At 67.2% G+C, this 56,320-nt stretch carries 52 protein-coding genes and 1 pseudogene (2 of these 53 cut by a window edge); 13 read left to right on the forward strand and 40 right to left on the reverse strand.

Going from position 1 to position 56,320, the window contains the following annotated elements:
* From ACXAD2_RS27865 to ACXAD2_RS27900, 8 genes are all read right to left on the reverse strand, one after another.
* A protein-coding gene (locus ACXAD2_RS27865; protein ID WP_475178062.1) for an ABC transporter permease crosses the window boundary here: on the reverse strand, window positions 1–843 show its 5' portion. The gene continues 243 nt to the left of window position 1, outside the view; only the first 843 of its 1,086 coding nucleotides appear in the window; the start codon lies at window positions 841–843; the stop codon falls past the left edge of the window.
* The gene (locus ACXAD2_RS27870) at window positions 840–1,031 is read right to left on the reverse strand and encodes a hypothetical protein (RefSeq protein WP_475178068.1); all 192 of its coding nucleotides are present in this window, start codon (window positions 1,029–1,031) and stop codon (window positions 840–842) included. Before ACXAD2_RS27870 ends, ACXAD2_RS27865 begins: the two co-directional genes overlap by 4 nt.
* The gene (locus tag ACXAD2_RS27875) at window positions 1,018–2,541 is read right to left on the reverse strand and encodes an ABC transporter ATP-binding protein (RefSeq protein ID WP_475178072.1); all 1,524 of its coding nucleotides are present in this window, start codon (window positions 2,539–2,541) and stop codon (window positions 1,018–1,020) included. The genes ACXAD2_RS27870 and ACXAD2_RS27875 overlap by 14 nt, the downstream gene beginning before the upstream one ends.
* Window positions 2,508–3,458: a xanthine dehydrogenase accessory protein XdhC gene (gene xdhC / locus ACXAD2_RS27880; protein WP_475178076.1), complete on the reverse strand. Its 951-nt coding sequence runs from the start codon at window positions 3,456–3,458 to the stop codon at window positions 2,508–2,510. The genes ACXAD2_RS27875 and xdhC overlap by 34 nt, the downstream gene beginning before the upstream one ends.
* A complete protein-coding gene (locus tag ACXAD2_RS27885) occupies window positions 3,448–5,901 on the reverse strand; it encodes a xanthine dehydrogenase molybdopterin binding subunit (RefSeq protein WP_475178080.1) in 2,454 nt (817 codons plus the stop codon). Before ACXAD2_RS27885 ends, xdhC begins: the two co-directional genes overlap by 11 nt.
* The gene (gene xdhA, locus ACXAD2_RS27890; RefSeq protein WP_475178431.1) at window positions 5,898–7,310 is read right to left on the reverse strand and encodes a xanthine dehydrogenase small subunit; all 1,413 of its coding nucleotides are present in this window, start codon (window positions 7,308–7,310) and stop codon (window positions 5,898–5,900) included. Before xdhA ends, ACXAD2_RS27885 begins: the two co-directional genes overlap by 4 nt.
* Window positions 7,311–7,550: 240 nt before the next feature.
* Window positions 7,551–7,748: an alpha/beta fold hydrolase gene (locus tag ACXAD2_RS27895; protein ID WP_475178085.1), complete on the reverse strand. Its 198-nt coding sequence runs from the start codon at window positions 7,746–7,748 to the stop codon at window positions 7,551–7,553.
* 25 nt (window positions 7,749–7,773) lie between these two features.
* Window positions 7,774–8,454, reverse strand: coding sequence for a hypothetical protein (locus ACXAD2_RS27900; protein ID WP_475178089.1), 681 nt, complete (start codon window positions 8,452–8,454; stop codon window positions 7,774–7,776).
* Window positions 8,455–8,675: 221 nt separating this feature from the next.
* On the opposite strand from ACXAD2_RS27900, the gene dnaE reads away from it, so the two are divergent.
* Both dnaE and ACXAD2_RS27910 read left to right on the forward strand, forming a co-directional pair.
* The gene (dnaE, locus tag ACXAD2_RS27905) at window positions 8,676–12,173 is read left to right on the forward strand and encodes a DNA polymerase III subunit alpha (protein WP_475178094.1); all 3,498 of its coding nucleotides are present in this window, start codon (window positions 8,676–8,678) and stop codon (window positions 12,171–12,173) included.
* Between the two features lie 152 nt (window positions 12,174–12,325).
* Window positions 12,326–13,099 (forward strand): hypothetical protein, encoded by a 774-nt coding sequence (locus tag ACXAD2_RS27910; RefSeq protein ID WP_475178099.1) that lies wholly within the window; start codon window positions 12,326–12,328, stop codon window positions 13,097–13,099.
* Between the two features lie 12 nt (window positions 13,100–13,111).
* On the opposite strand, the gene ACXAD2_RS27915 is transcribed toward ACXAD2_RS27910, so the two are convergent.
* Window positions 13,112–13,318, reverse strand: a complete 207-nt coding sequence (locus tag ACXAD2_RS27915) for a SlyX family protein (protein ID WP_193789530.1) — start codon at window positions 13,316–13,318, stop codon at window positions 13,112–13,114.
* A gap of 325 nt (window positions 13,319–13,643) precedes the next feature.
* Here ACXAD2_RS27915 and ACXAD2_RS27920 point away from each other — a divergent pair, with 325 nt between their 5' ends.
* The 4 genes from ACXAD2_RS27920 (at window position 13,644) to hisG (ending at window position 17,841) form a co-directional block, all read left to right on the forward strand.
* Entirely contained in the window at window positions 13,644–14,504 is an 861-nt protein-coding gene (locus ACXAD2_RS27920) for a bestrophin family protein (RefSeq protein WP_475178107.1), read from the forward strand.
* 102 nt (window positions 14,505–14,606) lie between these two features.
* Window positions 14,607–16,079 carry a histidine--tRNA ligase gene (hisS, locus tag ACXAD2_RS27925; RefSeq protein WP_066107600.1) on the forward strand — a complete coding sequence of 491 codons (1,473 nt, stop codon included), beginning with the start codon at window positions 14,607–14,609 and terminating at the stop codon, window positions 16,077–16,079.
* On the forward strand, window positions 16,070–17,152 hold the full coding sequence (locus tag ACXAD2_RS27930; protein ID WP_475178111.1) for an ATP phosphoribosyltransferase regulatory subunit: 1,083 nt from the start codon (window positions 16,070–16,072) through the stop codon (window positions 17,150–17,152). Before hisS ends, ACXAD2_RS27930 begins: the two co-directional genes overlap by 10 nt.
* Window positions 17,149–17,841 carry an ATP phosphoribosyltransferase gene (gene hisG / locus ACXAD2_RS27935; RefSeq protein WP_475178114.1) on the forward strand — a complete coding sequence of 231 codons (693 nt, stop codon included), beginning with the start codon at window positions 17,149–17,151 and terminating at the stop codon, window positions 17,839–17,841. Before ACXAD2_RS27930 ends, hisG begins: the two co-directional genes overlap by 4 nt.
* A 57-nt stretch (window positions 17,842–17,898) precedes the next feature.
* Here hisG and ACXAD2_RS27940 read toward each other — a convergent pair whose 3' ends face one another.
* Together ACXAD2_RS27940 and yghU are read right to left on the reverse strand one after the other, a co-directional pair.
* A complete protein-coding gene (locus tag ACXAD2_RS27940) occupies window positions 17,899–18,825 on the reverse strand; it encodes an AEC family transporter (protein ID WP_475178117.1) in 927 nt (308 codons plus the stop codon).
* Window positions 18,826–18,951: 126 nt separating this feature from the next.
* Window positions 18,952–19,809, reverse strand: a complete 858-nt coding sequence (gene yghU / locus ACXAD2_RS27945) for a glutathione-dependent disulfide-bond oxidoreductase (RefSeq protein ID WP_475178122.1) — start codon at window positions 19,807–19,809, stop codon at window positions 18,952–18,954.
* Window positions 19,810–20,031: 222 nt separating this feature from the next.
* On the opposite strand from yghU, the gene ACXAD2_RS27950 reads away from it, so the two are divergent.
* Window positions 20,032–22,440 carry a ligase-associated DNA damage response DEXH box helicase gene (locus tag ACXAD2_RS27950; RefSeq protein WP_475178127.1) on the forward strand — a complete coding sequence of 803 codons (2,409 nt, stop codon included), beginning with the start codon at window positions 20,032–20,034 and terminating at the stop codon, window positions 22,438–22,440.
* Between the two features lie 3 nt (window positions 22,441–22,443).
* On the opposite strand, the gene ACXAD2_RS27955 is transcribed toward ACXAD2_RS27950, so the two are convergent.
* Window positions 22,444–23,118 (reverse strand): SDR family oxidoreductase, encoded by a 675-nt coding sequence (locus tag ACXAD2_RS27955; RefSeq protein WP_475178133.1) that lies wholly within the window; start codon window positions 23,116–23,118, stop codon window positions 22,444–22,446.
* Between the two features lie 98 nt (window positions 23,119–23,216).
* Here ACXAD2_RS27955 and pdeM point away from each other — a divergent pair, with 98 nt between their 5' ends.
* Entirely contained in the window at window positions 23,217–23,879 is a 663-nt protein-coding gene (gene pdeM, locus ACXAD2_RS27960; protein ID WP_475178434.1) for a ligase-associated DNA damage response endonuclease PdeM, read from the forward strand.
* 187 nt (window positions 23,880–24,066) lie between these two features.
* On the opposite strand, the gene folD is transcribed toward pdeM, so the two are convergent.
* The 14 genes from folD to ybgC all read right to left on the reverse strand — a co-directional run bounded on the left by folD (window position 24,067) and on the right by ybgC (window position 38,219).
* Complete coding sequence (gene folD, locus ACXAD2_RS27965; protein ID WP_475178136.1) at window positions 24,067–24,969, reverse strand: bifunctional methylenetetrahydrofolate dehydrogenase/methenyltetrahydrofolate cyclohydrolase FolD; 903 nt, start codon at window positions 24,967–24,969, stop codon at window positions 24,067–24,069.
* A gap of 5 nt (window positions 24,970–24,974) precedes the next feature.
* Window positions 24,975–25,271, reverse strand: coding sequence for a chorismate mutase (locus ACXAD2_RS27970; protein WP_224906802.1), 297 nt, complete (start codon window positions 25,269–25,271; stop codon window positions 24,975–24,977).
* 165 nt (window positions 25,272–25,436) lie between these two features.
* Window positions 25,437–27,107 (reverse strand): formate--tetrahydrofolate ligase, encoded by a 1,671-nt coding sequence (locus ACXAD2_RS27975; protein ID WP_475178142.1) that lies wholly within the window; start codon window positions 27,105–27,107, stop codon window positions 25,437–25,439.
* A 95-nt stretch (window positions 27,108–27,202) separates the two neighbouring features.
* Window positions 27,203–27,802, reverse strand: coding sequence for an MOSC domain-containing protein (locus tag ACXAD2_RS27980; RefSeq protein WP_475178146.1), 600 nt, complete (start codon window positions 27,800–27,802; stop codon window positions 27,203–27,205).
* Between the two features lie 117 nt (window positions 27,803–27,919).
* Window positions 27,920–28,696 (reverse strand): methyltransferase domain-containing protein, encoded by a 777-nt coding sequence (locus ACXAD2_RS27985; RefSeq protein WP_475178152.1) that lies wholly within the window; start codon window positions 28,694–28,696, stop codon window positions 27,920–27,922.
* Window positions 28,693–30,606 carry an ATP-dependent zinc metalloprotease FtsH gene (gene ftsH, locus ACXAD2_RS27990; RefSeq protein ID WP_164185104.1) on the reverse strand — a complete coding sequence of 638 codons (1,914 nt, stop codon included), beginning with the start codon at window positions 30,604–30,606 and terminating at the stop codon, window positions 28,693–28,695. Before ftsH ends, ACXAD2_RS27985 begins: the two co-directional genes overlap by 4 nt.
* Before the next feature lie 92 nt (window positions 30,607–30,698).
* The gene (gene tilS, locus ACXAD2_RS27995; RefSeq protein WP_475178156.1) at window positions 30,699–32,033 is read right to left on the reverse strand and encodes a tRNA lysidine(34) synthetase TilS; all 1,335 of its coding nucleotides are present in this window, start codon (window positions 32,031–32,033) and stop codon (window positions 30,699–30,701) included.
* 35 nt (window positions 32,034–32,068) lie between these two features.
* Entirely contained in the window at window positions 32,069–32,914 is an 846-nt protein-coding gene (ybgF, locus tag ACXAD2_RS28000) for a tol-pal system protein YbgF (RefSeq protein WP_475178159.1), read from the reverse strand.
* An 11-nt stretch (window positions 32,915–32,925) separates the two neighbouring features.
* Window positions 32,926–33,456, reverse strand: a complete 531-nt coding sequence (gene pal / locus ACXAD2_RS28005; protein WP_066107637.1) for a peptidoglycan-associated lipoprotein Pal — start codon at window positions 33,454–33,456, stop codon at window positions 32,926–32,928.
* 168 nt (window positions 33,457–33,624) lie between these two features.
* Window positions 33,625–34,959, reverse strand: coding sequence for a Tol-Pal system beta propeller repeat protein TolB (tolB, locus tag ACXAD2_RS28010; protein WP_475178167.1), 1,335 nt, complete (start codon window positions 34,957–34,959; stop codon window positions 33,625–33,627).
* A 179-nt stretch (window positions 34,960–35,138) separates the two neighbouring features.
* A complete protein-coding gene (locus tag ACXAD2_RS28015) occupies window positions 35,139–36,377 on the reverse strand; it encodes a cell envelope biogenesis protein TolA (protein ID WP_475178172.1) in 1,239 nt (412 codons plus the stop codon).
* Between the two features lie 10 nt (window positions 36,378–36,387).
* Window positions 36,388–36,879, reverse strand: a complete 492-nt coding sequence (gene tolR, locus ACXAD2_RS28020; RefSeq protein ID WP_066107648.1) for a protein TolR — start codon at window positions 36,877–36,879, stop codon at window positions 36,388–36,390.
* Window positions 36,880–36,882: 3 nt separating this feature from the next.
* Window positions 36,883–37,578 carry a protein TolQ gene (tolQ, locus tag ACXAD2_RS28025; RefSeq protein WP_475178175.1) on the reverse strand — a complete coding sequence of 232 codons (696 nt, stop codon included), beginning with the start codon at window positions 37,576–37,578 and terminating at the stop codon, window positions 36,883–36,885.
* A gap of 251 nt (window positions 37,579–37,829) precedes the next feature.
* On the reverse strand, window positions 37,830–38,219 hold the full coding sequence (ybgC, locus tag ACXAD2_RS28030; RefSeq protein ID WP_475178177.1) for a tol-pal system-associated acyl-CoA thioesterase: 390 nt from the start codon (window positions 38,217–38,219) through the stop codon (window positions 37,830–37,832).
* A gap of 102 nt (window positions 38,220–38,321) precedes the next feature.
* Here ybgC and ACXAD2_RS28035 point away from each other — a divergent pair, with 102 nt between their 5' ends.
* Window positions 38,322–39,509, forward strand: a complete 1,188-nt coding sequence (locus tag ACXAD2_RS28035) for an APC family permease (protein ID WP_475178181.1) — start codon at window positions 38,322–38,324, stop codon at window positions 39,507–39,509.
* Window positions 39,510–39,572: 63 nt separating this feature from the next.
* Here the strand turns inward: ACXAD2_RS28035 and ACXAD2_RS28040 are convergent, their stop codons facing one another.
* From ACXAD2_RS28040 to ACXAD2_RS28075, 8 genes and pseudogenes are all read right to left on the reverse strand, one after another.
* Entirely contained in the window at window positions 39,573–40,829 is a 1,257-nt protein-coding gene (locus ACXAD2_RS28040) for an MFS transporter (RefSeq protein ID WP_475178184.1), read from the reverse strand.
* Between the two features lie 11 nt (window positions 40,830–40,840).
* Window positions 40,841–41,197: a glutaredoxin domain-containing protein gene (locus ACXAD2_RS28045; RefSeq protein ID WP_368667723.1), complete on the reverse strand. Its 357-nt coding sequence runs from the start codon at window positions 41,195–41,197 to the stop codon at window positions 40,841–40,843.
* Between the two features lie 102 nt (window positions 41,198–41,299).
* Window positions 41,300–42,337 (reverse strand): annotated as a pseudogene (gene cysK, locus ACXAD2_RS28050) (cysteine synthase A); the annotation flags it as partial.
* Between the two features lie 37 nt (window positions 42,338–42,374).
* Entirely contained in the window at window positions 42,375–42,530 is a 156-nt protein-coding gene (locus ACXAD2_RS28055; protein ID WP_475178187.1) for a hypothetical protein, read from the reverse strand.
* A 92-nt stretch (window positions 42,531–42,622) separates the two neighbouring features.
* Window positions 42,623–43,321 carry a response regulator gene (locus ACXAD2_RS28060; protein WP_066105029.1) on the reverse strand — a complete coding sequence of 233 codons (699 nt, stop codon included), beginning with the start codon at window positions 43,319–43,321 and terminating at the stop codon, window positions 42,623–42,625.
* Window positions 43,318–45,228: a hybrid sensor histidine kinase/response regulator gene (locus ACXAD2_RS28065; protein ID WP_475178192.1), complete on the reverse strand. Its 1,911-nt coding sequence runs from the start codon at window positions 45,226–45,228 to the stop codon at window positions 43,318–43,320. The genes ACXAD2_RS28060 and ACXAD2_RS28065 overlap by 4 nt, the downstream gene beginning before the upstream one ends.
* 2 nt (window positions 45,229–45,230) lie before the next feature.
* Window positions 45,231–46,283 (reverse strand): adenylate/guanylate cyclase domain-containing protein, encoded by a 1,053-nt coding sequence (locus ACXAD2_RS28070; protein ID WP_475178195.1) that lies wholly within the window; start codon window positions 46,281–46,283, stop codon window positions 45,231–45,233.
* A gap of 4 nt (window positions 46,284–46,287) precedes the next feature.
* Window positions 46,288–46,644, reverse strand: coding sequence for a group I truncated hemoglobin (locus tag ACXAD2_RS28075; RefSeq protein ID WP_475178199.1), 357 nt, complete (start codon window positions 46,642–46,644; stop codon window positions 46,288–46,290).
* A 249-nt stretch (window positions 46,645–46,893) separates the two neighbouring features.
* Between ACXAD2_RS28075 and ACXAD2_RS28080 the strand changes: the two genes are divergently transcribed.
* Window positions 46,894–47,793, forward strand: a complete 900-nt coding sequence (locus ACXAD2_RS28080; RefSeq protein WP_475178203.1) for a DMT family transporter — start codon at window positions 46,894–46,896, stop codon at window positions 47,791–47,793.
* Between the two features lie 20 nt (window positions 47,794–47,813).
* Here the strand turns inward: ACXAD2_RS28080 and ACXAD2_RS28085 are convergent, their stop codons facing one another.
* From ACXAD2_RS28085 to ACXAD2_RS28110, 6 genes are read right to left on the reverse strand one after another with little or no spacing between them, the layout of a single operon-like run.
* Entirely contained in the window at window positions 47,814–48,746 is a 933-nt protein-coding gene (locus ACXAD2_RS28085; protein WP_475178208.1) for an isoaspartyl peptidase/L-asparaginase family protein, read from the reverse strand.
* Window positions 48,743–49,642: a polysaccharide deacetylase family protein gene (locus ACXAD2_RS28090; RefSeq protein ID WP_224906833.1), complete on the reverse strand. Its 900-nt coding sequence runs from the start codon at window positions 49,640–49,642 to the stop codon at window positions 48,743–48,745. Before ACXAD2_RS28090 ends, ACXAD2_RS28085 begins: the two co-directional genes overlap by 4 nt.
* Window positions 49,639–50,391, reverse strand: a complete 753-nt coding sequence (locus ACXAD2_RS28095; protein WP_475178215.1) for an SDR family NAD(P)-dependent oxidoreductase — start codon at window positions 50,389–50,391, stop codon at window positions 49,639–49,641. The genes ACXAD2_RS28090 and ACXAD2_RS28095 overlap by 4 nt, the downstream gene beginning before the upstream one ends.
* A complete protein-coding gene (locus ACXAD2_RS28100; protein WP_475178220.1) occupies window positions 50,382–51,401 on the reverse strand; it encodes a ketopantoate reductase family protein in 1,020 nt (339 codons plus the stop codon). Before ACXAD2_RS28100 ends, ACXAD2_RS28095 begins: the two co-directional genes overlap by 10 nt.
* Window positions 51,398–52,099: a creatininase family protein gene (locus tag ACXAD2_RS28105; RefSeq protein ID WP_475178225.1), complete on the reverse strand. Its 702-nt coding sequence runs from the start codon at window positions 52,097–52,099 to the stop codon at window positions 51,398–51,400. The genes ACXAD2_RS28100 and ACXAD2_RS28105 overlap by 4 nt, the downstream gene beginning before the upstream one ends.
* A gap of 1 nt (window position 52,100) precedes the next feature.
* Window positions 52,101–53,096: a GntR family transcriptional regulator gene (locus tag ACXAD2_RS28110; RefSeq protein ID WP_475178228.1), complete on the reverse strand. Its 996-nt coding sequence runs from the start codon at window positions 53,094–53,096 to the stop codon at window positions 52,101–52,103.
* Window positions 53,097–53,265: 169 nt separating this feature from the next.
* On the opposite strand from ACXAD2_RS28110, the gene ACXAD2_RS28115 reads away from it, so the two are divergent.
* From ACXAD2_RS28115 to ACXAD2_RS28125, 3 genes are all read left to right on the forward strand, one after another.
* Window positions 53,266–54,837 carry an ABC transporter substrate-binding protein gene (locus tag ACXAD2_RS28115; RefSeq protein WP_475178229.1) on the forward strand — a complete coding sequence of 524 codons (1,572 nt, stop codon included), beginning with the start codon at window positions 53,266–53,268 and terminating at the stop codon, window positions 54,835–54,837.
* 92 nt (window positions 54,838–54,929) lie between these two features.
* A complete protein-coding gene (locus tag ACXAD2_RS28120; protein ID WP_164183418.1) occupies window positions 54,930–55,904 on the forward strand; it encodes an ABC transporter permease in 975 nt (324 codons plus the stop codon).
* On the forward strand, window positions 55,901–56,320 hold the 5' portion of the coding sequence (locus ACXAD2_RS28125) for an ABC transporter permease (RefSeq protein ID WP_475178236.1). It continues 519 nt past the right edge of the window; the window shows 420 of its 939 coding nt (coding positions 1–420); the start codon lies at window positions 55,901–55,903; its stop codon lies off the right edge, out of view. The genes ACXAD2_RS28120 and ACXAD2_RS28125 overlap by 4 nt, the downstream gene beginning before the upstream one ends.

Here is a 56,320-nt window from a genome sequence, read left to right on the forward strand (position 1 = left end):
GAAATCGATGGTGATCTGCCCCGCCGGGCCGGTCACTTCGAACAGCCCCGCCATGCCCGCCAGCGCGCCGGAAATGCCGAGGCACAGGAAGACGATGCGCGCCGGGCTGACGCCCGAGAAGCGCGCCGCCCGCGGCGCCTCGCCGGTGAGGCGGATGTTGAAGCCCTGAATATGCCGCGCCATCAGCACATAGGCGGCGATCACCGCGATCAGCGCGCTCACCACGCCCCAATGCAGGCCGGTGTTGGCGATCAGCTCGTCGTTGAACACCGCGGGCCATTGCTTGAAGTTGCGCGAGCCGGGAAAGCCCATGCCTTCGGGGCTGCGCAGCCAGCCCGCCGAGGCCGAGGCGAGGATGTTCTCGGCCACATAGACCAGCATCAGCGACACGAGGATCTCATTGGTGCCGAACTTGGTCTTGAGGATCGCCGGGATCATCCCCCAGGCCCAGCCGCCGAGCGCGCCCGCGACCACCATCAGCGGGAACAGCAGCGCGCTTTCAGAGGGGTAGAACGCCAGTCCCACCGCGGCGCCGGTGACCGCGCCCATGATGTATTGCCCCTCGGCGCCGATGTTCCAGATACCGGCGCGGAAGCCGATCGACAGGCCGATGGCGATGAGGATCAGCGGTCCGGCCTTCACCAGAAGCTGCGGCCGCGAATACTCGGCGAACTGCGGGTGAAACAGCGGATCCCAAAAGATCGTGCGGATCGCCTCCAGCGGCGGCTTGCCCAGCAGCGCGAACATGATGCCGCCCACCACCATGGTCAGCACCACCGCCAGCAGCGGCGTCACGATGGTCCAGAGCCGCGACGGCTGCGGGCGTTTTTCGAGGCGGATCATGCAAAGCCTCCCACCGGCGCCGCGCAGATATCCCCGGCGCGCCATGCGTATTTGGAAAGAGAAGAAGCGGACGGAACTGCTCGGAAGATCAAAGCTTTAGGCTTCTTCTCTTCAAAAATACGCATTTGTGCAGGCAGCCAAGCCGCGCCGCGCCGGGGGTCAGGCATCCAGAGGTCAAGCTTCCACATGGGCCACCTCCATGTCATGCGCGCCGCCCATCATCAGGCCGATCTTTTCGATATCGAGCTCGGCGACCGCGCGGGAGGGCGAGAGCCGCCCCTCGTTTAGCGCCGCGAAACGGTCAGAGACTTCCATAAGCTCGTCGAGGTCCTGAGAGATCACGATGATCGCCGCGCCCTTGGCGGCGAGGTCGAGCAGCGCCTGCCGGATCGCCGCGGCGGCGGCGGCATCGACGCCCCATGTGGGCTGGTTGACTACAAAGACCTCGGGGTTCTGGGCGATCTCGCGCCCGACGACGAATTTCTGCAGGTTGCCGCCCGAGAGCGCCCGCGCCGCCGTGCCCGGCCCCGGCGTGCGCACGTCGAAGCGCTCGATCACCTCTTCGGCAAAGGCTTTGGCGCGTTTCCAGTCGATGAGCCCGCGCTGCACCAGCGTCTCGCGCCGCGCGGCGGTGAGCACGGCGTTTTCGGTCAGGCTCATATTGGGCGCGGCGGCATGGCCGAGGCGCTCTTCGGGGCCCGACAGCAGCCCCGCGTCGCGGCGCCCAATGGGGCCGGTGCGGCTGATGTCCTCGCCCTTGAAGAAGATCGTGCCCGCAGGCGCCAGCCGCTCGCCCGAGAGCGCCATCAGCAGCTCGTCCTGACCGTTGCCCGCGACCCCGCCGATGCCCAGCACCTCACCGGCGCGCACCTCCAGCGAGACCTCGCGCAGCGGTGTGCCGAAAGCGCCGGGGGCGGGCAGCGATAGACCCTTGGTGCTGAGCAGCACCTCGCCCTTCGCGCCGCCACGCGCCGCGGGCGTGTCGAAGCTCGCGCCGACCATCAACTCGGCCATCTGCCGGGCGGTGACGTCGCGCGGCACGATGGTGGCCACGTTGCGACCGCGCCGCAGGATCGAAGCGGTGTCACAAAGCGCGCGGATTTCCTCGAGCTTGTGCGAGATATAAAGGATCGAGGTGCCTTCCGAGCGCAGCTTGTTCAGCGTCTCAAAGAGGATCTCCACCTCCTGCGGGGTGAGCACCGAGGTCGGCTCGTCCATGATCAGCAGACGCGGGTTCTGCAGCAGGCAGCGGATGATCTCGACCCGCTGCCGTTCGCCCGCCGACAGCGTGCCGACGGTGCGCGTGGGATCGAGCGGCAGGCCGTAGGTTTCCGACACCTCGCGGATCTGCCGCGCCAGATCGCGCGGCTTTGGCGGGTTCTCCATGCCGAGCGCCACGTTCTCGGCCACGTCCAGCGCCTCGAAGAGCGAGAAATGCTGGAACACCATGGCGACGCCCGCGCGCCGTGCGTCCGAGGGTTTGCCCGGCGCATAGGCGGCGCCATCCATCAGCATCTCGCCGCTGTCGGGCTTCACCAGCCCGAAGATCATCTTCACCAGCGTCGATTTGCCCGCGCCGTTCTCGCCGAGCAACGCATGGATCTCGCCCTTGTCGATGTCGAAAGAGACATCGTCATTGGCCACGACACCGGGATAGGCCTTGGTCAGGCCCCGGATGCTGAGAAGTGTGTCCTGCACGCCGTCCCCTCCCCCTTTTTTTGCCCCAATAGCTGTCCGGCCACGCCGATGGCAATCGCCTGCGGGTGTCGTCCGTAGATTTTTTGACCAATTGGACAAGTTATGCGCGCGATTTGCGCATCGCCATGCCCAAGCGCCTGCAGCCGCTTGCGAAACCGCGCCCATTTCGTCTCGGAGCCGATCAGCCCGGCGAAGGCGAAATCATGGCTGAGCAGCGCGTGGCAGAGCGCGAGGTCAAGCTCGTGGCTGTAGGTGAGGATGAGGTGATCGGCCTCCTTGGGCGCATGCGGCACCGCCAGCGCCGGATCGGCGGCGGGCAGCACGGTGACGCCCTGAGGCACCTCATCCGGAAAGCGCTCGGGGCCGGTGTCGACCCAGGTGATTGCCAGATCGGGCAGCGGTGCCATCACGCCCACCATGGCGCGGCCCACATGGCCTGCGCCCCAGATCCACAGCTGCCGCGCCGGGCGCGCCAGCGGCTCGACCATCCAGCCCTGCACCAGCTGCGGCTCGGGCGGCTTGCCCTGCGCGCGGGCGCGATCAATCAGCCGCTGCACCGCAAGCGGGCGCGCACCCTCGCCGCGGGCGATGATCTCGGCGCCCTCCAGCGCCGCCAGCGCCGCCGCGTCGAACACCTCGGTCCAGAGCGTCACCGCGCCGCCGCAGCATTGTCCCAGCCCCGGGCCGAGCGGGTGGCGGCTGAGCCCCGGCGCGCGCAGCGCCTGCTCTGCCGCCATAAGCTCCAGCGCGCCACCGCCGATGGTGCCGCTCTGGCGCTGCGTGTCGCCGTCCTTCCAGACCAGCATGGCGCAGCCCACCTCGCGCGGGGCCGAGCCCGCCACTTCGGCGATCACCACGCGGGCGACCCGGCCATGCGCCGCGACCGCTGCGCGAAGGGCGTCGAGGTCAAAGCCCATTCTGCACGCTCCGCACCGCATCCAGCACCGCCTCGGGCGTCGCCGGGGCGCGCAGGTCGGGATAGGCCTCGCCGCAGGCCGCCACCGCATCCGACAGCGCAAGGAAGGCCGAGATGCCCAGCATGAAGGGCGGCTCGCCTACCGCCTTGGAGCGGTAGATGGTCTCTTCCACGTTGTGTCCGTCCCAGAGCGCCACATTGAACACATCGGGCCGGTCCGAGCAGGCGGGGATCTTGTAGGTCGAGGGCGCATGGGTGCGCAGCGCGCCCTTGCCGTCCCAGACCAGTTCCTCGGTGGTGAGCCAGCCCGCGCCCTGCACATAGCCACCTTCGATCTGGCCGATGTCCAGCGCCGGGTTCAGCGAGGCGCCGCAGTCGTGCAGGATGTCGGCGCGCAGGATGCGGTATTCGCCGGTGAGCGTGTCCATGACCACCTCGGTCACCGCCGCGCCATAGGCGAAATAGAAGAACGGCCGCCCCTGCCCGCGCACGCGGTCCCAATCGACCTTGGGCGTCTTGTAATAGCCCGTGGACGAGAGCGAGACGCGGCCCTGATAGCACAGCACCGCCGCCTCTTCGAAGCTGAGGTCGGTGCCGCCCACATGCACCATGCCGCCCTCGAAACGCACGTTCTCGGGCAGGTCCTGATGCAATTCGGCCAGATGCGCGGCCATGCGGTCGCGGATCGTGTCGCAGGCGGCCTTCACCGCCATGCCGTTGAGGTCCGAGCCCGAAGAGGCCGCGGTGGCCGATGTGTTGGGCACCTTGCCGGTGTCGGTGGCGGTGATCTTCACCATCTCCAGCGGCACGCCGAAGCGTGCGGCGGCCACCTGCGCGACCTTCTGAAACAGCCCCTGCCCCATCTCGGTGCCGCCGTGGTTCAGCTGGATCGAGCCGTCCTGATAGACATGCACCAGCGCCCCGGCCTGATTGAGATGGGTGAGCGTGAAGGAGATGCCAAACTTCACCGGCGAGATGGCGATGCCCTTCTTCAGCAGCGGGCTGGCCTTGTTCCACTCGGCAATGGCGGCGCGGCGGGCGGCGTAATCGCTGCTCTGCTCCAGCTTCTCGGTCAGCGCGCCGAGGATGAAATCCTCCACCGGCTGGCCATAGTGGGTCTGCTGCGGGGCACCGGGAACGCGCGTCTGGGGCTGCGCACCCTCGCCCGCATCGGCTCCGGCGAGCGCCCCGCGCGAGGCCAGATCGTCGCTGTCGTCATGCGCCAGCGGCTCTGTCCCCGCGGGGACAGATTGCTCTGCTGTCCCCGCGGGGACGCTTTCCGCCGCCGTCCCCGCGGGGACGAGATCGGCGTAGTAGTTGCGGCGGCGCAGATCGAGCGGGTCCATCTTCAGGTGATGCGCCACATGGTCCATCACCCGCTCGATGCCGAACATGCCCTGCGGACCGCCGAAGCCGCGATAGGCGGTGGCGCTTTGCATATTGGTCTTGAGCCGGTGGCTCTCGACCCGCATGGCCGGGATGTCATAGGCGTTGTCGGCGTGCAGCATGGCGCGGTCGGCCACGGCCAGCGACAGGTCCTGCGCCCATCCGCAGCGGGTGTACTGGGTGAAATCCACCGCCCGCAGACGCCCCTCTTCGTCGAAGCCGACGGTATAGTCGATCCGGAAGTCATGGCGCTTGCCGGTGATCATCATGTCGTCGTCGCGGTCGTAGCGCAGCTTGGCCGGACGTCCGGTCTCATGCGCCGCCACGGCGCAGGCGATGGCCAGCGCGTTGCCCTGACTTTCCTTGCCGCCAAAGCCGCCGCCCATGCGCCGGGTTTCGACCCGCACCGCGTGCATCGGCAGGTGCAGCGCATGGGCGACCTTGTGCTGAATCTCGGTGGGGTGCTGGGTGGAGCTGGAGACCAGAAGATCGCCGTTTTCCTGCGGCAGCGCCAGCGCCGCCTGCCCTTCGAGATAGAAATGCTCCTGCCCGCCCATCTCGAGCGAGCCGCTGAGCGTGATCGGCGCGGCCTCAAGCGCTTCGGCGGTGTCGCCCTTCTGCCAGAGGATCGGCCCCTGCTCAAAGCGGCTGTCCGCCGCCAGCGCCTGCTCGATGGTCAGGATCGGCTCGCGTTGGTCATAGGTGATCTTGGCCAGCCGCGCCGCCTTGCGCGCCGCAAGATGGCTGGTGGCGGCCACAAGGAAGATCTGCTGCCCCAGATAGTGGATGGTGCCGTCCGACAACAGCGGCTCGTCGTGCAGCGAGGCCGAGCAGTCGCAGTCCGACGGCAAGTCCTTCGCCTCCCAGACTTTCACCACGCCGGGGGCGGCGCGGACGGCAGAAAGGTCGATCGAGGTGATCGTCCCGGCGGCGATGGTCGACAGACCAAACGCCAGATGCAGGCAATCCGCCGGCAGCGGGATGTCGTCGATATAGCGGGCCTTGCCCGAGACATGCAGCGGCGCCGCGTCATGCGGCAGGGGTTTCGTCACGCTCATGCGGTCACCTCGCGCACATCGGTCGCCGCGCCGAGATCGGCCAGCAGGTAGCGGGTCAGCATGTTGCGCGCGGCGTTGAGCCGGTATTCGGCGCTGGCGCGCATGTCGGACATCGGCTGGTAGTCCTGCGCCCAGGCTTCCCACGCGGCGATCACCGCATCGTCGCTCCACGGCTGGCCGAGCAGCGCCGCCTCGACCTTTGAGGCGCGCTTGGGGATCCCCGCCATGCCGCCAAAGGCGATGCGCGCCTCGGTGATCACGCCCTCCTCGGTGCGGATCACGAAAGCACCGCAGGCCGCCGAGATGTCCTGATCGAAGCGTTTCGACAGCTTGTAGACGCGCAGCCGGTCGTCCTGCCGCGGAATGCTGACGGCCTCGACGAACTCGCCCGGCGCGCGGTCCTGCTTGCCGTACTCGAGGAAGAACGCCTCGAGCGGCACCTCGCGCCGGACATCGCCCTTGCGCAGATGCAGCGTGGCGCCCAGCGCGATGAGCACCGGCGGGTTGTCCCCGATGGGCGAGCCGTTGGCGATATTGCCGCCGATGGTCGCCGCCGCCCGCACCTGCGCCGAGCCATAACGGCGCAGCATCTCGGCATAGCTGGGGAAATGCTCTTTCATCAGCACCAGTACGCGGTCCATGGTGACCCCGGCGCCGATGCGGATTGTATCATCGCTGACCTCGATCTGCTGCAGATCGGCGCAACGGTGCAGGAAGATCACCCGATCCAGCTCGCGCAGCTGCTTGGTGACCCAGAGGCCGACGTCGGTGGCACCCGCCACCAGCGTCGCATCGGGGGTCTGTTCATAAAGGCGCGCCAGCTCGTCCGCGCTCTCGGGGGCGGAAACTGCCGGAGGGGGGCTGTCTGCCCCCCGCTCGGCGGCGCCGAGCCCCCCCGAGGATATTTGCGCCAAGAGGAAGTCCCGGTCGGCCATCCATTCCGGCACGGGCGCGCTTTCGGCGGCCTCGGCGGCGCGGATGATCGGCGCGTAGCCGGTGCAGCGGCAGAGGTTGCCCGCCAGCGCGTCATCATGCCCGGTGTCGCCGTTGAGATGAGCGGTGGCCATGGACACCACGAAACCCGGCGTGCAGAAGCCGCATTGCGAGCCGTGGTGATCGACCATCGCCTGCTGCACCGGGTGCGGCGTGCCATCGGGGCCCGCGATGCCCTCGACCGTGCGCAGCGCCTTGCCGTCGAGCTGCGGCAGGAAGAGGATGCAGGCGTTGACCGCCCGCGAGCCCTGCGCGTCGGTGACCATCACCGTGCAGGCGCCGCAGTCGCCTTCGTTGCAGCCTTCCTTGGTGCCGCGCAGCCCGCGTTCTTCGCGCAGCCAGTCGAGCGCCGTGCGCGTCGGGCAGACGTCGCGCAGCACGACCTTTTCCCCGTTCAGAAGAAAGGAGATGTCCATGTTGATGACCTGCCGCCTTACCATGATCACATCCCCGCTGCGCGCTCTCGATGCGGCGTAGAAAGCGCGCGGATTATTATCGCTTTGGACGTAAGGCTAGGCGCGGCGCTTCGCGCTTGGCAAGGAAAAACTGCCCGTTTCGCAGGCAACGCCGCGCAAAGCTGCGTTGAATTCCCCCGGAAAACACGCAGATTTGCTGCATGTGTGGGCGCTTTGATTAAATTTAGGGCGACTCGCAGATCAGGGGCGCGTCAGAAACTCTGTGAGACTGCGGATCGCCGAGGTCATGCCAAGGATCGAGTTGTGATCGCCCTGCTCGAGCAGGTCCAGCTGTGCTTTGGGCAGGGCCTGCGCGAGATCGCGGGCATCGGCGGATGGCGCGGCGAAATCATGCCGCGCGTGCAGCACCAGCGCAGGCTCGGTCCGCGCCTCCACCAAGGAGCGCCACGGGGTGTCGGGCCGGTCAGGATCCGCAAAGCTGACTCACCCGGCGTTCGAAGGCCGCGAGGCAGCGCCCCGAGATCCCATATTGCGTGGCCCCGAGACGCATCAGCTTCATCAGGTCCACCGGCGTCGAGATCAGCGCGAACCGTGGGCAGGAAAATCCTTCGGCCATGGCGAAGAGCAGCCCGCTGGCCGAAACGCAATGCGCCGCCACCGCGTCATAGGGGCCGTGGCTGTCGCCGCACTGGTGGATCGCCCGGACAATCTCGACCAGCCCGCAGCGCGTGCGGCCTTCGCGCAGATGGCCGGGCAGCACGAGCAGATCGACCTCTGCCCCGCTGCGGCGCAGGCTGGCCACCAGCCGGACGAATTGCCGCGCGTGCCCGTCATGGCCCGGCACGATCAGCACCCGCCGCGTCGCAGCCGCCTTACCCGCCGCGGGGTAGCGCAGAACTGCCATGTCGTTTCCGAGCGGCAGCAGCCGCGCCTCACGGCGGGTCTTTTCGGGATCGAGATAGGATGGGGAACTCATGTAGCGGCCAGCGAGGAACCGTCCGGTCAGCCCCGGCAGCAGCCGCGCGGCCAGCGCCAGCGCCTGACGTCTGCGCCCAGTCACCGGCACATCGGGCGCGACGGCGGACGCTGGCTGCGTCTGCGCGCCCTGCACCTCGTAGCCTGCCATCGCGTTCTTCACCGTCACTCGTCACTCACTGGGTATCGCGTCAAATTGATTGCGCCAACAGGGACAGTGTCGCAAATCATTTCGCCCGAAATGAGGCGGGAAGTTTGCGCAAATGTGGGGTTGCATAACCGATTTGAGGCATCGCCTTTGGGAGCGCCTCTGGCATCACCCGGTCAAAGTTCGGCGCCCTGGCCACGGCGGCTCTTTCGCGCGGCGCACGGGCGCAATACTCTGCCGTCATGAGCGATCCCCAATTCATCCACCTCCGCGTCCATACCGAATACTCCCTGCTTGAAGGGGCCGTGCGGCTGAAGAAGCTGCCGGGCCTCTGCGAGGCCATGGAAATGCCCGCCGTGGCGGTGACGGACACCAACAACCTCTTTTCGGCGCTGGAGTTTTCGGTGACCGCCAGCGGCGCTGGCGTGCAGCCGATCATCGGCTGTCAGGTCGATCTGCGCTATGTCGAGCCGGTTCCGGGTGAAAGGCCCAAGGCGCCCGCCCCCATCGTACTGCTGGCGCAGAACGAGCGCGGTTACGAGAACCTGATGAAGCTCAACTCCTGCCTCTACCTGCGCGGGGACGGGCAGGAGGCGCATGTGACGCTGGAGGAGCTCGAGACCTATGGCGCGGGGCTGATCTGCCTTTCGGGTGGTCCTGATGGGCCGATTGGCCGTCACCTGCGCGAGAACCACCGCGCCGCGGCGCAGACGCTGCTGACCCGGCTGCACCAGATCTACGACGACCGGCTCTACGTCGAGCTGCAGCGCCACCCCGGAGAAAACGGCCTGCCGCCCGAGGAGCGCATCGCCGAGCGCGGCCATGTGGAGATGGCCTATGAGATGGGCCTGCCGCTGGTCGCCACCAATGACGTCTACTTCCCCAAGGCCGAGATGTATGAGGCGCATGACGCGCTGATCTGTATTTCCGAGGGGGCCTATGTCGACCAGCAAGAGCCGCGCCGCCGCCTGACGTCGCAGCACTACCTCAAGAGCCCGCAGGAGATGGCGACGCTCTTCGCCGACCTGCCCGAGGCCATCGAGAACACCGTCGAGATCGCCAAGCGCTGCGCCTTCATGGCCTACCGCCGCGATCCGATCCTGCCGAAGTTCGCCGATGACGAGGTCGAGGAACTGCGGCGGCAAGCCAACGAGGGCCTGCAGGCGCGTCTGGCGGTGATCCCGCATGCGGTCTCGGTCGAGGAATACCAGAAGCGGCTCGACTTCGAGCTTGGCATCATCGAGGGCATGGGCTTTCCCGGCTACTTCCTGATCGTTGCCGACTTCATCAAATGGTCCAAGGACAACGACATCCCCATCGGTCCGGGCCGCGGCTCGGGCGCGGGCTCGCTGGTTGCCTATGCGCTGACCATCACCGACCTCGACCCTTTGCGCTACTCGCTGCTGTTCGAGCGCTTCCTCAACCCCGAACGTGTGTCGATGCCCGATTTCGACATCGACTTCTGCATGGACCGGCGCGAGGAAACGATCCGCTACGTGCAGGAGAAATACGGGCGCGACAAGGTGGGGCAGATCATCACCTTCGGCGCGCTGCTGTCCAAGGCCGCCGTGCGCGACGTGGGCCGGGTGCTGCAGATGCCCTATGGGCAGGTCGACCGGCTGTCGAAGATGATCCCCGTCGAGGGTGTCAAACCCGTCTCTATCGAGAAGGCGCTGCAGGATGAGCCGCGGCTGCGTGAAGAGGCGCGCAACGAAGAGGTCGTCGACCGGCTGCTGACCTATGGCCAGCAGGTCGAGGGGCTGCTGCGGAACGCCTCGACCCACGCCGCGGGCGTGGTGATCGGCGACCGGCCGCTGGATCAGCTGGTGCCGCTCTACCAGGATCCGCGCTCGGACATGCCCGCCACCCAGTTCAACATGAAGTGGGTGGAACAGGCGGGTCTGGTGAAGTTCGACTTCCTTGGCCTCAAGACTTTGACGGTGATCCAGAACGCGGTGAACCTGATCCTGAAGTCGGGGCGCCCGATCCATGTCGCCGCCGATGGCGCAGAGCTTTACGATCCGCCCGAGGGCGCGGAAAACCAGATGAACCTCATCCCGCTGGATGACGAGAAGACTTACGAGCTCTACTCGGCGGCCAAGACGGTGGCGGTGTTCCAGGTGGAAAGCTCGGGCATGATGGATGCCCTGAAGCGCATGAAGCCCACTTGTATCGAGGACATCGTGGCGCTCGTGGCGCTCTACCGCCCCGGCCCGATGGAGAACATCCCTGTCTATTGCGAGGTCAAGAACGGGCTGCGCGAGATCACCTCGGTGCACCCGTCGATCGACCACATCCTTGCCGAGACGCAGGGCATCATCGTCTATCAGGAACAGGTGATGCAGATCGCGCAGGAGATGGCGGGCTACTCGCTCGGCGGCGCCGACCTGCTGCGCCGCGCCATGGGTAAGAAGATCAAGGAGGCGATGGACGCCGAGCGTCCGAAATTCGAGAAAGGCGCGGCTGAGAACGGCGTCGACAAGAAGAAGGCCACCGAGGTCTTCGACCTTCTGGAGAAATTCGCCAACTACGGCTTCAACAAATCGCACGCGGCGGCCTATGCGGTGGTGTCCTACCAGACCGCTTGGCTGAAGGCGAACCACCCGGTGGAGTTCATGGCGGGCGTCATGAACTGCGATATCCACCTGACGGACAAGCTCGCCGTCTATTTCGACGAGACGAAGAACGGGCTGAAGCTGCCCTATGTGCCGCCCTGCATCAACCGCTCGCAGGCGAGCTTCGACGTGGTGGATGGCGAGCTGGTCTATGCGCTCGGCGCGCTGAAGAACGTCGGCCTTGATGCCATGCGGCTGGTGGTCGAGGGACGCGGCGACACGCCCTTCACCACGCTCTTTGACGTGGCGCGGCGGGTCGATCTCAAGCGTGTCGGCAAGCGCCCGATGGAGATGATGGCCCGCGCCGGTGTCTTCGATCAGCTCGACAAGAACCGCCGCCGGGTGTTCGACAGTCTCGACGCGCTGGTCGCCTATTCCGCCGCGATCCATGAGCAGAAGGCCAGCGCGCAGGTCTCGCTGTTCGGTGAGGCTGGGGATGACCTGCCCGAGCCGCGGCTTTCGCCAGTGCCCGACTGGCTGCCCGCAGAGCGGCTGTCGGAAGAGTTCAAGGCCATCGGCTTTTACCTCTCGGGCCACCCGCTCGACGATTACATGCCCGCGCTGAAGCGGCGCGACGTGATGACCCTCGAGGAGGCGACCAACAAGGCGCGCGGCGGTCCGTGCATCGCCAAGCTGGCGGGCGTTGTCGCCGGGCGGCAGGAGCGCAAATCGGCCAAGGGCAACCGCTTTGCCTTTGCGCAGCTGTCGGACCCCACGGGCGCCTATGAGGTGACGCTGTTCTCTGAGACGCTGGAGAAGAGCCGCGAGTTCCTAGAGACCGGCTCTAAGGTGGTGATCACCGTCGAGGCCACGATGGAGAGCGACCAGCTCAAGCTGCTGGCGCGCTCGGTGGGGCCGGTTGAGCAGGTGGTTGCGGGCGCAGGGGCCACGGGGCTGAAGATCTGGATCGAGGGCGCGGGGGCAATCAACCAGATCGCCTCGGTGCTGAGCCGCGCCGCCGAACAGATGCCCAAGGCCGGGCGCGGGCCGATCCGGCTCTGCCTTGCCGACAACGGTCTGCCCGGCGAGGTCGAGATGGACCTGCAGCAGGACTTCCCGGTGACGCCCGAGATCAAGGGCGCGGTGAAATCGCTGGGCGGGGTGCTGGCGGTCGAGGACTTCTGAGCCCCGACCCTCGGCGCGCCGCCGCCGATTTTCTGCGCGGCACAAAGGGGTTGTGGATTTGGCCCCGGCCAAAGGTTAAACGAAGGTTAAAGTTTTCGGCGGCGTTGCGGCCTCGGAAACACCTTCGCCAGACCTCAGCCGGGAGACCGCTTTTGCACCGCCCTGCCCTGACTTCACGCTTCGGAGGCCTTGGCTGCGGCCTCGCACTGGCGGCGCTGGCCGCCTGCAGCGAGACGCGCGACGTGCCGCGCCTGTCCGAGGTCGAGTTGGCCGAGGACGCCGGGGAGAGCGCCGCGCTGCCCTCGGAAGCCGAACTGACCGAAGACGGTGGATTTCTGGAAAGCACACAGACCCCCGCGCGCCGCGCACAAACGGCGCCGCAGGGCGGGCTGCTTGGCTGGCTCGGCGGCAGGGCCAGCGCGGCAAAGGCGGGCAGCGGGCCGGATGCGCAGCAAGTGCCCTTTGGCACCGCCCTACCCTATGGCGAGATCGCGCGGGTCTGCGGCGTGCCCGAGCGGCAGCTTGGCGTTCCGGTGGCGCAATACCCCGAGAACCGCCGCGGCTATGTGCTTTATGACAGCCGCCCCGGCACCACCGCGGCGCGGGCGCTTTATATCACCGGCTTTGACGATGGCTGCGCGCGGCAGGTGACCGGCGCGCTGGCGCTCTTTGGCGCGCCGCAGTTGCACGAGGAGTTGCGCTATGGGCTGGCGGGACAGACGCTGCCGAGCGGGCCGGTCGAGGGCGCCTATGAGACGGTGAAGGCCGAGGTCTGCCGCGTCTCCAGCGGCAAGCCCTGTGGCCGCGCGATGACCCGGCTGGCGCGCGATACCGCCTTCCTCAGCGTCTATCCGACCTTCGGCAGCGCCTCATATGTGAACATGCTGCTGCACGATGGGCAGGTGGTCGCGCTCGAACGGCACTGAGCCGCAGCGCGCTCAGTAGTGCGGCGGCCGCTCGTCGCCGATGACCACGCCGCCGCCACCGTCGGTCTCGCGCTCGGCCTCGCGTTCGAGCAGCATCTGCACCCGGTATTGCAGCAGGGCGATGTCCTTGTCCTGCCGCGCCACGGTCTCGGACAGATCATCCACCGCGCGCAGCAGATGCGCGATGCGTTCCTGCAGGCTTTCCAGTTCTTGCGACATGGCAGCGCCTCCTTCGGCAAATGGGTGGCGGTTTCCGTTGGGCTGCAGATAGGCAGAGAGACCGGCGGAGTCCATGGGCGGCAGGTGTTGAGGTGTGGGGGCGCTGCCCCCTCTTCGCTGCGCGAATTCACCCCCGGCGTATTTGGAAAGAGAAGAAGCGGAACCGCGGGCCGCGTCCGAACGCCGCAGGCGGGCGCGCGCGGCGGGCGCGGCGTTGCGCCGGGCGGTGCCGGGGATTAACGCTCGACCTGCCGGACGGGCGGTTTGCGGGAGGGTGCCGCCGCGCGCCGTGCAAGAGACCGCGTCAAATCAATAGGTGCCTCCCGTGATCCTGCGCAAACGTCCCGGCCTACTCGGGCTTTTCTTCGTTCTCAAGGGCTCGGTGGTCCAGCAGATCTGGATCCAGCTGCTGGCCGTGGTGCTGATCTCGATCGCCGTGGTTTTCGCGCACCGCCAGTTTCCCGGCCTCGTGCCCTCGCTCGATCCGGCCCCCTTTGCGCTGATCGGCATCGCGCTGTCGATCTTCCTGAGTTTCCGCAACGGTGCCTGCTATGACCGCTGGTGGGAGGCGCGCAAGCTTTGGGGGCTGATGATCCAGACCGCCCGCGACCTGTTGCGCCAGACGGTGATGATCGAGGGCACGCAGGAGCGCCGCGCGCTGCTTTTGGCGATCGTCCGCTACGCCAAGCGCGCCGGACAGCAATTGCGCGGCGGCGGCGCGGGACAGAGCTCCGAGACCGCCGATGCGGCGCTCACCGAAGCCGGGCGCATCATCTCGACGCTGGAGCGCAGCGGCGCGCTCACGCAGGTCGAGACGCTGGTGCTGCACGAGAGCCTGTCGCGCCTGGCGCAGGCGCTGCTCGGCTGCGAGCGGCTGGCCAGCACGCCGGTGCCCTTTGCCTATTCGCTGCTGCTGCACCGCACCGCCTATATCTACTGCATCATCCTGCCCTTCGGCTTCGCCGACACGCTGGGCTGGGTCGCGCCGCTGGCGACCGGGCTGGTGGCCTATGCTTTCTTCGGCCTCGACGCGCTGGCCGAAGAACTGGAAGAGCCCTTTTCGGACACGCAGAACGCCATGCCGCTCACGGCCTATGCCACCACCATCGAGATCGCGCTGCGCGGCGGGCTGGGCGATACCGACCTGCCGCCGCCGCCAAAGGCCGTGGACTTCGTGCTGCGCTGAGCGCCCCAGCCGGGGAATTGCCGCGAGAGGCGGGGCTTGGCTTGCTCCTCGCGGGCCGAGCGGCTATGGGGAGCGCGCAATCTGGACAGCCGGAGCGAGGCCATGGCCAAGGAAAAGAAAGCCCCCCGCCCCCGGGCACAAACGCCCAAGGGGTTCCGCGACTATTTCGGCACCGAGGTGACCGAACGCGCAGAAATGCTGCATACCATCGCCGGGGTCTATCATCGCTACGGCTTCGAGGCGCTGGAAAGTTCTGCCGTGGAGACCGTCGAGGCGCTCGGCAAGTTCCTTCCGGATGTGGACCGTCCGAACGAGGGGGTCTTTGCCTGGGAAGACGATGACGACGGCTGGGTGGCGCTGCGCTATGACCTGACCGCGCCGCTGGCACGGGTCTACGCCCAGCACCGCAACGACCTGCCGACCCCCTACCGGCGCTATGCCATGGGGCCGGTCTGGCGCAACGAAAAGCCCGGACCGGGCCGCTTCCGCCAGTTCTACCAGTGCGATGCGGATACCGTGGGTGCGCCCTCGGTGGCCGCCGACGCCGAGATCTGCGCGATGTTGTCGGACACTCTGGAAGAGGTCGGCATCCCCCGCGGCGACTATCTGGTGCGGGTCAACAACCGCAAGGTTCTGAACGGCGTGCTCGAGACCATGGGCCTGTCGGATGACGCGCAGCAGCAGGCGGTGCTGCGCACCATCGACAAATTCGACAAGGTCGGCGAGAGCGGCGTGCGCGAGCTTTTGGGCAAGGGGCGTCTCGACGCCTCGGGCGCCTATATCGACGGCGTGGGCCTTTCCGACGATCAGGCGGCGCCGGTGCTGGCCTTCCTGACCTCCAAGGGCGCGGACGCGGGTGCAACGCTCGCCAATCTGCGCGCCGCCATCGGCGGCTCGGCCGTGGGCGCCGAAGGTGTCGACGAGCTGGAGCAGATCGCCACGCTGCTGGACGCGGGCGGCTATGGCTCGAGCCGTATCGAGATCGACCCTTCGGTCGTGCGCGGCCTCGGCTATTACACCGGCCCGGTGTTCGAGGCGGAGCTGACCTTCGAGATCCTCGACGAAAAGGGCCGCAAGCGGCAGTTCGGCTCGGTCTCGGGCGGCGGGCGCTACGATGATCTGGTCAAGCGTTTCACCGGCCAGTCGGTGCCCGCGACGGGCGTGTCGATCGGTGTCGACCGGCTGCTCGCCGCGCTGCGCGCCAAGGGCCGCATCGGCGGCACCGCGCAGGGCCCGGTGGTGGTGACCGTGATGGATAAGGCGCGCATGGCCGACTATCAGGCGATGGTCGCCGAGCTGCGCAACAACGGCATCCGCGCCGAGGTCTACCTTGGCAACCCGAAGAACTTCGGCAACCAGCTCAAATACGCCGACAAGCGCGAGTCCCCCGTGGCCGTCATCGAGGGCGGCGACGAGAAAGAGCGCGGCGTGGTGCAGATCAAGGACCTGATCCTCGGCGCGAAACTGGCGCAGAGCGCCAGCCTCGAAGAGTGGAAAGAACGGCCCTCGCAATACGAGGTGCCGCGCGATCAGCTGGTCGCCAAGGTGCGCGAGATCCTGAACCAATGGGCGTGAGCATGGCTGCCGAAAAGGCCGAGGCGGAACGGCTGAAGTCGGTCTTCGCCGCGGCCGGGGCGCTGCCGCTCGACTGCGCGATCATGCAATCGGCGGAGACGCTGCTGGACCTCTACGGCGAGGATATCCGCGCCCGCGCCTATGTGACCCACGATCCGAACCGCGGCGAGGTCATGCTGCGCCCCGACTTCACCGTGCCGGTGGTCGAAATGCATATGAGCCACGGCGCCGAGCCCGCGCGCTACACCTACGCCGGTGAGATTTTCCGGCGGCAGGAAGAGCACCCCGAGCGCCCGTCCGAGTATTTTCAGGTGGGCTATGAGGTGTTTGACCGGGGTGATCAGGCGCAGCTCGATGCCGAGGTCTTCGGCCTGTTCGCAGAGGTTCTGCAGCCCTATGCGCTGCGTCCGGTGACCGGCGATATCGGCATTCTCACCGCTGCCGTGGCGGGGCTGCAAACCTCGCAGGCGCGCCGCGACGCGCTGCTGCGGCACATCTGGCGCCCGCGCCGGTTCCGCGCGCTGCTCGACCGGTTCTCGGGCAAGACCCCGGTGCCGGCGCCGCGCGCCGCAATGCTGGCGCAGGCGGACCCGCTGGCCAAGGCCGGTCCGGTGATCGGCATGCGCTCCGAGCGCGAGATCGCCGAGCGCATCGCCGCGCTGCGCGCCGATGCCGCCGAACCGCCGCTGCCCCGCGCGCAGGTGGAACTGATCGACGCGGTGCTGGCCGTGCGCGAGACCTGCTCTTTCGCGCTTGAGCATCTGCGCGACATCGCCGTGGACATGCCCGCGCTCCTGCCCGCGCTCGAGACCTTCGAGCGCCGCTGCGATGCGCTGTCGGCCCGCGGCGTCGACGTGGCCGAGCTGGACTTCGAAGCCAGCTATGGCCGCAGCTCGATGGAATATTACGACGGGTTCGCCTTCGGCTTCGTCTGCGAGAGCCGTCCCGACCTGCCCCCCATCGCCACCGGCGGGCGCTATGACGCGCTGACCCGGCGGCTTGGCGGCGGTCAGGAGATTCCGGCGGTGGGCGGTGTGATCCGTCCGGGCATCCTTCTGGAGGTGGCGAAATGAGCATCAAGCTTGGCGTGCCCTCCAAGGGCCGACTGATGGAGAAGACCTTCGACTGGTTCGGCGCGCGCGGCGTACAGCTGTCGCGCACCGGCTCCGAGCGGGAATACGCCGGGGCCGTCGAGGGCGTCGACGGCGTGTCGCTGGTGCTGCTCTCGGCCGGGGAAATCCCGCGCGAACTGGCAGCGGGGCGCATCCACCTCGGCGTCACCGGCACCGACCTCATCCGCGAGAAACTGGTGCAATGGGACCAGAAGGTCGAGCCGCTGGCCGAACTGGGTTTCGGGCAGGCCGATCTGATCGTCGCCGTGCCCGCGGCTTGGGTCGATGTGGACACGCTCGATGATCTCGACGGGGCCGCCGCCGCCTTCCGGGCGACGCATGGTTTCCGCATGCGCATCGCGACGAAATACCACCGGCTGGTGCGCGACTACCTGCGTATGGGCGGCGTGGCCGATTATCAGCTTGTCGACAGTCAGGGCGCGACCGAGGGCACGGTGAAGAACCTCACCGCCGAGGCCGTGGCCGACATCACCTCGACCGGCGAAACGCTGCGTGCCAACCACCTCAAGGTGCTGGCCGAAGAGCCGGTGCTGCGCTCGCAGGCGACGCTGTTCCGCTCGCGCGCGGCCAAGATGAACGACGCCGACCGCGACGCGCTGCGCAGGCTCACGGATATGCTCGGCGTCTGAGCGGCCTCTGCTCAAAGGGGCCTCGCTGCAGAGCGGCGGGGCTTCCTTGGCTCCGCGCTACACTGCCCCGCAGGCCCAGAGAACCAGCGGCAGGGTCAGCACCGAAAGCAGCGTCTGGCCGGTGATGATCCCGGCCATATAGGGCCCGTCACCGCCGAGCTGCCGGGTGAGCACATAGGCCGTCGGCGCAGAGGGCACCGCCGAGAAGACCACCAGCACAAGGGCCGAGGTGCTTTCGAGCCCGAAGAGCGCGGCCACCGCCACGGCCAGCGCGGGCATGCACAAAAGCCGCAGCAGACTGACGCCCGCGAGCGCCGGCAGGTCTTTGTGCAACGCCTCGGGCTGCAGCGCCGCGCCGACGCAGAGCAGGCCGAGCGGCAGGCTGCCCTGCGCCAGAAGCTTCATGAAAGAGCCGGTGCCGAAGGGCAGCCCGATCCCGCTCAGCGCCACGGCGATGCCCGCAAGGCAAGCGAGGATCAGCGGATTGCGAAAGATCGTCCGCAGCAGCAGCACCGCGCCGCGCCGCCCGCCTGCCCCGCTGCCGCTCAGCGCGAGGATCGACAGCACGTTGACCAGAGGAACCGCCACCGCCAGATAGACCGCCGCCAGAGCGCTGGCGCCGCTGGCGCCCACGCTGGCCCCCACGCTGGCAAGAACGGCCACCCCGAGATAGGTGTTGAACCGGATGACGCCCTGCAAGCCCGGACCGAAGCGCGCCGCAGGGCTGGGCCGGACGTGCCGCGCCAGCGCCATAGCGGCAGAGGCGATCAGGATGGTCGCCAGCGCCGCGCCGCCGAGGCGCAGCACCTGCGGGTCGCGCACCGGCGCGGCGGCGAGGCTGGAAAAGAGCAGCGCCGGAAAGAGCACGAAATAATTCAGCCGCTCGGCGGCGGGCCAGAAAGCCTCGGACGGGAAGCCGGAGCGGCGCAGTACGAAGCCCAGACAGATCAGCGCAAAGATCGGCCAGATGGCGGTAATCAGCATGTCATCCTGTTGCGGTCATCCTGTTCCGGGCATCCTGCTCTGGCCGCGCCCATCGTAGGGCAAATCTCTTGGAAGAGATTTGCAAGAGCCTTCGAAGGCTCTTGCAAGGGGTCCACTGTGAGCGTGTCAGCTCGCGAGCTTGTCCTGCGTGCGCAGATCGAAGTCCGAAGCGTCATGGCGCTCGTGCAGCTGCTCTTCGAGCGGACCGACGGCCTTGTTGACCATACGGCCGCGCTGCACTGCCGGGCGCGCGTCGATCTCTTTGGCCCACCGCTGGACGTTGGCATAGCTTTCCACGTCGAGGAATTCCCCGGCGCTATACTGCCGCCCCAGCGCGAGATTGCCGTACCAGCACCAGATCGCGATATCGGCAATGGTGTAGTCATCGCCGGTCATGAAATTTCGGTCCGCGAGGTTGCGGTCCAGCACGTCGAGCTGGCGCTTGGTCTCCATCGCGAAACGGTTGATCGGATATTCCATCTTCTCGGGCGCATAGGCGTAGAAATGGCCAAAGCCGCCACCCAGATAGGGCGCGCTGCCCATCTGCCAGAACAGCCAGCTGAGCATCTCGGCCCGCACCTCGGGCTTGCCGAGGAAGGCGCCGAATTTTTCCGCCAGATGCAGCAGGATGGCACCGGATTCGAACACCCGCACCGGCGTGGCGCCCGAGCGGTCCATCAGCGCGGGGATCTTCGAGTTGGGGTTCACGTCGACAAAACCCGAGCCGAACTGATCGCCCTCGTTGATGCGGATCAGCCACGCGTCATATTCGGCGTCATGGCTGGCGGCGAGCAGCTCTTCGAACATCACGCCGACCTTTTGCCCGTTCGGCGTGGCGAGGCTGTAGAGCTGGAACGGATGCTTGCCGACCGGCAGTTCCTTGTCGTGGGTCGCCCCGGCGATCGGGCGGTTGATCGAGGCGAACTGGCCGCCGCTTTCGGCTTCCCAAGTCCACACTTTGGGCGGGGCGTAGTGCTCAGTCATGAGAGGGACTCCATGATTTTTTGATTGAGCCAGACCCTAGCGGTTTGAACCGGAAAGGCCAGAGATCGACCTGTGCATTGCGGCACAGGCGCCTGTTGATGCTCCGCCGAAGCATCGGGGGCGCTGCCCCCGTCCGCGCATCGCGCGGCCTCCCCCGGGATATTTCCGCCAAGAGGAAGGCGGGACGTTTTTCCTGTGTTCCCGGCGCACTATCTTGGGGGCATGACCTCGCTTCCCGCCTCCCTGTCCAATTGGTTCGACCGCCGCGACTGGCAGATGCACCCGCATCAGCGCGCCATGCTGGAGCGCGCCGGCGCACCTGCGCTGCTGCTTATTGCGCCAACCGGCGGCGGCAAGACGCTGGCGGGCTTCCTGCCGACGCTGGCCGAGCTGACCGAAGCGCCGCGCGCCGGGCTGCACACGCTCTATGTCTCGCCGCTGAAAGCTTTGGCGGCGGACATTCGGCGCAACCTGCTGATCCCCATCGAAGAGGCCGGGCTGCCGATCCGGGTCGAGGACCGCACCGGCGACACGCCTTCGTCGCGCAAGCGTCGCCAGCGCGCCGATCCGCCGCATATCCTGCTGACCACGCCCGAGAGCCTCGCGCTGCTCACCTCCTATGAGGATGCGCCGCGGATGTTTCAGGGGCTGAGCCGGGTGGTGGTCGATGAGATCCACGCGCTGGCCGAGAGCAAGCGCGGCGACCAGCTGATGCTGGCACTGGCGCGGCTGCAACGCATGTGCCCGGACCTGCGGCGGGTGGGGCTGTCGGCCACGGTCGAGGACCCCGCCGCCATTGCCCGGCTGCTGGCGCGGCACCCGGACCCCTGCGAGATCGTCGAGGCCGACCCCGGCCCCGAGCCCGACATTTCGATGCTGCAGACCGAGGCGGCCCCGCCCTGGTCGGGCGGCGGCGCGGCTTATGCCATCCCGGCGGTGCTGGAGCAGGTGAAACGGCACCGCACCACGCTCATCTTCCACAACACCCGCGCGCAGGCCGAGATCTTCTTCCACAAGCTCTGGCTGGCCAATGAGGAGGCGCTGCCCATCGGCATCCACCACGGCTCGCTCGACCGCGGCCAGCGCGAGAAGGTCGAGGCCGCCATGGTGCGCGGCGATCTGCGCGCCATCGTCTGCACCGGCTCGCTGGATCTGGGCATCGACTGGGGCGACGTCGATCTGGTGATCCAGGTCGGCGCGCCGAAGAACGTCAAGCGGCTGGTGCAGCGCATCGGACGCGCCAACCACCGCTACAATGCCCCCTCCAAGGCGCTGCTGGTGCCCGCCAATCGTTTCGAGGTGGTGGAATGCGTGGGGGCGCTCGAGGCGGTGCGGGCGCGCGATCTCGACGGTGAGAGCCGCGGTCCGGGCCCGCGCGACGTGCTGTGCCAGCACATCCTCATTGCCGCCTGCGCCGCGCCCTTCGAGGCGGATGCGCTCTATGCCGAGATGACCACGGCGGGCGCCTATGCCGGGCTGAGCCGCGCGGAGTTCGACGATTGCCTGCAGTTCTGCGCCACCGGCGGCTACGCTTTGCGCGCCTATGACCAGTGGCAGCGCCTCAAGCAGCGCGAGGACGGGCTGTGGCAGCTGCGCGATCCGCGCTCGGCGGTGCGCATCCGGCAGAACATCGGCACCATACAGGACACCGACACGTTGAAGGTGCGCTACCGCGGGCGCGGCGGCGCGCCGCTGGGCGAGATCGAGGAGGGCTTTGCCGCGCAGCTCACCCGCGGCGACACCTTCCTCATCGGCGGGCAGATCGTGCGCTATGAGGGGCTGCGCGAGATGGTCGTACAGGTCAGCCGCGACGCGCATCGCAAGCCCAAGATCGCCACCTTCATGGGCACCAAATTCGCCACCTCGACCCAGCTTTCGGAGCGAATCCTGCGGATGTTCCAGCAAGAGGACTGGCCCGCCCTGCCTCCGCACACCGCCGATTGGCTGCGGCTACAACGCGATGTCTCGCGCCTGCCGCAGCCCGGGCGACTGCTGATCGAGAGCTTTCCGCATGACGGACGCGAGCAACTGGTGGTCTACGGCTTTGCCGGGCGCAACGCGATGCAGACGCTGGGGCTGCTGCTCACCAAGCGGATGGAGGAGGAAGGGCTGGCGCCCATGGGCTTTGTCGCCACCGATTACGCGACGCTGATCTGGGGGCTCGACGAGGTCATCGACCCGGCGCCGCTGTTTGATCTGCAGGCGCTGGAGGCGGGGCTCGAGGGCTGGCTGGCCGGCAATGCCGTGATGAAGCGGACCTTCCGCGCCTCGGCCACCATCGCCGGGCTGATCGAGCGCAACATCGGCGGGCAGCGCAAAACCGGCAAGCAGGCGACCATGTCGTCGGACATCCTTTACGACACGCTGGTGAAATACGACCCCGAGCACCTGCTGCTGCAGATCACCCGCGAAGAAGCGATGCGCGGGCTGGTGGATTTCTCGCGCATCCGCGAGATGTGCACCCGTGTCGAAGGCCGGATCGACCTTGTGCGGCTGGGGCGGCTCTCGCCGCTCTCGGCGCCGCTGTTTCTGGAGCCGGGGCGCGTGCCGATCCGCGGCAGCGCCGACGAGCGGCTGCTCGAAGAAGAGGTGGGCGCGCTGCTGCGCGAGAGCGGGCTGGCCGAGATCTGAGGTCTATTCGGCGTAGATCATCTTTTTGGTCATGCCGCCGTCGACGGTGAGCGTCTGGCCGGTGACAAAGCCAGCCTCCGCCAGATAGAGCACCGCGCCCGCAATGTCGCCGGTGCGGCCAACGCGCCCCACGGGATGCTGTGCGTGGTCTTCCTGTGACAGCTCTGTCTCGCCGCTGATCCAGCCCGGCGCGATGGCATTGACCCGCACCTTCGGCCCCAGTTGCACTGCCAGCGCCTGCGTCAGCCCGATCAGCCCGCCCTTGGCGGCAGCATAGGCGAAATCGCCGCCTTCCGACATTAGCGCGCGGGTCGAGGCCATGATCACGATCGCCCCGCCCTCCGCCATAAGCGGCAGCGCCGCGCGGCTCATCAGGAAGGCACCGGTGAGATGGCTGCCGAGCATGCCGTTCCATTCCTCCAGCGAGGTGGCGCTCAGATCCATGTCGATACCGCCGGTGCGCCCGGCGTTGCTGACGAGCAGGTCGAGGCGATCCCAGCCGAGGGTCTCGAAGGCAGCCTGCACCGAAGCCTCGTCCGAGACATCGCAGCGGATGTGGCGCGCGGGGCCCGTCTCGGCGAGGTCGAAGCTGGCGACCTCCCAACCTGCCGCGATCAGCGCGTCGCAGATGCCCCTGCCGATGAGGCCCGATCCTCCGGTGACGATGGCGCGGCGCATGGCTCTCTCCTTCTTGTGTCCTGCACGCCAGCTAGGGCGGCGATGGTTCAGGGGCAAGCGTCTTGCGGGGCGCGCGGCGCTCTGGCATGGCAGCGCGCATGACACGGCTCGGCTTTCACTTTCATGGCGCGGCACTGGAGGCGCTTGGATCGGGGGCGCTTTATTGGCCCGCCGAAGGGCTGCTTGTGGTCTCGGACCTGCACTTCGGCAAATCGGCGCGGCTGGCAGCGCAGGGCGGCGCGCTGATGCCGCCCTACGAGGGGCGCGAGACGCTGCTGCGGCTGGAGCGCGACCTCGACGCCACCGGCGCGCGGCGTGTGGTCTGCCTTGGCGACAGTTTCGACGCGGCGGGGCTCGATTTGGTGCTGCCGGAGGAAGAGCAACTGTGGATCGCCCGGCTGCAAGCAGGGCGCGAGTGGCTCTGGGTCGAGGGCAACCACGATCCCGGCCCGGTGTCGCTGGGCGGCACGCATCTGGCGGAACTGCGACTGAACGGGCTGGTGCTGCGGCACATGGCCGAAGATGGCGCGTGTGGAGAGGTCTCGGGGCATTACCACCCCAAAGCGCGCATTGCGCTGCGCGGGCGGGTGATCTCGCGGCCCTGTTTCCTGCTCGACGATGCCCGGCTGATCCTGCCCGCCTATGGGGCCTATACCGGCGGGCTGCGCACCGACAGCGCGGTGCTGTCGGGGATGATGGGCGACGGCGCGCAGGCGATCCTGACCGGACCGAAGCCGGTTCGGCTGCCGATGCCGAGGTAGCGGCAGACTTCACCCCGGAATCAAGGCCGGAGGCCGCCGGGGAAGCGCCTGCCCGTCCCGGCGGGCTGGCGCTATGTCCGCGGTGTACGACGCTCAGGGGTCGTCCGATCATGGCAGGCATAAAGCGAAGACCTCGCGGGGCAGAGCGCCACCCCACGGGCAGGCGCTCCCCCGGCTCAACTTTCGGTTAAGCCGTCAGCCCCTCGGGCTCGGGCAGGCCATTGGCGCGGCAGCAGGCGGTCACGGTGTTGGCGAGCAGGCAGGCAATGGTCATCGGGCCGACGCCGCCGGGCACCGGGGTGATCGCACCCGCGATCTCTGCCGCCGAGGCGAACGCGACGTCGCCCACCAGACGGGTCTTGCCCTCGCCCTTCTCGGGCGCGTCGATGCGGTTGATGCCCACGTCGATCACCGTCGCGCCGGGCTTCACCCAGTCGCCGGGAATCATCTCGGGGCGGCCCACTGCGGCGACCAGAATGTCGGCGCGGCGGCAGACCTCGGGCAGATCCTTGGTGCGCGAATGCGCGATGGTCACCGTGCAGCTGTCGCCCAGCAGCAGCTGCGCCATCGGCTTGCCGACGATGTTCGAGCGGCCCACGACCACGGCATTCAGCCCCGACAGCGAGCCCAGCTGATCGCGCAGCATCATCAGACAGCCGAGCGGCGTACAGGGCACCATGCTCTTTTGTCCGGTGCCCAGAAGACCGACGTTGGAGATGTGGAAGCCGTCCACATCCTTGGCCGGGTCGATGGCGTTGATCACCAGATCGGAGTTCATGTGCGGCGGCAGCGGCAGCTGCACGAGGATGCCATGCACCGCCGGATCGGCGTTGAGCTTTTCGACCAGCGCCAGCAGCTCGGCTTCCGACGTGTCCTCGGGCAGCTTGTGCTCAAAGCTTTGCATGCCGACCTCAAGGGTCTGCTTGCCCTTGTTGCGCACATAGACCTGACTGGCGGGGTCTTCGCCCACCAGCACCACGGCGAGGCCGGGGGTGATGCCATGCGCGTCCTTCAGCCGGGCGACATGGCCCGCGACCTTCTCGCGGACCGTTGCGGCAAAGGCCTTGCCGTCGATGATGGTTGCACTCATGTGGCTCACTCCTGTCCCAGCACCGCTTCCTCGCGGCGGATCGACCATTCCACCAGCTCGCGCCAGAGCATCTCGCTCAGATCCGGATCGATCCCCTCGGCCTCGGCATTTCGCCGGGCGTTGGCGACGACCTCGTCGACGCGGGCCTTGATCCGGGCGGGCAGTCCCGCGCCGGTCTTGATCTCGGCAGCACGGTCGATGAGGCTCTGACGATGCGCCAAGAGCGCGGTGAGCGCCTTGTCGGTCTCGTCGATCTCGGCGCGCAGCGCCGTCATGTCACCCAAGGTTGCGGGATCGCGCATGGGCGTCTCCTTGCAAGTTTTTCCGTGGCCGTTGCGCCCCCTATGCCGCGATGCGGCGCAAGGATCAACGCACCAGTGCGGCGGATATTGCGCCAATCGCGACAAAGCATGCGCCAATCGGAAACGCGCGGCGCTTTTTCGGTGCCGCGCGGCAGGGGCAGTGGCTCAGAAGAGACCCTCGACCTCACCCTCGGCATTGAGGCCGATGCTCTCGGCGGCGGGCACGCGCGGCAGGCCGGGCATGGTCATGATGTCACCGCAGATCGCCACGACAAAGCCCGCCCCGGCCGAGAGCCGCACTTCGCGGACCGGCACCGTATGCCCCTCGGGCGCGCCGCGCAGGGTCGGATCGGTCGAGAAGGAATATTGCGTCTTGGCCATGCAGACCGGCAGCTCGCCAAAGCCCTGCTCTTCCCAATCCTTCAGCTGCGCCAGAACCCGTGCGTCCGCCGTGACCTCGCCGGCATGGTAGATGCGCTTGGCGACGGTCTCGATCTTCTCCCACAGCGGCAGCTCATCTTCATAGAGCGGGGCGAACTGCGCCGCGTCGCCATCGGCGATATGCGCCACGCGCTCTGCCAGCGCGGTGATGCCTGCCGAGCCCTCGGCCCAATGGCGGCACAGATGCGCTTCGGCGCCGCGCGCCTCGGCGTAGGATTTCACCGCCGCCACTTCACCCTCGCTGTCGCCCGCGAAATGGTTGATCGCCACGACCACCGGCACACCGAACTGGCGCAGGTTCTCGATATGTCGGCCTAGGTTGGCGCAGCCCTTCTTCACTGCGGCCACATCTTCGCTGCCAAGGTCGGCGCGCGCCACGCCGCCGTTCATCTTCAGCGCCCGCACCGTGGCCACCAGCACCACGCAATCGGGGTGCAGCCCGGCCTTGCGGCACTTGATGTCAAAGAACTTCTCGGCTCCCAGATCAGCGCCAAAGCCCGCCTCTGTCACCACGTAGTCGGCCAGCCGCAGCGCGGTCTTGGTGGCGATCACCGAGTTGCAGCCATGGGCGATATTGGCGAAGGGCCCGCCATGCACAAAGGCAGGCGTATGTTCCAGCGTCTGCACGAGGTTGGGCTGCATCGCGTCTTTCAGCAGCACGGTCATTGCGCCATCGGCCTTGAGATCGCGCGCCAGCACCGGGGTCTTGTCGCGGCGATAGGCGACGATCATCCGGCCAAGGCGGTCCTGCAGGTCGGCAAGATTGTCGGCAAGGCACAGGCAGGCCATGATCTCGGAGGCCACGGTGATGTCAAAGCCGCCCTGACGCGGGAAGCCGTTGGGCGCGCCGCCAAGGCCGGTCACCACGTCGCGCAGCGCCCGGTCGTTGACGTCGAGCACCCGGCGCCAGACCACGCGGCGCAGGTCGATCTCGAGCGCGTTGCCCCAGTGCACATGGTTGTCGATCATCGCCGAGAGCAGGTTGTGCGCCGCCGTAATGGCGTGGAAGTCGCCGGTGAAATGAAGGTTCATCTCCTCCATCGGCACCACCTGCGCGTGACCGCCACCAGCCGCCCCGCCCTTCATCCCGAAGTTCGGCCCGAGCGAGGCTTCGCGGATGCAGATCGCCGCCTTCTTGCCAATCGCCTGCAGCCCGTCGCCAAGGCCGACGGTGGTGGTGGTCTTGCCCTCGCCCGCCGGGGTCGGGTTGATCGCCGTGACGAGGATCAGCCGCCCGCGCTTGCGCTCGCCCAACCCCTCGATGAAGCTGGCCGAGACCTTCGCCTTGTCATGGCCATAGGGGATGAGGTCGGCCCCGGTGATGCCGAGCTTTTCGCCGATCTCTTGGATCGGGCGTTTCTGCGCGGCGCGGGCGATTTCGATATCGGTGGTCATGGCGGGGCCTTCCTGAGGAGTGGTCTCGTGCCCCGTCCATAGCCGCTCTGGCGCGCGTGGTCACGCTCGAAGCGCTCAGCCCTTGCGCGAAGCGCTCAGCCCTTACGCGCCGCGTCGAGATGCGCCCAGACCGGCTGGTCGGGGATATGCAGCGTCAGCGTATCCCCGATCGAGAGCGTGCCCGGACGCTCGACCCAGGCGGTCACCCCGCGCTTGCCCTTGGCGGCGGATTTGAACGCCTTGCCGTGGCCCTTGTGCTCGGCCTCGATCTCGCGCGCGGGCAGATTGCAGGGGCGGTTTTCCATGTCGATCACCAGCGTCGCCCCATCCGGCCCCTGCAGACGCGAGGACGGCGGGATGTGGCTGAAGTCGGGGATACCTTCGAGGATCAGCGTCGCCCCGGCGAGCACCGGGTCGATGGCCTCGAGGTCCAGCGTCGCGGCGATCTCGGCGAGGTCTTCGGCGGCGACGATGCTGAGTTGCCGGGCGTTGGCGATCTCGGTGCCGCGCTTGTGCTGCGACGTCACCCGCGAGCAGGACGGGCGCGTCAGACCGGCATGGCGCTCGTCTTGCGGACCGGCCCAATCCAGTTCGATCAACTCGACGGGGACGGAACGGATGCTGTCGCCTTCGACCGGCACACGGCCAAGCCAAGTGATGCGGGCAGAGAACTGGGTGAGCTTGAGCGCGGGCATGGGAGGGGTCCTTGGACAGCTTACGTTACGGCGCCAAGTTGGGCCACAGATACGCGGCAAGGTCGAGGGGGTATCGGACCCGGTTCCTGCGCATTCGCCGCCGGACCCGGGCCGCTGTCAGACCGTGACGGTGAAGAACAGCCGCCGGAACGGGAACAGCGCCCCGCCACTCTCGTCCATCGGATACACCGTACGGATCACCGCCTCATAGGCCGCGACCAACTCGGTCCGCTCGGCCTCGGTCAGCGGCTCCAGCACCGGGCGCGCGAACGTGGCTTGGGTGAAATGGCGCACCGGATGGCCGCTCTCTTGCGGGGCGAGATACTGATAGTACTCGGTCTCCCAAAGCGCGGTCTCGCCCTGCGGTGCCAGCAGCGCGTGATACTCTGCCGGGCGCAGGATGCCCGGGATCGTGGCGGGATCGACACGGCCCGGATAGCGTTCCTCTACCAGAGCCAGCCACATGCGGTGCGAGGGCGCATTGTTCTGCGCCGGGACCTGCACCGCCAGCGTGCCGCCGGGGGCCAGCATGGCCAGCAGGCGCGGCAGCAGGATATCGTGGCCATGAGTCCAATGCAGCGCCGCGTTGGAAAAGATCAGCGCGGGCGGGCTCTCGGCCTGCCATGCCGAGATGTCGGCCTGATGCAGCGCGTCGTAGCAGCCGGTGGCGCGCGCCTTATCCAGCATCGCGGGGCTGAGATCGACCCCTTCGAGCCGCCGGCCCAGTTGCGCCAGCGCGGGACCGACATCCCCCGCACCGCAGCCGAGATCCACCACCGGCCCCTCGGGCAGCGCCGGCAGTGCGCGCAGCAGATCAAGCGCGGGGCGCAAACGATGACCCCGGAACCTGTGATAGGTCCCGGGGTCCCAGTCTTTATGACCGTCTTGGCTCATGCAGAGGGTTCGGGCTCCATCCCACCCTCGTCCGTCGGCTTGGCCTTCGGCTTGGTCTTGGGGATGGCGGTGACGCTCGGGGTGTCGTCCGAGCCGCTGTCCTCGCCGCCCGAAGCATTCGGCGGCTCGCCCTTCATCACGCGCTTGATCTCGTCGCCGGTGAGCGTCTCATACTCAAGCAGGCCCTGCGCCAGACGCTCCCATTCCTCGTTCTTTTCGGTGAGGATCTGGTAGGCGCGCTCATAGGCGACCTGAATGAAGTTGCGGACCTCTTCCTCGATCAGCTCTTTGGTGTGCGCCGAGACCGACAGGCCAGCGGTGTTGCCCTGATAGCCCTCATGCGCCTCGGAGTAATCGATGTTGCCGATCTTGTCCGACATGCCCCAGCGCAGCACCATGGCACGCGCCAGCGCCGACGCCTGCTGGATGTCGCCCGCCGGGCCGTTCGAGACGTTGGGCTCGCCGTATTTGATGATCTCGGCAGCCTTGCCGGCCATGGTCATTGCGAGCTTTTCCTCGCATTCCGACTTGTGCCAGTTCAGACGGTCGATCTCGGGCAGCGAGACCACCATGCCGAGTGCGCCGCCGCGCGGGATGATCGTCGCCTTGTAGACGGGATCGCACTGCGGCAGCGACAGGCCGACGACGGCGTGACCGGCCTCGTGGTAGGCGGTCTTTTCCTTCTGGTCGGCGGTCAGGACCATCGACCGGCGCTCGGCGCCCATCATGACCTTGTCCTTGGCGTTCTCGAAGTCTTCCATCGTCACGAACCGGCGGCCAACGCGAGCGGCCATCAGCGCCGCCTCGTTCACGAGGTTCGCGAGATCCGCGCCCGAGAAACCGGGGGTGCCGCGCGCGATGATGCGCAGGTCGACATCCGGGCCGAGCGGGGTCTTGCGGGCGTGCACGCCGAGGATCTTCTCGCGGCCCTTGATGTCGGGGTTGCCCACCATGACCTGACGGTCGAAGCGGCCCGGACGCAGCAGCGCGGGGTCGAGAACGTCGCGGCGGTTGGTTGCGGCGATGATGATCACGCCTTCGTTGGCCTCGAAACCGTCCATCTCGACCAGCAGCTGGTTGAGGGTCTGTTCGCGCTCGTCGTTGCCACCGCCGTAGCCCGAGCCACGGTTGCGGCCCACGGCGTCGATCTCGTCGATGAAGACGATACAGGGGGCGTTCTTCTTGGCCTGTTCGAACATGTCGCGCACGCGGGACGCGCCGACACCGACGAACATTTCCACGAAGTCCGAGCCCGAGATGGTGAAGAAGGGCACGCCCGCCTCGCCCGCGATGGCGCGCGCCAGCAGCGTTTTACCGGTGCCCGGAGGGCCCACCAGCAGAGCGCCCTTGGGGATCTTGCCGCCGAGGCGCGAGAATTTCTGCGGGTTGCGCAGGAATTCCACGATCTCTTCGAGTTCTTCCTTGGCCTCGTCGATGCCCGCCACGTCGTCAAAGGTGACGCGGCCATGCTTTTCGGTCAGCAGCTTGGCCTTGGATTTGCCAAAGCCCATGGCGCCGCCTTTGCCACCGCCCTGCATGCGGTTCATGAAATAGATCCACACGCCGATCAGCAGCAGGAAGGGCAGAAGGCTGAGCAGGAACGCTTGGAAGCCCGATTGCTCCTGCGGCTCTGCGCGCACGGTGACGCCCTTGTCGATCAGCGTATCGGTGACCCGGGCATCCTCGGGCTTGACGGTGACGTAATCCTGTCCGTCGTTGCCGCGATAGCGGATCTGCTCGCCGTCGATGGTGACGGTGCTGACGGATTGAGAATCGACCGCCTCCATGAAATCCGAGTAGCTGATTTCCCGGCTCTGCAGCGTGCTCCCGCCTCCGGAGAAGAGGTTGAAGAGCGCCAGAATCAACAGGAAAAGAACGACCCAGAAGGCGATATTTCGTGCGTTGCCCAAGGACGGCCTCCTAAAATGACGTATCTCGCGCTTCTCGCGAAGACGCGATGTGTGCCTAACATAAGGGCTGAGCCAGCCGGTTCAATGCGATTTCACCCGGTTTGCGGGCCGGATTGCAGGAATGCCGCGAAGCTCAGGCCCTCGCGACCGGAGCGGCAGAGCTCAAAGACGGGCGCGGCACCCCCCGAAAGCGCCACCGCATCGCAGGCCACCAGCCGTGCGCCGTCATAAAGCGCGGGCGCCGAGCGGGCGGCGTGATAGGGCACCGGCGGCGGCGCGGTGCGGTCACGCTGTGCCCAGCCGTCGTCGCCAAGCGCGCGCAATACTCGCCCCTTCCCCGCATACTGATCTGCGTCGAGGCAGAGCAGCCAGCGGCCATCCCAGCGCGCGCCGTGGCGGGCGGGGCAGACGGTCTCACGCACCGCCTCATACTCGCGAAAGATCGCGACCCGCCCGCGCTCGATGCGCAGCTCGCAGCCATGCAGCGTGCCGCCGGCCCCGCCAAGCAGCCGGTCGAGCAAAGCCTCAAGCGGTGCCTCACGCGGGCGGTACTCCGCGCCAGAGACGAACTGCAGCGCCGCGGAGAGCAACCGCAACTGGGTGTCACGCTCAATGGTCTGGAAGGCGGATTGGTCAAACAGCAGGTCGCCCGCGCGCTCGGGCGGGGTGTCGACGGCGATGTCTTTCCAGACCTGCAACGCGCGCGCCCGCAGCGCCTCGCCGGCCCGCGCCATACGCTTCGCGGCGGCTGTCAGGTCGGGGCCGGAGAGCGCACCTTCCGCCTCGAGCCGGGCGATCAGCTTGCGGGCGCGCACCCGCTCGTAGCTGTCATCTTCGTTCGAAGGATCGTCTGCCCATGTGCCCTTGAGCACGCGCAGGTAGTGGCGCAACTCCTCGCGGCGCATGTCGAGGCAGGGCCGAATGATGCGCATGGGCCGGGTCTCGCCCGGTTCAAAGACCTCGCGCACCGGCTGCATCGCCGACAGCCCCTCGACCCCGGCACCGCGGGCAAGGCGCATCAGAAAGGTCTCGGCCATGTCGTCCGCGGTATGCGCCATGAGCACGTCGCGGATATCGCCGCGCCAGCGACTGATCAGCGACAGGCGCGCGCGCCGCGCCGCATCCATCAGGTTGCCCTGCCCGTCCCAGTTCCAGCGAAGGGTGCTGTGCGACCAGCCCAGCTCGGCGCAGGTCTGCGCGACCATGCGTGCCTCCTCCGCCGCCTCGGGCCGCAACCCGTGATCGACGGTGACCACATGCAGGCGCACGCCCCAGACATGGGTCCAATTGTGCGCCAGCGTGAGCATCGCCATGCTGTCGCCGCCACCAGAGACGGCCAGCGCGATATCGGAAGGGAAGTCAGGCCCCAGCGCCGCGCCCATGGCATCGGCAAAGCGCTGGTCCAGGGTTGGCGTCACCGCGGTCATTCCCGGCTGCCTCACTGCCCGGCTCACTGGCTGCCTCACTGGCAGCCGAGACGGTCCATTTCGGTCTGCGCCTTGGCGACGGCCGCATTGCCCGGATAGCGGGTGGCCACCTCGCCCAGCGTCACGCAGGCCTCATTGGTGCTGCCAAGCTGCCCAAGCGCCGCGCCAAGCCGCCACAGCGCGTCGGGGGCCACCTCGCTCTCGGGGTAGTTGGCGTAGGCGCCAAGGAAGCGCCGCGCGGCCTCGCGCGTGTCACCTGCCTCGCTCAGGGCCCGGCCTTCGCCGAGATAGCTCGCCGCCTCTAGCGGAGAACCCGGGTAGGTCTGGCGGAAGGACGCAAACTCACTCGCGGCGGATTGAAAGTCACCGTTGGCGAGCGCCTCCTGGGCTCGCCGGAAATCGGTTTCTTCGCCAACTGCAAGCTCAGCCCCGTCCGACGGCAGCGCGTCCCCGCCAGAGGAGCCGCTCTGCGACGGCGCGGGCGCAGGCGTGCCCGAGGTCGCCGGCTGATCGCCGCCAAGCGGGCGCGTCTGGCCGATGTTGCCGATGTCGCAGCCCGGCTCGATCTCGCAGATGCGGAACTCCAGATCGCCGATCCGGTTGGTGCCGTCGCTGACGACGCTGTCGATCCGGTGGCTCAGCTCTTCGGTGCGCGCGGTCAGCCGGGTCAGTTCGGCCTCGATCGCGTTGACCCGATCAAGCGTGCTGCCGCCGACATTGGCCGTGCCAATGCCGGTGGTGTTGAGCTCTTGCTTCAGCTTCTTGAGCTGACTGTCGAGCATGACAAGCTCCTGGCGGAGGTCCGCCAGGGTCTCACTCTGCTGGGCCTGCGCGCCGCTCGCGATCAGGCCCAGACATAGGGCAATGCCGGTCAGACGCATCAGGCCCTCCTTCAGCTCGTCATGCCCATGGAGATCACCGTCACCGCGCGGCGGTTCTTGGCGTAGCAGGCTTCTTCCGAACAAATCTCGACCGGACGCTCCTTGCCGTAGGAAATCTGGCGCAGGCGGGTCGGAGCCACACCCTTGGAGATCAGATATTCCATCACCGCGTTGGCCCGGCGCGCACCAAGCGCGATGTTATACTCGCGGGTGCCCTGCTCGTCTGCGTGGCCTTCGATCACCGCGAGGTAATCGGAGTTGGTCATCAGCCACTGCGCCTGCGCGTCGAGCGTGGCCTGCGCCTGTGCCGAAAGCGTCGACTGGTCGACGGCGAAGAGCACGCGGTCGCCGATCGCCTGATTGAAGTAGGCCGAGGAGGTCGGGTCGTTCGCCGAGCCCGGCACCATGCCGCCATTGGCGCCCGCGCCATAACCCGCGCCGGCACCGGCGCCATAGGCGCCTTCGTTGAAACGGTCGGGGTTGGTGCAGGCAGCAAGGCCGAGACCGGCCACCAGCATCAGAACCTTCGGAAGATATGTCATTGGATCACTGTCCTGCTCGTGTGTTTGCCGCAAGGCTATCACAGCGCGAAAGCCTTGGGAACGTGGCGTCTCTGGGCGCGGATAACCCTTTTGAGAGAATTGTTTCCGGCGCATCGGGACGCAAAGCGAAGGGCGCGCTCCGGCGGAGCGCACCCATTTGTCCTGCCGTTACTGCAGCGGCCCCCAGCTCGGGTCCGAAGCCCCGTCGGGCGTGCGCACCCGCTTGAGGTTCCGCCCCGAGATGTCGACGGTGTAGAGCGAGCTTGCGCCCTGCGCGCCCTGCGTCTCGCGGGCGAACATCAGCACGCGGCCATTCGGCGCCCAAGTTGGGCCCTCGTCGAGGAAGGAGGCCGTGAGCAGCCGCTCTTCCGAGCCGTCCGTGCGCATCACCCCGATGTGGAAGCGCCCGGCGTTCTGCTTGGTGAACGCGATAAGGTCACCACGCGGCGACCAGACCGGCGTGCCATAGCGGCCCTGACCAAAGCTGATGCGGGTCGGCTCGCCGCCGCTCACCGGCATGACATAGAGCTGCTGGCTGCCCGAGCGGTCGCTTTCGAAGACGATCTTGCTGCCATCGGGCGAGAAGCTGGCGCCGGTCTCGATCGAGGGCGCGGTGGTCAGCTGCCGGGTCTGGCCGGAATTGATGTCCATCGCGTAGATGTCGGTGTTGGAGCCGCGGGTCATCGAATAGAGCAGCTGCGAGCCATCGGGCGAGAAGCGCGGCGCAAAGCTCATCACCCCGTCCGAGGTCGGCAGGATGCGGCTTTGCACAGAGCCCACGTCGAGCACATGGATGCGCGGCTCGCCGGTCTCATAGCTGGTGTAGAGCACCCGGTCGCCATTCGGCGAGAACCGCGGCGCGATGACGATCGAGCGGCTGTCGGTCAGATACTGCACGTTGGCGCCGTCGTAATCCATCACCGCAAGGCGCTTGGCGCGCTCATCCTTCGGCCCGCTCTCCGAGACATAGACCACGCGACTGTCGAAATAGCCGCTCTCGCCGGTGATGCGCGAATAGACCTGATCGGCGACCTTATGCGCCAGCCGCCGCCAGCCATCGGTGGTGGCCGAGAACTGCATGCCGTCGCCAAGTTCGGTGCCCGCAAAGACATCCCAAGCGCGGAACTTCACGGTGAGCCGGCCTGCCCCGTCAGAGCTGACGGCGCCGGTGATCAGCGCCTGCGCGTTGATCGCCTTCCAGTCCGAAAATTGCACCGGGCTGGAGAAATTCGACACGCGGCTGATATGTGCATCGCGCGGAATTTCGCGGAAGAGGCCGGTGCCGCTGAGGTCTTCGGCGATCACCCGGCTGATCTGCTGCGCATACTCCGCCGCGTTGCCGCCCTCGGCGACGAAGTCGGGCACCGCATAGGGCAGCGGTTCGATCACGCCCTCGGTGATCTCGATGCGCAAAGGGCCATCCTGCGCCAGCGCCGGTGCCGCCACGCCCACCGCCGTCCCGGCGGTGCCGAGGGCAAGGATCAGGGCCAGAATTCTTGTCATGCTCGTAGTCTCCTTCCCGGTCGCCGTGCCGCGCCGCGGATTGCCTGCCAGTTTGCCTGCTTTTGGTCGTCCTCGGGGCGAACATAGCGCGGGACGCCGCCCCGGACAAAGAGCCGTGTCATGCGGCCCAAGTCGGCCCGTATGCTGACCTGCATGCAGGCGCTTGCCGAAATGCCCCATCACCGCTGCCTCATCTGCTCGGGATTGAAGGTCATTTCGATGGTCTTCCACTGGTCGTATTTGTCGGCAGGCAGCGAATAGCCGTCCCCCTGACAGCGCAGAATGGCGCGCCGTGCATTCTGGAACGCGGTCTCTGCCGCAGAGGCATCGCCGCCCGACGAGCCCAGCATCTTCAGGCTCGACGAGACCACGCGGCCCGAGGCGTCCATATCCATACCGACGGTCACGGTCACATTCGCCGCCTGACTGCCGACATCCACGACCCAGCATTTCTGTACCGCCACACGCAGCGAGTCGCGCTCGCCCTGCGTCAGCGGCGGCCCCGAAGGACCACTCTGCTGCGCCGCGCCGCCACCGCCGCCGGCAAGCGCCTGCGCGATGGCATCGGCCACGGCATCCTCCGCGCTGTCCTGCGCGGGCGGCGTTTCCTTCGGCGGCTCGGGCTTGCGCTCGGCGGTTTCGGTGCGCGGCTGCTCTGCCGGTGTCTCCGGTTTGGGTGCGGGCTCCGGTTCTGGCTGCGGCTCGGGGCGCTGCGCGAGATTGGTCGGACGGGTCAGCGGGCGGCGCGAGGCGTCGGGCGCGAGCACCGGCGCATCGGGCACCGGCTCTGCCGCCGCGGCGGGCTCCTCGGCCTCGGTGACGATCTCGGTCGCGGTTTCCTCGGGCGCGGTCGCCTCCTGCTCTTCCTCGGCCATCTGCGGTGCCTCGGCATCGGGCTCGGCGGCCTGCTGTACCTCTTCGGCCACCTGCGTGTCGGGCTCGGGCGGGGCGACGGGTTCGGGCGCCACGCGCGGCGCCGGACGCGGCACCGGACGGTCGGCCACCTCGGGCGCAAGCACCGGCGGCGGCGCCACGGCCTCGGGCGTCGGCGGCGAGATCGGCTCGGCAGGATCGGGCGGGGTCACCTGCGCAGGCGGTGCCATCGGCTCGGGGGTGGTTTCCGGTGCCGGTTCGGGCGCAGGTTGCGGCGGCTCGGGGCTTGGCGCGGGTTCCGGCTCGGCGGGCGCGGGGGCCGGCTCGGGCTCGGGTTCCGGAGCCGGCGCGGGCGGGGCATCGACCTCCTGCGCGGTCTCCGGCGATTGCGCGGCACGGGTCATCGCGGCGAACTCGGCTTCCGAGATCACCGTCACCGCCGAGGTCTCGACCTGCGGCGGATCGGGGCGGAACACATTGCCGAAGATCGCCCAGAGGATCACGGCGAGGTGCAGACCGCCCGAAATATAGAGGCTCTTGCGCAAGGGCGCTCCCTCAGTTGCCAGACAGTCCGGCCGCGCCATCGAGCGCCGGGCCGCCGGTGTCGGTGACCAGACCGATCGACGAGAACCCGCCACGGTTCAGCGCGCCCATCACCTTGGCCACGGTGTCATAGGGCACCGAGCCATCGGCGCGCAGGAAGATGCGGTCGTCACTGCGTTCCTCGGCGATGGCCCGCAGGCGCGGGGTCAGCTCGTCCATCGCCACCTCGGTGGTCTGGATCATCACCATGCCATCGGCGGCGATGGTGACGGTGAGCGGCTCCTCGGCCTCGTTCGGCAGCGCGGTCGCGGCGGTTTTCGGCAGTTCCACGGGCACGCCCACGGTGAGCAGCGGGGCCGCGACCATGAAGATGATCAGCAGCACCAGCATCACGTCCACCATCGGCGTGACGTTGATCTCGGCCATGGGCTGGCCGCCGCCACCAGAGCGGCGCCGTCTGCGGCGACCGCCGCCGCCTCCCTTTTTCATCACGCCTCCGGCCATGGCTCAGGCGTCCAGCTGGCGCGACAGGATGGTGGAGAACTCGTCGGCAAACGCCTCATAGCCCGCGATCACGCGGTCCGAGTTTGCCGAGAGCTTGTTGTAGAAGATCACCGCCGGGATGGCCGCGACGAGGCCGAGCGCCGTGGCAAAGAGCGCCTCGGCGATCCCCGGAGCCACGACCACCAGCGAGGTGTCCTGCTGCGCGGCGATCTCGATGAAGGCATGCATGATGCCCCAGACCGTGCCGAAAAGACCGACGAAGGGCGCCGCCGAGGCGACCGTGGCCAGCACCGGCAGACCGCGTTGCAGCGCCTCGGCCTCTTTCTGGATCGCCACATCCATCGAGCGGTCGATGCGCGCGCTGGCGTTGGCGATCATGCCGCCGTCGCCGCGATGCGAACGGCGCCATTCGGTCATGCCCGCGGCAAAGACCCGCTGCGCGCGGCCGCGCGGCTCGGGGCCGATCTGGTCAAACAGCTCGTCCAGCGGCTCGCCGGACCAGAAGGCGCGGTCGAAGACGGCGGCTTCGCGGCGGGCGCGGCGATAGGCGACGAGTTTCTCGAAGATGATCGCCCAAGCCCAGACCGAAGCGAGGATCAGCATCAGCATCACCAGCTTGACGGTCAGTGTGGCGCGGGCAAAGAGCCCCCACATGGAGAAATCGATCTCCTGCGCGAGCGCGAGGGTATTTGCGTCCATAAGCCTGCTCTTCCTCATGGGCTATGAAATGGCCTCTGTGCCGAGGCTCTGATTACCGGTCTACATAGCCGATTTGCAGCGCCGACACCAACACAATGGCGTCATTTTGGTGTCAGGGCAGCGTATATCCCGCAGGAAATCGCCGATTTCCGTAGCGGCATGCAGGGCGTTTCGGGGGCGCTGCCCCCGCTTGGCCTGCGGCCAATTCACCCCCGGCGTATTTTTAAAGAGAAGAAGGACCGGCGGCGCGCTCAATGCACCTGCTGGCGGATCGCGGCGGGCAGGCGTGCGGGCTGGCCTTCGGCGGTGATCGCCACCAGCGTCACCTCGGCGCGGAACAGCGGCTTGCCTGCGCGCTGCACCTCTTGCAACAGTCCCAGCCGCACGCCGGAGACCGATTTCACCTCGGTGCGCACGATGAGATCTTCATCGAAATGCGCCGGAGAGAGATAATCGGCCTCGAGCCGGCGCACCACGAAGACGATGCCCTCGGCCTCGCGCAGCGCGTTCTGGTCGATGCCGCGCGCACGCACCCAATCCGAGCGGGCGCGTTCGATGTATTTGAGGTAGTTGGCGTGGTAGACGATCCCCGCCATGTCGGTGTCTTCATAGTAGACACGCACCGGAAATTCATGGGCCATGCGCCACTCCTACAGCTTGCGGCGCGACCCTAGTGCGGCTGCGACATCGCCGCAAGCCGTGTCGCATTTCCTTTGCCGCCGCATGGGATTAGCGTGCACGGCATGATGACGATCGCAATTCTCGGCGCGGCGCTCTGCACGGCGCTTCTGCTGCTCTGGCCACGGCTTTCGCGCGCGCCGCTCTGGCGCGCCACGATCACCCCTTTGGCCTCGATCATCGGCAGCGGATTTCTGGTGCTGGGCCCGATCCTCGAGAGCGCCTATGGCATCTGGGCCCCGGCGGTGATGGCGGCGCTCTGCCTTGGCGCGTGGCTTTTTGGTGCCGCCGTCCGGACCAATATCGCGCGCCGCGCAAAGGGACCGCGCAGCGCCGCCGAGGAGCGTCTGGAAACCCTCGCCTCCTGGGCGCTGGCCTTCGCCTATGTGATCTCGGTGGCCTATTACCTCAACCTCTTCGGCGCGTTCGGCACCCGGCTGACACCCTGGAACGACCCGCTGCACGCCAAGCTGTTGACCAGCGCGATGCTGCTGATCGTGCTGGCGGTGGGCTGGACCCGGGGCTTCGGCGCGCTGGAGCGGATGGAGCAGATCGCCGTGGGGCTGAAGCTGGCGATCATCGCCGGGCTTCTGGCCGGGCTGGTTCTTTACTTCGCGGGCAAATTCGAGGAGGGCGCGCTGCTGTCCAATCCGCCGGGCGTCTCGGGCTGGGCCGCGCTGAGCCTTGGCTTCGGCCTCATCGTCACGGTGCAGGGCTTTGAGACCACGCGCTATCTGGGAGCGGAATACACCGCCCCCACCCGCATCCGCGCGATGAAGCTGGCGCAGGCGCTCTCGGCGACGATCTACATGGCCTACATCGGGCTTATCGCCTATGTCTTCCCGCCCGGCACCGGCGATCAGAGCGAGACGGCGATCATCGGGCTGATGGGGCTGGTGGCGCCGATCCTGCCGCTGATGCTGACCGCAGCGGCGCTGGCGGCACAGTTCAGCGCCGCCGTGGCCGACACCGGCGGCGCGGGCGGGCTGGTCGAGGAGCTGACCCGGCGCCGCATCCGGGTGCGCAGCGCCTATGCGCTGCTGGTGGCGCTTGGGCTCGTGCTGACCTGGACGCTGGATGTCTTTGAGATCATCGCCTTCGCCAGCCGCGCTTTTGCGCTTTATTACGCGCTGCAAAGCGGTATCGCCGCGCTGGCGGCGCGGGCCGAGGCGCGGCGCGGCACAGCGCTGGCCTTCGAGGCGCTGGCGCTGCTGGGACTGGTGATCGCGGTCTTCGGCGCTCCGGTGGAGTGAGGCGAGGCGCATCTGCGCCCCGGCCTGCCAACCTGGGCCACCCAGGGCAACTGGCGCGCAGGCTCAGCGGGCAATCTCGCCCGCCCCGTCCCATGCCGCCTTTGCAGGGTCATCCGCAGGGCTGCGGACGACCAGCCAGCCCAGCACGGTGAGCAGCGCGAGGTTGAGACCCCCGGCCAGCGCCGCGACGCCGAAGGTAAGCCCGTAGCCGCCGGTCATGTCGAAGAAGAGACCGCCGAGCCAGCCGCCGAGCCCATGCCCGCCCCATGCGAAGGCGATGATGATCCCGCCCGCCCCGGCGCGGCGGTCTGCGGGGATCAGTGCGCGGATGGTGGTCAGCACCCCGGTCATCACCCCGGCATAGCCAAAGCCGTAGACCGGCGCGAAGAGGTAGAAGAGCGAGATGTCGTCGATCTGGGTGAAGAGATAGACGAAGGCGGTCTGCCATGCGCTCGCCGCCATATAGGCCGGCAGCGCGCCGATCATATCGGCCAGCTTGCCGAAGGCCACGCGCCCGGCGATGGCAGCGATCATCATCACCAGCACCACGCTGCCCGCCTCCGAACCGCTGGCACCGCAAAGCTCTACGAGCGGTCCGAGGTGCATCAGCGGCACCGACATCAGCCCACAGCAGAAGATCACGCCGAGGCTCATCAGCAGAACCACCGCCGGGGTCGGCACATTGGGCACCCGCTGCGCCGGAGCCGCCGCGCCCGCCGCCTGCGCATCCGGGGCGCGGGTCAGCAGGGCCAGCGGCACCAGCAGCACGAGGGTGAAGAGGCCGATGGCGATGAAGGCGCCGCGCCAGCCGAAGCTCTCGATCAGCAGCGCATTGGCAAGTGGGATGCCGCCCTGCCCCATGGCCTGCCCCGCCGAGACGATGCCGATGGCCAGCCCCGCGCCGGTGCTGAACCAGCGCCCGACGAGAGCAAAGAGCGGCGCGAAGAGCGCCCCGCCGCCAAGCGCTCCGGCCACGAAAAAGAGCGCGTAGAGCTGCCAGAGCGACGACGCGAAGCCTGCCGCGGTGACGCAGGCACCGGTGACCAGCGCGCCGGTGAGAATGACCTTACGGGTCTCGATCCGGTCGGCCAGCCAGCCCATGCCGATCCCGCCAAGCGCGAGGCCGATCAGCCCCGCCGAGTTGATCAGCGCGATGTCGGCCCGGCTCCAACCCATGGCCGTCTCGAGCGGGGAGAAAAACGCCGAAAGCCCGTTCACCAGCTGTCCCAGCGCCACCGCCAGCAGCAGGGAGGCGGCGATCACGATGACCCAGCGATAGCGGTCAGGCGCCGCTTGGGGCGCCTTCGATGCCTGTTCCATTCCCCTGCTCCTTACGCCGCCGACGGCTTGCGGGGATGCAGCCAGCCGGGCAGGAAATCATAGGCATTGCCGATGCCTTCGGTGCCGATCTCGCGGCCATGCTGCGCCAGAAGCTCCTGAAGAGCGCCGCTGTTGAACGCGTCAAAGGTTTCGGTCGCGCCGCCAAGGTGCTGCCCGCCGACAAAGATCTGCGGGATGGTCACCGCGCCGGTCTTTTCGGCAAGCGCCTTGCGCAGCGCCCCGCCCCGATCGCCTTCGCGGTAGGCCGCGCCGTCGAGATCGACCGAAGTGTAGGAGATCCCGGCGGCGGCGAAAAGCTTGCGCACGGACCAGCAGAACTCGCACCATTCCAGCGCGAAAAAGACCACCGGCTCCTCGGGATCGGAAAGCAGCGCCTGAAGCTCGGCGCGCGCCTCGGGAGAGGCCTCTGCCGGGGCGGCCTGCGGCGCAGGCGCGGCACTGGCGTCAAAGCGGAAGCGTGGGGTCGAGGCGGCGATGGCCATCTCCTCGGCGTTCATCACCTCCTCGATGGCCCCGAAAAGCGGGGTCGAGAGGTAGCGCTCGCCGGTGTCCGGCAGCATAGCGAGGATACGCGCCCCGCGCGGCGCGCTGCGGGCAATGTCGAGCGCGGCGGCAAAGGTGGCCCCGGCGGAGGTGCCGCAGAGGATGCCCTCAAAGCGGGCCAAGTATTGCGCGCATTTCATCGCATCCGCCCCGGCCACCGGGCGGATCTCGTCGATCCATCCGGCTACGAGCACGTCATTGGCCAGCTTCGGGATGAAATCCGGCGTCCAGCCCTGCATCAGATGCGGACGAAAGGCGGGATGACTGGCGGCGGGCGAGCCGTCCTCGTTAAAGGGCTGCACCACCCCCGAAGACAGCAGCGCGGAATTGTCCGGCTCCGAGGCGATGATCTTCGTGGTCGGGCTGCGCTCTTTGAGTTTGCGCGCCACGCCCTTCATCGTGCCGCCGGTGCCGAAACCCGACACCCAATAGTCGAGCGGCGCATCGTCGAAAGTGGCGAGGATTTCCTCGGCGGTGGTGCGCGAATGCATGTCGGGGCCCGCCTCATTCTCGAACTGTCGGGCAAGGAACCAGCCATGCTCCTCGGCCAGTTCGCGCGCCTTGGCGATCATTCCCGAGCCTTTCTCGGACGCAGGGGTCAGCACCACTTTGGCCCCCAGAAAACGCATCAGTTTGCGGCGCTCGATGCTGAAGCTTTCGGCCATGGTCACCACCAGCGGATAGCCCTTGGCGGCGCAGACCATGGCGAGCCCGATGCCGGTGTTGCCCGAGGTCGCCTCGATCACCGTCTGGCCGGGCTTCAGCGAGCCATCGCGCTCGGCCGCTTCGATGATCCCCAGCGCCAGCCGGTCCTTGACCGAACTCATGGGGTTGAAGGCCTCGAGCTTGACGTAAAGCTCGACGCCCTCGGGCGCGAGGCGGTTGATGCGCACGATCGGAGTGTTGCCGATGGTTTCGAGAATGGAGGGGAATGCCTTGGTCATCAGGAAAGTCCTTGTGTTCAGAATGTGTGTGCAGAGGTCAGAAAAGCGGAAGAACGCAATGAACGAAGACGCCGCCGGCGAGCGCGAAGGCCACTGTGCCGAGCAGCCTGCGCCCGCCACGCGCCTTCAGCGCGGCGGGTGGGATGGAGGGATGCGGGCGGATGTCAGCGATAGTCTGCGGTGTCAGGTTCATGGCGCGATCCTTTCGTTTGGATGATGCAGCCAGTCTCGCCGTTCCGCGTTTCGCGCCCATGTCCCCACATGCAGGCGCGTGTTTCAAAGGTTTCAGCCCGGATCGTAGATATAGCCGATGCCGCGTACGGTGCGGATCACCTCGGGCTTGGCGGGGTTCACCTCGATCTTCTTGCGGATGCGCGAGATGCGGATGTCGATCGAGCGGTCGAAGGGGTCCCATGCCCGGTCATGCGCCCCTTCGAGGATCTGGTCGCGGTTCAGCACGCGCCCCCGGTTGCGCGCGAAAAGCTTCAGCAGGTTGAATTCCATCGCCGTCAGCGGCATCTCGGCGCCGTCTTCGTCAAAGAGCTTGGCGGCCTCGAGGTCGAGCCACGCCTTGCCAAAGCGGAAGCGGCTGCGCTCTTGCGGGGCCTCGGCGGGCGCGCTGAGCCGCCGCCGCAGCACCGCCCGGATGCGCGAGACCAACTCGCGCAGATCCACCGGCTTTGCGAGATAATCGTCCGCGCCCATCTCCAGCCCCACCACCCGGTCAATCACATCGCCCGCAGCGGTCAGCATGATCACCATCGGCGCTTCGGGCCCCTGCAGGCTGCGCAGCACGGAAAGCCCGTCCTCGCCGGGCATATTGATGTCGAGCAGGATGAGATCGGGCCGCGCCCCCGCAAGGCTGGTGCGCAGGTCGTCGGCGCCCCCGGCGAGCGTGGTGCGAAACCCATGTTTGCCAAGATACTCGGCAAGCATTTCGCGCAGGTCCCGTTCGTCGTCGCATATGAGGATGTGATCGCTCATCCTCCGCCCCCTTCAAGCATGGCGCGGGCCAGCCGTCGCAACTCGTCAGGAGCGATGGGCTTTTCGAGGAAGGGCCGCCCCGCGCCGTCGAGAAAGCCGCGGGCCTGCGGGCTCATCGTGTCGCCGGTGACAAAGCCCATGCGGCGCGCCTGTCCGGGACGGTCGCGCATCAGCCGCTCGTAGAACCCTCGCCCGCCAAGACCGGGCATATTGAGATCGCTCAGGATCAGCGCGAACTCGCGCGTCTCAAGCTTTTCCAGCGCGGCTTCGGCGGTGCCCGCCACCTCCACGTCGAAACCATCGCGTAGCAATATCTCGCGGATGAGGTCAGAGACGTCGGGCTCGTCATCGACCACAAGCACCGCGCCGCGCGCCTCGGCGGGCGCGGCGCGCGGGCCCTCGCCCGCTCCGGCGCTCTCGGCCTCGGTGGACGGCAGCCGCACGACCAGCGTCGCCCCCTGCCCGCCCTCGACGAGCCTGATCTGCCCGGCGTGGGCCGTGGCGATCCGGTGACAAAGCGCCAGCCCGATCCCGGTGCCTGACCCCACCGGCTTGGTTGTGAAAAGCGGATCAAAGATGCGGCTGCGGATGTCCTTGGGGATGCCCGGCCCATTGTCGGCCACGCGCAGTTCGACCATCTGCGCCCCCGGATCATGGCTCAGCGTCACGCGGATCAGATCGCCGATCCCGCTTTCCTCAATCGCCTGATCGGCGTTGGTCACGAGGTTGATCACCAGTTGCGAGACCTGATGCGCATCGCCGCGCACCTTGGGCAGATCCGGCGCGATCTCGACCTCGACCCGCGTCGCAAGACCGTCGGCACCGTTGCGCAGCGCGTCGACCGCCATCTGCGCCGTCTCGGCCATATCCATCGGCACCAGCCGCGCGGGCTGCTGACGGGCCATGGCGAGGAAGGATTTCACGATGCGTGCGCAGCGCTCGGCGGCCTCGGAAATCTTCTCGACCCGGCGCCGCACGTCGTCCGAGATATCCTCGTCGCGCAGCATCAGCGCGTGGCCGACGACCACCGAAAGCGGATTGTTCAGCTCATGGGCCACGCCAGCAAGCAGCTCACCCAGCGCCGACATCTTTTCGGCCTGAAAGATCTGTTCACGCTGCTCGGCAAGGCGGCGGCGCAGATCCACCTCCTTTGAGACATCGACGGTGGAGGACACCAGCACATCCTCGCCGCGGTATTGGATCAGCCGTGCGGAGACGAGGCTGGGAAAGCGCGTGCCGCTGGCGCGGACGCCGGTCACCGGCATGTCGTCCACCCGCCCATCGGGCAGCACGGCGGTGATGAAATCGGCCCGTTCGGCGCGCGAGGCGAAATGCGCATGGGTGTGCGGGGCGTTGCCCAGAAGCTCGGTCGCGGCGGGCGAGCGATAGATCACCTCGCCGTCGCCGACGCGCGACATGATGATATTGGCCGGGCAGTTCTCGAGCACCTTGCGCACCAGTTGATCGGCGGCGCGCTCGGCCTCTTCGAAGGCGTGATGCTCGGTGACATCCGTCTGCACCAGAACGAAGCCGCCCGCAGCGGTGCTGCGCAGCAGCAGTTCGAACACCCGGTCGCCGCTTTCGATTTCCAGCGGCGTGACCATCCAGTCGCCGCCCGCAAGCCGCGCCTCCATGAAGCTGAGCCGCTCGGCGTCCTCGGCAGTGAGCCCGCCGCGCGCCGCCCATTCGCGCAGCAAAAGCGCCCAGTCCAGCCCCGGCTCCAGCAGCCCCGAGAGCGCCGGGTTCATCTCGTGAAAGCCCGAGTTGAAGCGCAGGAGCACGGCGTTTTCGTCGAAGATCGCGAGCCCCTCGGACAGCGCGTCGATCACCTCTTCGAGCATGTCCGAAGGCTGCCGGTCCGGGCCTGCGCCCGCCTCCGGCATCGAGGGATCGAAACGCACCGCCATGATCAGCCGCCCTGCGCCGCGCGCATCTGTTCGGCCTCTATGCGGAACACCGGCTCTTCGATCTCATCCGAGAGCGCCAGCCGCCCCACCTCCGAGGCGGTGAACTGGTCATCGAGGCTCTGCGTCGCGGCCCCATTGCCGGTGATGGTCATCGGCTCGGCCATGTAGCGCAGGCGGCTGGCGTAGATCACCGCCGGGCCGAAGACGTCGTAGATGTATTTCTGCACCCCCACCACAGAGCCCACCACCGGCCCCGAAGCGATGCCGACGCGGCAACTCCACTGGATCGGATGGCTGGCGTTGCGCTGGTGCAGATAGCGCATGAACCGGATCGCCGCATTGGCCGCCGCCTGCGCGTGGTCCTCGGTGGGATCGGGCATGCCCGCGACACCAATGTAGAGATCGCCCACCGCACGGATCCGGGCACAGCCGAACTGCTCTCCGATCCGGTCGAAGGCGGTGTAGATGTCGTTGAGTTCCGACACGATCACCGCAGGCTCATGGGCCGTGACCATCTCGGCAAAGCCGATGAAGTCGATACAGACCACCGAAACCGGATCATAAAGCCGGGGCGTGACGATGCCGAAGGTCTTGTATTCCTCATAGACCGAGCGCGGCATCATGTTGAGCAGCAGCTTCTCGACCTGCTCCTTCTCGCGCTTGATCTCGCGGGTGTTGCGCTCGACCATCACCGAGTAGCTGTCGATCATCAACTCCAGCTCTTTGATGCGCGAGATGTTCTGGCACACCAGCACCACGATCGGCTCTTCCTCGTCGAGCGCACGATTGAAATCCATCGCCACGGTCATCGTGCGGCGGCGCACGCGAAAGGTGGTCTCGGTGGCGTGTCGGCCCTCGGCGTTTAACGCCGCGCGCAATGTGTCGGTGTCGAAGTCCTGAAAGTTGTCGAGCAGATTGCTTCCGATCTCCATCTCGCCAAACCAGCCACGGAAGGTGTCGTTGCAAAAGCGCAGCCGCAGCGTCTCGAGATCGAGCAGCGCCACCCCGACCCCGATGGCCCTGAGCAGCTGTTCGTTGATCGCGGCGATGGTCATGGGCCTACTCCGTCACCAGTCCGCGCCGCGCCTCGAAGGCGCCAAGGATGATCTCCTGATCCTCGGGGGCGACGCCGTGGTCGGCGAGCGTGGCGCGCAGCAGCCCCTGCAGTTTGTCGAAATGGACCTGCTGGATGTCGAGATGCCTGTGCATCCGGCGGATTTGCTCGTCGGTGTAGGAGGCCGGGCCGCCCATCAGCGACGACACGAATTTGGTCTGGTGGTCGACGATACGCGCCATGTCGATCTCATCAAAGAACGGGCCGACGTCGTCATCGTCGAGAAGCCGGTCGTAGAGGTCGAGGACGATCTTGCTGACGACGGAAAAGCCGCCATACTTTTCGAAAAGGGATTTCTCCATCGCCACCTCCCCCGGGGCAAAGCCCCTCACGGCGTGAAAATTCTCTGTTCTGAAATCTCCTATAAACATGCGGGATCTTGCACCTCTGTGGCAAGGATTTCATCCGGGGGCGGATATTCAGCCTTGCGGGCAAAGGTTTCCGGCATGTGTCGCGGCCCAGCGGCTTGTGTTTCGATTGTTTCAATCGAAGCCGCCTGCGCTGGCGTTGCGTCCGGTTCTGGGCGCAGATACTGCTGCGCCATGACTACCATGGCCGACGCGCGTATCACCTTTTTCGCTTCTGCAATCGTACTGGCCACCGGTGCCTTCTGGGGCTTCTACTGGCTGCCGGTCCGCGCGCTTAGCGACATGGGACTGCCCGGCGCTTGGGGGACCGCCGCGATCACCGTAGCGGCGGTGATCGTGCTGCTGCCGCTCGCGGTCGCGCGACGGGGTGCTCTGCGCCGCGCGGGTCCGGTGGCGCTGGCGTCGGTCGCGCTCTGCGGGGCCGCCTTCGCGCTCTATTCGGTGGCCTTTGTCTACGGGCGCGTGGCGATCATCATCTTGCTCTATTTCCTCACGCCGGTCTGGAGCACGCTGATCGGGCGCTACGTGATGGGCTGGCACACCCCGCGCATGCGCATCGTTGCGATCCTCGTAGGGCTGGCCGGGCTTACGGTGATGCTCAGCGCCGACGGAACGGCACCGATCCCGCGCAGCATCGGCGAATGGATGGCGCTGCTGGCCGGGCTGCTGTGGTCGATCGCGACCACCGGCATCCGCTCGAAATCCGATCTGGCGCCGGGAGAGTCTGCCTTCGTCTTCGCCGCCGGAGCGATGATCTGCGCTTTTGTGCTGGCACCGGTTCTGGAGCCGCTGCCTGCCGCTGAGGGGCTCTCGCTCGCGCCCCTTCTCGGGGTGGCCGCCGCGAGTGGTGCGATCTGGTGGGCGCTGTCGGTCGCGGCGTTGATGTGGGCCACGGTGCGGCTGGAACCGGCGCGGGTGGGCATTCTGCTGATGTCGGAAGTGCTCGTCGGCGCGGTCTCGGCAGCGGCGCTAGCCGGAGAGCATCTGGCCGCGCTGGAACTGCTGGGCGGCGGGCTGGTGCTGATCGCCGGTGTGCTGGAGGTCTGGCCGGTCCGGCAGAGCCGGGCCAGCCATTCTGTTTGAGCGGGTCGCGGGTCCGGGGTTCAGGCGTCGCGGTAGATCGCGACCTGCGGCGCTTCGCCTTCGCGCACCGAGCCGCGGTACATGCCCTCGCAATTGAACGGCATCGAGATCGACCCGTCGTGGGCGATGGCGATCACCCCGCCAGAGCCGTCGTGATCATGCAGGTCCTTCATCACCACATGCTGCGCCGCCTCGTCGAGCGACTGGCCAAGAAAGCGCATCCGCGCGGCGATCTCGCTGCCAGCGGTATAGCGGATGAAGACCTCGCCATGGCCGGTGCCCGACACGGCGCAGGTGGCGTTCTCGGCGAAGGTCCCGGCCCCCGGCAGCGGCGTGTCCCCCACCCGTCCCGGCAGTTTCGCGGTCATGCCACCGGTCGAGGTGGCGGCGGCGAGATTGCCCGCCCGGTCCCGCGCCACGGCACCGACAGTGCCGTGGCGGCGGGCGGGATCATCGCTTTCCTGCCCTTTGCGGCGCATCTCCATCGTCTCCTGCAGCGCGTCCCAGCGCGCCTGCGTGAAAAAATAGTCGCGCTCTTCAAAGGGCAGCCCGGCATCGCGGGCGATCTGCAGCGCCATAGGGCCGATCAGCAGCACATGCGGGGTTGTCTCCATCACCGCGCGCGCCACGCGCACCGGGTTGCGCGGGCCGAAGATGCCGGCCACTGCCCCAGCGCTGCGGTCGCGCCCGTCCATGACGCAGGCGTCCATCTCCTGCGCGCCCTCGGTGGGGAAGACCGCGCCGCGCCCGGCGTTGAACAGCGGCTCATCCTCCAGCGCGCAGACGGCGGCGGTCACCGCGTCCATCGCGGTGCCGTCCTGGCGCAGCACGTCTTCGCCAGCGGCCACGGCGCGCGCCAGACCGGCCTTATAGGCCGCTTCCTTCTCGGCGGTCATCTGCGTGCGCAGGATGGTTCCGGCGCCCCCATGAATGGCAAGCGAATAGGTGCTCATGACGTTCCTTTCAGCCCGGCCTGCTCGGCGCAGTAGCGGGCGATCTCGGCATGCGGGGCGATCCAGCAATCGCCCTTGGCGGTGATGTGCTCGAGCAATTGCTCGAGAATGAAAATGCGCGAGCGGTAGCCGGTGACATGCGGATGCATGGTCAGCAGGAACAGCCCGCCCTCGGCATAAGCCCCATCGAACTCGCGGCGGAAAATGTCGAGCACGTCGGTCGGCGGCGTATAGGGCCGGTGCGGGCCGAAGCGGTTCATCATGAAGTAGACCGCGTCGTCACGGATCCATTCCACTGGCAGTTCCACAATACCGGTCGGCTCGCCGTCGTCGAGGATCTCGAAGGGATCGTCATCGTTGAACAGCGAGCTGTCATAGAGCAGCCCCATCTCACGGGCGATCTTCAGCGTCACTGCGGAGTAGTCCCATGAGGGCGTGCGCATCCCCACCGGGCGCGTGCCGGTGATCTGCTCGAGCGTGTCGGCAGAGCGCAGCATGAGATCGCGCTCGGCGTCCGGCGGGACCAGCGTGTTGCGCTCGTGGATCCAGCCGTGCAGGCCGATCTCATGGCCTTCCTGCGCCAGCATGCGCTGCTCTTCGGGATGCAGCAGCGCCGCCACCGCGGGCACGAAGAAACTGGCCTTCACGTCGAAGCGGTCGAGCACCTTCTTGATCCGCGGGATGCCGCGACGGGTGCCGTATTCGCCCCATCCGAGCCGGGCGATGGAGGTGCCGCCATCGCGCAATTCGTTGGTTTCATGGTCGCTGTCAAAGCTCAGCGCCACGGCGCAGCGCGCGCCGCCCGGCCAGCGCTCCGGCAACAGGCTGCGCCCGGCGCGCACCTGCTCGACCATGCCGCGCCACTGCGCTTCTTCCCATTCATACGGCTCGCTCATGCGTGACCTCCGTCCACGGACAGCACCTGTCCGCTGATCCATTCCGCCGCGTCCGAGGCCAGAAAGGCCACCGCGCTGGCGATGTCGTCCGGGCGCCCAAGGCGCCGGGTGTGAATTGCGTTCAGCACGGTCTTCTGGCGCTCTTGGCCAAACGCCTCCCACTGTTTCTCGGTCGAAGGGTTGGAGAGCACGAAGCCCGGCGCCACCGAATTGACGGTGATCCCCTGCGGCCCCAGTTCCAGCGCCAGTTGCCGGGTCAGCCCGACCAGCGCGTGTTTCGCCGAGGCATAGGCCTGAATGCCGGTGAGGCTGGGGCGCAGCCCCGCGCCCGACGAGATGGTGATGATCCGCCCGCTGCCGCGCGCCCGCATCCCCGGCACAACCGCCTGTGCGCACCACATGGCCGCGTCGACATTGGCGCCAAAGATCGCGTGCCAATCCTCTTCGCCGATCTCGTCGATGGGGCGACCGACCTGTCCGCGCACCCCGCCCGCAGAGGTAACCAGTACGTCGATCTTTCCATGCTGCGCGAGCACCGCCTCGACGGCGGCGGCGGCACTGTCCCGGCTGCCAAGATCGGCAGCGTGACGGCTGATCCCCTCGGCCTCGAGCGGCGCCATGCCCTCCATGTCGATATCGAGCGCCGCCACGGTCGCGCCCGATGCCGCGAAGCGTCGGGCGATGGCCGCGCCGATGCCCTGCGCCGCGCCAGTGACGGCGACGGTCTTTCCTTCAAAATTCAGGTACATATCGGCAGCATCTCCGTGACCAGTTCCGCCGATTGTGGACGGCGGCCTTCTTCGATGTCGTGGATCAGTTCGACCATGCGGGCGATGGCAGACACGTCGACGCCATGCGCCCGGCCCAGCTCGACCATGATGCCGATCTGCGCATCCACCTCGGTGCGGCGCTTGCGCACCGCCAGATCGCGCCAGACGCCCGAGTGGGTCTTGGCGGTCTTGCGGTTGTGGGCCACCATCTTGTCCATTGAGGCGTCGATCGCCGCACGGTCGGCGCGGCGGAAGGCGTCGGGGTCGAACCCGTTGAAGCCAAGCGGCGTGACCCCCTCGGCGGCGGCCAGCGTCATCACCTCGTGGCCAAGCCGCGCATAGACCTCGCGGTGCTCGGGGCGGGCCATGGCATCGGACATGCTGTCGGGCGTCAGCGCTGTGCAGAAGAGCAGCGATCCATAGCCCATCTTGCCCCAGAGATAGCCCCAGATGTTGTCGGTGAGCACCGCCTCGGGTTCCAGAACCGAAAGCAGCGCGTGCACCTCGCGCGCCCGGTCGGTGATCTGGCCGTCAAGCTCGCCCACGGCCACGGCGGCACGGTTGCCAAAAAGGATGCGCCCCGGCTCCAGCCAGTCGGCGCCGTAATTGACGAAGCAGCCCACGGTGTTCTCGGCCCCGATGCGCGCCGCGATGGTGCGCTCGTTGAGGCCGTTCTGCGCCGAGACCACATAGCCGCCCTCGGCCAAATGCGGGATCAGCATGTCGAGCGCCGCCTCGGTGATATGCGCCTTCACCGCAAGGATGATGCGGCTGTAGCGCCCGATCAGTTCCTGAGGCGTGCTAGCGGGCAGAACCTGCGTGAAGGTCTCGACCGGCCCTTCGATGTGCAAACCGCTGGTGCGCATCGCCTCCACATGCTCGGGCACGATATCGACCATATGCACGGCGTGTCCTGCGCGGGCGAGATAGGCACCGATGATGCCGCCGATGGCCCCCGCCCCCCAGATCAGGATCGGATCATCGCTCATGCCCAATCCCCTTCGAGCAGCGCGCGGGTCTCGGCCACGGCGGTGGCCCAAAGGCGGTCCGTGTCGGCCTCGGGTTTCTGGTAGACGCCGCCATAGTTGCCGTCACCGATCAGCTCGCGCACGCCAGCGGCGTTGCGGTCGCGCAGGCGCTCGAAGGGCACGAAGGGCTTTTGCTCGGTGGGCAACTCACGCCCCGGCAGGCGCGTCCACGGGAAGTTCTCCATCCAGCTGGCATGGCTGGCGACCGGGTCGATCTCTTGCACGCAGGCCCATGTCTTGGGCGCGCGCCACCAGTCGTGGAACCGGCAGCGGGCACCGGGGTTGGCCTCCATCCACTCCATGGTGACCGGCTGGACGGGGCTGTTGCCGCCATGGCCGTTGACGATCAGGATCCGGCGGAAGCCGGTGGCGTAGAGGCTGTCGAGGATATCGCGCAACAGCGCCGCATAGGTCGACAGCTTCAGCGTCACGCTGCCCGGAAAGGCCATAAAGTAAGGCGTCAGCCCATAGGCCACCGCGGGAAACACCGGCACGCCCAGAGGCTCGGCGGCATCGGCCCCCACCTTTTCGGAGAGGATCGAGTTGACCGACAGGCTCAGATAGGCGTGCTGCTCGGTGCTGCCCAGCGGCAGCACGCAGCGGTCGTCCGTCTCGAGGTATTTCTCGACCTCGAACCAGTTGCTTTCGGAAATCTTCAAGTCACGCTTCCTTCTGTGTGCCCAGACGCAGACGGACGGCCTCGATAGCTGGGAGGAGCTCGGCCTTCACGGATTGATTGTCTGGGGTATGTCGATACTCGAATGCGGTCTGGCCCGGCGCCAGATCGGCCTGCACGTATTCCGCCCCGGTGGCGAAAACGAGCACACTGGCCTCGGCGATCAGCGCCTCGGCTCCGGGCTCGCCGCGCACCGCCATGGAGACATCGGCCACATGCGGCGCAAAGCGCCGGATGCCCGCCTTCATGATGGTGACGAACTCGGGGAAATAGGAATAGCCGACCACGCGGGCGTCAGAGGGCAGCGAGGCCAGCGCGACCCGCGTCGCCTCGTCGGGGATCAGCGTCAGCCCGCAAACCTCGGCCTGCGGAAACAGGTCTCTGGCGGCGCTGAGCAGCGTGCGCGGCGCAAGCACTACGTCGATGCCCTGCGGCAGCGCCGCGCGCACCTCAGACAGCACCGCAACGCTCATCTCATCGCCATCGCGCAGCTTTGGGCGCAGCGCGGCGGCATAAGCCTCGGTCGCATCGTGGAAATTGCCCAGCATCAGCAGGCGCAGCGGGCGGCGGGACCGGCCTTGTGCCGAGGCGACCCGCGTGGCGATGTCAGCGGCGCTGAAACCGCATTGCCGCGCCACCGCGAGCAACTCGCAGATCAGATTGTCGAGCTTGCGCAGATGCGCGGCATTGCCCACCGACGCGCCGGGCGCGACGAAGGTGCCAGAGCCCACCCTGCCCTCGATATGACCCGCGTCCTGCAGCGCGGCATAGACGGTGCTGACGGTGACCGGCGATATGCCCAACCGCGCCGCCATGACCCGCACAGAGGGCAATCGCGCCCCGGCGGGCAGCTCGCCCGAGGCAATTCCAAACTCCAGCGCGCCGCGCAACTGGACGGAGACTGATACCGAAGATGCCCGGTCGATCGCCTCCGCGAGCCGCTCTAGGGACCGATCGAGCTGTGCCTGTTTTTCACTCATTTCGTGACAATGCATTAGAACACTTAACCTGCCAAGTGTTATATGTTTGCCCGCCTAAAATTGAAGCGCGGCGCAAATCTCGCGGATTTTCGTTACAACATTTTCTTGACCGTATCAGAATCCGCCGACAGTGTGACATCACAAGATAACACAACAGGGAATTCACATTATGACGAGAGCGACCCTAAAGTCCGCCGTCGCAGCGCTTGCGCTGCTGGCCGCCGCGCCGATGGCCATGGCCGAAGATCTGGTGATCGGCCTGCGCGCCGGTCCGGATTCCATTGACCCGCATTGGTCGACGCTTGGCAGTCAGGCCGAAGCGCTGCGCCACATCTACGACACGCTGGTCGACGTGGATGACAACCTGCAGCTTAAGCCCGGCCTCGCCCTCTCGTGGGAAGCCGTCGACGACACCACTTGGGATTTCAAACTGCGCGAAGGCGTGAAATTCCACGATGGCACCGACTTCACCGCCGAGGACGTGAAATTCTCGATCGAGCGCATCCCCGAGGTCACCGGCCCGATGTCGATGACGCTCTACACCAAATACGTCGACAGCGTTGAGGTCATCGACGACTACACGCTGCGCATCCACACCAAGGGCATCGCGCCTGCCCTGCCGAACGACTTCACCCGCCTCTTCGTCGTGCCGTCTGAAACCGGCATGGAAGCGCGCAACGAAGAGTTCAACTCGGGCGCCAAGGCGATCGGCACCGGCCCCTACAAATTCGTCTCATGGCAGCCCAAGGGCGATCTCGTGCTCGAGAAGTTCGACGGCTACTGGGCCGAAACCCCGATCTGGGAGAAGGTCATCCGCAAAGAGATCCCCGACGATGCCGCCCGCGTCGCGGCGCTGCGCTCGGGTGAGGTGGACCTGATCAACTACGTGCCCGCGTCGGACTATCTGGCGATGAAGAACGACTCCGATCTCGAGACCTTCATTTCCGACTCGGTCTACATTCTCAACGTGCAACCCTCGGTCGTTGACGAAGAGCCGCAGCCGATCACGATCAACGGCGAGCCGGTCGACGGCAACCCGCTGCAGGATGTGCGCGTGCGCAAGGCCCTCGATCTGGCGATCAACCGCGACGTTCTGGTCAACGTCGTGCTCGAAGGTCTCGGCACCCCCGCCAACCAGCTGATGCCCGAAGGGTTCTTTGGCTACACCGACGAGCTTGGCGCGCGTGAGTATGACATCGAGCAAGCCAAGGCCCTGTTGGAAGAGGCCGGCTATCCCGAAGGCTTCGAGATCGATTTCACCTGCACCAATAATCGCGTGCCCGGCGACGCCGTGGTCTGTGAGGCGCTGGCGCAAATGTGGTCGCGCCTTGGTCTGACGGTGAACGCGCAGGCGCTCAACGGCACGGTCTTCTTCCCCGCCGCCGCGCGCAAGGAATACACGATGGCCATGTCCGCATGGGGCACGCTGACCGGCGAGGCCGCCTATACCTATGGCGCGCTGACCCACACCCCGGACGAAGAGAAGGGCTTCGGCAACTTCAACCGCACCGGCTATTCCAACCCCGAGTTCGACAAAGTGTTCGATGAGGGCGCGCAGACGCTCGACCCCGAAGAGCGCCGCAAGCTCTATGAGCAGGCGTCTTACATCGCGATGGAAGACCGGGCGCTGATCCCGACGGTGATCCTGCAGACGGTCTGGGCCGCTGACAAAGACACGCTGAGCTTCGCGCCGCGCGTCGATCAGGAAACCCGCGCCTATGAGATCACACCGGTCGAGTGATCCCCTTTCGGGTGCTCCTCGGGGCACCCTGATTACCCTCACGCGCGCGGCGGCCTTGGGCGGCCGCGCGTCTCATCCGACAAGAGGCCCACATGCTAGGATATCTCGTCAGGCGCCTTGCGCAGGCCGTGGTCGTGGTCTTTGCCATGTCGATCATCGTCTTCGTCGGGGTCTATGCCATCGGCAACCCGATCGACGTGCTGATCGACCCCGGCGCGACGCAGGAAATCCGCGCCAAGCTGATCGCCCAATACGGGCTCGACCAGCCGCTGTGGCGCCAGTATTTCACCTTCCTCGCCAATGTCGCCCAAGGCGATCTCGGCACCTCGATGGTCTACAATATTCCGGTTGTCGATCTCGTGTTCTCGCGCCTGCCCGCGACGCTGGAACTGGTCTTCGTCTCGGTCTGCATCGCGACCTTCATCGGCATCCCGGCGGGCCTCTATGCGGGCTACAAGCCGGACAGCCTCGCCGCCCGCGCGATCATGGCGCTTTCGGTGCTGGGCTTTTCCGTGCCGACCTTCTGGATCGGCATGCTGCTGATCATGGCGTTCGCGGTGAACCTCGGCTGGCTGCCCTCGGGCGGGCGCGGCGATGTCGGCAGCCTCTTCGGCATTCCCACCTCACTGGCCACCGGTGATGGCTGGACGCATGTGATCATGCCCGCGCTCAACCTGTCGCTTTTCAAGATGGGCCTGCTGATCCGCCTCACCCGCGCCGGCATGGTCGAGGCGATGCAGACCGACTACGTGAAGTTCGCCCGCGCGCAGGGCCTGCCCGACCGGCAGATCGTCTTCAGCCACGTGCTGCGCAACATCTCGATCCCGATCGTCACGGTCTTTGGGCTCGAGCTTGGCTCGACCCTCGCCTTCGCCGTGGTCACCGAAAGCGTCTTTACATGGCCCGGCGTCGGCAAGTTGATCATCGACTCGATCCTGCAACTCGACCGTCCGGTGATGGTCACCTACCTCGTCCTCGTGGTGATCCTCTTCGTGCTGATCAACCTCGTGGTCGATCTCGTCTATGCGCGCCTCGATCCGCGGGTGCGCCTGAAGGGGAACGCATGATGTCCGACACCGCCCCCCTCACCAGCCCCGCGCTGGCCCTGCCCGACGCCGAGGTGGAAACCCGCGCCCAGCGCCTGCGCAACTTCTGGGCCGACTACCGACGCTCGCCGGTGGCCGTGGCCTCGCTCGCGGTGATCATCGCGCTGATCTTCGTCTCCTTCGGCGCACCGCTGGTCTCGCCGCAGGATCCCTATGACATGGCCGCGCTCGACTGGATGGACGCCTTTTTGCACCCCGGCGAGACCGGCTCGGGCGGCTACACCCATCTGCTCGGCACCGACAACGCCGGGCGCGACATGCTCTCGGCGATCTTCTACGGGCTGCGCACCAGCTTTGTGATTGGCCTCTCGGCGGGCGCGCTGGCGCTGCTGGTCGGCATCTGCGTCGGGCTCACCGCCGCCTATTTCGGCGGCAGA

The organism is Salipiger sp. ABN3_019 (genome assembly GCF_056158605.1).

Coding starts and splice junctions, on each gene's coding strand:
- ACXAD2_RS27870 (WP_475178068.1), bottom strand. CDS start 1,031: ATGTGGAAGCTTGACCTCTGGATGCCTGACCCCCGGCGCGGCGCGGCT.
- xdhC (WP_475178076.1), bottom strand. CDS start 3,458: ATGGGCTTTGACCTCGACGCCCTTCGCGCAGCGGTCGCGGCGCATGGC.
- ACXAD2_RS27885 (WP_475178080.1), bottom strand. CDS start 5,901: ATGAGCGTGACGAAACCCCTGCCGCATGACGCGGCGCCGCTGCATGTC.
- xdhA (WP_475178431.1), bottom strand. CDS start 7,310: ATGGACATCTCCTTTCTTCTGAACGGGGAAAAGGTCGTGCTGCGCGAC.
- dnaE (WP_475178094.1), top strand. CDS start 8,676: ATGAGCGATCCCCAATTCATCCACCTCCGCGTCCATACCGAATACTCC.
- ACXAD2_RS27915 (WP_193789530.1), bottom strand. CDS start 13,318: ATGTCGCAAGAACTGGAAAGCCTGCAGGAACGCATCGCGCATCTGCTG.
- hisS (WP_066107600.1), top strand. CDS start 14,607: ATGGCCAAGGAAAAGAAAGCCCCCCGCCCCCGGGCACAAACGCCCAAG.
- ACXAD2_RS27930 (WP_475178111.1), top strand. CDS start 16,070: ATGGGCGTGAGCATGGCTGCCGAAAAGGCCGAGGCGGAACGGCTGAAG.
- hisG (WP_475178114.1), top strand. CDS start 17,149: ATGAGCATCAAGCTTGGCGTGCCCTCCAAGGGCCGACTGATGGAGAAG.
- ACXAD2_RS27940 (WP_475178117.1), bottom strand. CDS start 18,825: ATGCTGATTACCGCCATCTGGCCGATCTTTGCGCTGATCTGTCTGGGC.
- yghU (WP_475178122.1), bottom strand. CDS start 19,809: ATGACTGAGCACTACGCCCCGCCCAAAGTGTGGACTTGGGAAGCCGAA.
- ACXAD2_RS27950 (WP_475178127.1), top strand. CDS start 20,032: ATGACCTCGCTTCCCGCCTCCCTGTCCAATTGGTTCGACCGCCGCGAC.
- ACXAD2_RS27955 (WP_475178133.1), bottom strand. CDS start 23,118: ATGCGCCGCGCCATCGTCACCGGAGGATCGGGCCTCATCGGCAGGGGC.
- pdeM (WP_475178434.1), top strand. CDS start 23,217: ATGACACGGCTCGGCTTTCACTTTCATGGCGCGGCACTGGAGGCGCTT.
- folD (WP_475178136.1), bottom strand. CDS start 24,969: ATGAGTGCAACCATCATCGACGGCAAGGCCTTTGCCGCAACGGTCCGC.
- ACXAD2_RS27970 (WP_224906802.1), bottom strand. CDS start 25,271: ATGCGCGATCCCGCAACCTTGGGTGACATGACGGCGCTGCGCGCCGAG.
- ACXAD2_RS27975 (WP_475178142.1), bottom strand. CDS start 27,107: ATGACCACCGATATCGAAATCGCCCGCGCCGCGCAGAAACGCCCGATC.
- ACXAD2_RS27980 (WP_475178146.1), bottom strand. CDS start 27,802: ATGCCCGCGCTCAAGCTCACCCAGTTCTCTGCCCGCATCACTTGGCTT.
- ACXAD2_RS27985 (WP_475178152.1), bottom strand. CDS start 28,696: ATGAGCCAAGACGGTCATAAAGACTGGGACCCCGGGACCTATCACAGG.
- tilS (WP_475178156.1), bottom strand. CDS start 32,033: ATGACCGCGGTGACGCCAACCCTGGACCAGCGCTTTGCCGATGCCATG.
- ybgF (WP_475178159.1), bottom strand. CDS start 32,914: ATGCGTCTGACCGGCATTGCCCTATGTCTGGGCCTGATCGCGAGCGGC.
- pal (WP_066107637.1), bottom strand. CDS start 33,456: ATGACATATCTTCCGAAGGTTCTGATGCTGGTGGCCGGTCTCGGCCTT.
- tolB (WP_475178167.1), bottom strand. CDS start 34,959: ATGACAAGAATTCTGGCCCTGATCCTTGCCCTCGGCACCGCCGGGACG.
- tolR (WP_066107648.1), bottom strand. CDS start 36,879: ATGGCCGGAGGCGTGATGAAAAAGGGAGGCGGCGGCGGTCGCCGCAGA.
- tolQ (WP_475178175.1), bottom strand. CDS start 37,578: ATGGACGCAAATACCCTCGCGCTCGCGCAGGAGATCGATTTCTCCATG.
- ybgC (WP_475178177.1), bottom strand. CDS start 38,219: ATGGCCCATGAATTTCCGGTGCGTGTCTACTATGAAGACACCGACATG.
- ACXAD2_RS28035 (WP_475178181.1), top strand. CDS start 38,322: ATGATGACGATCGCAATTCTCGGCGCGGCGCTCTGCACGGCGCTTCTG.
- ACXAD2_RS28040 (WP_475178184.1), bottom strand. CDS start 40,829: ATGGAACAGGCATCGAAGGCGCCCCAAGCGGCGCCTGACCGCTATCGC.
- ACXAD2_RS28055 (WP_475178187.1), bottom strand. CDS start 42,530: ATGAACCTGACACCGCAGACTATCGCTGACATCCGCCCGCATCCCTCC.
- ACXAD2_RS28060 (WP_066105029.1), bottom strand. CDS start 43,321: ATGAGCGATCACATCCTCATATGCGACGACGAACGGGACCTGCGCGAA.
- ACXAD2_RS28065 (WP_475178192.1), bottom strand. CDS start 45,228: ATGGCGGTGCGTTTCGATCCCTCGATGCCGGAGGCGGGCGCAGGCCCG.
- ACXAD2_RS28070 (WP_475178195.1), bottom strand. CDS start 46,283: ATGACCATCGCCGCGATCAACGAACAGCTGCTCAGGGCCATCGGGGTC.
- ACXAD2_RS28075 (WP_475178199.1), bottom strand. CDS start 46,644: ATGGAGAAATCCCTTTTCGAAAAGTATGGCGGCTTTTCCGTCGTCAGC.
- ACXAD2_RS28080 (WP_475178203.1), top strand. CDS start 46,894: ATGGCCGACGCGCGTATCACCTTTTTCGCTTCTGCAATCGTACTGGCC.
- ACXAD2_RS28085 (WP_475178208.1), bottom strand. CDS start 48,746: ATGAGCACCTATTCGCTTGCCATTCATGGGGGCGCCGGAACCATCCTG.
- ACXAD2_RS28090 (WP_224906833.1), bottom strand. CDS start 49,642: ATGAGCGAGCCGTATGAATGGGAAGAAGCGCAGTGGCGCGGCATGGTC.
- ACXAD2_RS28095 (WP_475178215.1), bottom strand. CDS start 50,391: ATGTACCTGAATTTTGAAGGAAAGACCGTCGCCGTCACTGGCGCGGCG.
- ACXAD2_RS28100 (WP_475178220.1), bottom strand. CDS start 51,401: ATGAGCGATGATCCGATCCTGATCTGGGGGGCGGGGGCCATCGGCGGC.
- ACXAD2_RS28110 (WP_475178228.1), bottom strand. CDS start 53,096: ATGAGTGAAAAACAGGCACAGCTCGATCGGTCCCTAGAGCGGCTCGCG.
- ACXAD2_RS28115 (WP_475178229.1), top strand. CDS start 53,266: ATGACGAGAGCGACCCTAAAGTCCGCCGTCGCAGCGCTTGCGCTGCTG.
- ACXAD2_RS28120 (WP_164183418.1), top strand. CDS start 54,930: ATGCTAGGATATCTCGTCAGGCGCCTTGCGCAGGCCGTGGTCGTGGTC.